The organism is Bacteroides caecicola, from assembly GCF_023337095.1.
GTDB classification, from domain to species: domain Bacteria; phylum Bacteroidota; class Bacteroidia; order Bacteroidales; family Bacteroidaceae; genus Phocaeicola; species Phocaeicola gallinarum.
Genome location: NZ_JAMBLM010000012.1, coordinates 1 through 57,671, shown reverse-complemented (window position 1 = coordinate 57,671; position 57,671 = coordinate 1). Strand labels below are relative to the sequence as shown.

Genomic DNA, 57,671 nt, shown 5'->3' with positions numbered 1-57,671 from the left:
AAACAGCAATAATCATTTGACAAACCACTAAAATTTCCAATTAACGATGAAACAGATTTTTGTAATGTGCGCCCTCCTGCTGGGCGTGTGTGCGGCAAACGCACAGGAAACCGACACGGTGAAGTATGCGGCAGGCAACGACTTGTACCGGGGTATCACCCGAAAGCTGCCTTACCGACAAATGGTAACGCCCTACGGCGTGGAAGTGACTTTCGCCAAGACGGTGCATATCATTTTCCCCTCCGCCGTCCGCTATGTAGATTTGGGGAGCAACCACATCATAGCGGGCAAGGCTGACGGTGCGGAAAACGTAATCAGGGTGAAAGCCACGACAGAGGGCTTTCCGGGAGAAACGAACTTCTCCGTCATCTGCGAGGACGGCAGCTTCTATTCATTCAACGCCAAGTATGCCCGTGAGCCGGAAATGCTCAACATCGAAATGAAGGACTTCTTGGAAAATGAAGATACGTCCGACTTTTCGCATACCCGCATGAACATCTATTTCCGGGAACTGGGAAATGAAAGCCCGCTGCTGGTAAAACTGATAATGCAGAGCATCTACAAGAACAATGACCGTAAAGTGCGACACTTGGGCAGCAAGCGTTTCGGCATACAGTTCTTAATCAAGGGGATTTACACCTATAACGGGATGCTTTACGTGCATACGCAGACGAAGAACAGTTCCAACGTGCCTTTCGATACGGACTTCATCAAGTTTAAGATTGTCGATAAGAAAGTGCCCAAACGCACGGCTATTCAGGAAACGGTACTGAATGCGGTACGCAGCTACAACGAGGTGATAGAGATTGCCGGGAAAAGCACCGTCCGGACGGTGTACGCCCTGCCGAAGTTCACCATCCCGGACGACAAGCTGCTGCTGGTGGAGCTTTACGAGAAGAACGGCGGTCGGCATCAGACCATACGGGTGGAGAATGCCGACATCGTGAACGCCGAAGTGATAAACGAACTGAAAATAAAGTAGGGAATGAAGAAACACATCTTTATAATGACACTCTTTGCGCTGTGCCTGAATTTGAACCAGGCACACGCGCAAAGATACCTTCCGGGCATGAAAGCCTTGCAGGTAACGGAGGGCATGGCGGACGGGGTACATTGGAACTCCGATATGGATTTTGCCTGCCATTTCGGGGCGGCATACAGCGTCTATACCAAGAACGCCAACCGCTGGGTGATTGGCGGGGAATACCTGCATAAGAAGTATGACTACAAGGATATGCGCATTCCGGTAGAACAGTTCACGGCGGAGGGCGGCTATTACCTGAAATTCCTTTCGGACAGGCGAAAGACCTTTTTCCTCTCGCTGGGGCTGTCGGCTCTCGCCGGGTATGAAACCAGCAACCGGGGCGACAAGCTGCTGCCGGACGGGGCTACGCTGCTGGACAAGGACTGTTTCATCTACGGCGGTGCGCTCACGCTGGAACTGGAAACCTACCTGACCGACCGAGTGGTGCTGCTCGTCAATGCGAGGGAACGTATGCTGTTCGGCTCGGACATCGGCAAGTTCCACACGCAGGTAGGCATGGGACTGAAATTCATTATCAACTGACCACTATATAATAATGTATATGAAGAATGTAATGTATAAAATCATCGTGGGCTGCTACATCGTGGCCGCCCTCGTGCTTGTAACCGCCTGTAATGACAGCTTGGACATTCAGCAGGCTTACCCGTTCACGGTGGAAACGCTGCCCGTACCCAAGAAACTGAAAGTGGGCGAAACAGCCGAAATACGCTGCCAACTGGTGCGTGGCGGCGACTACCAGCCTACGACCTACCAGATACGCTATTTCCAGCCTGACGGCAAAGGAAAGCTGGAAATGGATAACGGTACGGTGTTCCTCCCCAATGACCTGTACCCGCTGGAGAAAGAAACGTTCCGGCTCTACTACACATCGGCATCGACTGACCAGCAGACGATTGACATCTATATCATCGACAGCTTCGGGCAGATGCAGCAGGTTTCGTTCTCGTTCAATAATGATAGTAGCGATAAATAGATTAAATTCATATAAATATGTCTTGTGACACTTTTTTTCTTATCTTTGTATTGTACTAAATAATAAGCAAAATGATGGAAACTAAAATTTTAAATAGAAGGGCTACTTTATTTATAAATACTCCTATGATTTATAATGATCAAACACTGCCAGATTATATTCAATCGGTTGCAGAATTGAAGTTGATACCTTCTTTAAATAAAGGATTAGGAGTCAAAATAGCTCCAGATGGAAGCGTTATTCCTGAACAAATGATTTCGTTAGATTTAAAGAATATAGAAGATTCATTTAAAGTAACATTAGGAATAGACAGATTTGATATTGTTAGTTCGCTAAATGATAATAGCTTAGATTGTTTCTTGCAAAAAGTTAAAGAGGTTATAAATGCTCTCACTAAGATTTATAGTGGAAAATACAACCGCTTAGCTCTAGGTTCTGTTTGTGTATTCTACATCACTCCTGAAAAAATGAATCTTTTATATAATAAAATGGTAAATACAGAATCGGAAGAACAGCCTGTTGAATGGTCTATAAGAAAAGTCATTCGCACTGCGATAGAAAATGAAAAATATAGACTAGTTATAAATAATGTATATACAATCTCTCGTAGAATAGTTATTGAAGACGGCAGTAATACTGATTCTATTGTGTTAGAACATGATATTAATACTTTGGTAGGCTCTGACCTTTCAGCAATTGCAGACCTTTCAGATTTGTTTATTCAAAAAGCATCTGAAACTATATCAGAAAGTATAAATAGCTATTCAAAATATATTGATTCATGAAAAGCGATACAGACATATTTTATTCGCAATCTCAGGTTTCTAGAGAATTTGAATCAGGTATAGATATTAAATATTTAATATCATTAATTGAAGTTGCGAGTGATACATATAATAGGCAGAAAATCAATGCTTCTAAGTTTTCATTGTTTTTATCTACATTAAATAATGATTCCGAAAACTCTACTATTTTACCCCAGAAATTAGAGAGCTCTACAATATTAGAAATCAGCATACTAGATAAATCTAAGTTTATTTCTAAGTACAAAGATTTTTTTGTTAGAATCTTAAAATCAAGTAATATTAATAACGAAGAAGAATCAGGAGCAGAACATTATTTCAATTTCTTATTAGAAAAGGATAAAGATGGTGCAATAAAACTTTTAGAAGAAATATTTATATCAACTTTAACCAGAGAATCTTTGGATGAAGATTTACAAGTTAGTATTTTAAGATTGCTATGTAACTATGATTTCAAAGAATTAAGTCCTTCAGCTCAATTAATTGCAACAAGTGCATATAGTATTAATTCTATTAGAGTTAAGTCTGTGACATTTGACCTATTTGGACATTGGGCGAATATAGAAGCGTATAATATGTTGAAAAAATATAATGAACCGCAGGAACCTTGGCTTAAAATGAAATATAAGGCTCTTTTAAAATCCCTAAAAATTAAATATGATATATATTAGGAAAATAAAAGAAAGTTCGTGGTTTATGGGACAAGCTCCATTAGATTCTGATTCTATTTCAGACCTTGGTACATCTAATCATGAATTATCTGTGTGGCAAGTACCAAATGATAAATCTAACCTTGATGATATTGTTCTTGCGTTAGCATTGACCAGAGATGACACAAATGGTATATTTGTTGTTTTTATTAAAAAAGAAAATATCAAAGAAGAATATGATTGGGATATAATCATTAAAGACCAAGATGGTGATACGGCATTTGATAAGATGAAAAATGAACATAAAAATTTTTTGTTAAATTCAATGTGGGAGCAAGGATATTTTGCTGAGCATATTTTCAATCTTATTCAAGATGAAGCCAATTATATTTATTATGATGAGCCCAAGTTAATATCACTTTTATCTAGTGCAATTGATGAAGGAAGAATATCTATTGATGATTTAAAAAGTCATAATAAAAACAAGTGGTTTAAAGCATATAAGAAATATAAAGGTTTATAGGAGTAGATACTCAATGAATAAAACAAAAGTATCAGCGACAATTCGCCGCTGATACTTTTAATGCACTTTACAGGTACATTATTCTTTAGTCTCCTCTTTACTACTCACACATTATGACCGTTACATAGTCTTTATGACTACCAATTAGGCGATCTCGTAGCTGTTTATCCAACCTTGCAGAGAAGAAACGCCCCAAGTGGAAACATCTTCAAAAACGCTGCGGTCTATTTGGCTGATAGGCTCACCGAAAACTACTGTCATCATGTGAAAGTCTGGTTCGTCAGCCAACAGTCGCAAATGGTGCAGTGTGCCGAACTCGTCCGTCTTGCGTCCCCATGCCCAATCTTCCGTGTACAAATCATCGCCCCACTGCTGCGGCTTATCGAAATGCACTTTCACGTTTACAGAATACTTGTTTTCCTCGATGTCCTCAATAACGCCCGTTACCATCATGCCCGTAAAAATACACTCGCAACGTCTGCCGATTAGGTTCTTGTTTACTTCTGTCGTTTTCATACCCTTAAAATTTATCTGTTATTACCCTGTTCTATCCATTTATCCCGCCTGTGGCGGCACTCTACCAGCGTTTTAGCCGCTGTGGAAAACAGTTCCCCGTCCGTGTGGCGGTAGTCGTACTGGTAAAATATCCGTCCCTTGAATGCGACCGGACGGTATTTTACAAACTTTTCCTCTCCCGGTGCTTGGGTGATGCTCACCCCGTTTCTGTTCAATGATTGCATGATATTCTGTTTTTTATTCGTTATATACTCAATAGGGAAAGCAACAGCAGGAAAAGCAGAGCCACGCACAACGCATAAAACGCCGACAGGCAAACCCGGAGCAGGAAACAGGCGGCACGAAATACAAGATATGCCGTTACCGCCGTGATTGCTCCGGCTGTGCAGGAGAGCCGCCACACAAGGCAGAACAATAACACCCGCAGGATGATTTTATAAATGCTTTTCCGTTTCATCGTTTCTCTATTTATGCGGGCAGGGCTTTTAACCCCGCCCGAATGGTCGTTTAAGCCGCCCGGAATACAAACCCGTCATCAAACCAGTAGTCGCACATGAACAAATCACGGGCAAACAGTTTGTAGTCGAAATAGGTTTTTGCGAACTCCGGCAGGTCGTAACATTCTTCCACGATTTGGTAGGCAAAATCTTCTTCATCGTCATATTGTCCCTGATATTCGTCCTGAAAGTCCCGTACAAGGTCGTCCGCATCTTCCTCGCTCAAATCATGGCTTTTGTAGTTGCACCACACGAAAAAGGCTTCCTGTTCGGTGTCGCCCAACTTTTTCACCGCATCCCGCAAGGTGAAGAAGTTCTCGGAAATCCAGCTTTCGCCGATTAGGTTTTCCGGTACGTTCTCCCAGTCCTGAAACATATACTCCGCATCTTCCTCGTCCTTGTGAAGCTCCCGGCAGGCTTCGTAAAAATCTTCCTTGTCCGAATAGTCCGACAGGTCAAGCCATGCCCCGAACAATGAACCGTTGTTGTACTTGCCATAAGTACCTACATAAACTCTTGCTTCCGATAATGTTGCTGCTTTCATATCCTGTAATTTTTAAGTTTTTAATTTTATGCGGATTTGAGAGGTGAGGGAGTTGAAGTTTCACTGAACTTTTTTCCTGTTTCCCGTAAATCCGACTTTTTTTTATGCGTCTTCCGGTCGGGTCGGTCGTTTTCGTTTCACATAGGCTTAAAAGGACAGTGTTTAGAGTTTGCAGGGTTTTGTGGAAAAAATACCTCGCAACGAATGTCGCAGGGAAGATTTTTTCGCCAAACCTGAAAAGGCTTAACCTTGCAAACCCGTGAAGAACACGTAACTACCTTTGCCTATTGAAATAATAAAAACGACTTCCCGGCTGGAGGACTGCTTAATGAGGAAGATTTACAGGTTGGGGAACAGGGGAAAAGTTCTTGTTCCCCATTCAGTCCATTAGGGAATTGCCTATGCGGGCGGGAAAAACAAGTGTGTCGGGAGTTCACCTTCCGATACTCTTGTGCGGGTTTCAAAAGGCTCTTTTCACGAAAAACAGTCTGCGATGCCATGCACCGCTGGCGTTTCGGGAAATGTGCCTTTGGGAAAGGATATAAAAAATACGGGTAGCCCATAGACTACCCACAAGATGAAAAAATATATTATTGGAATATAGATAGTTATAGTACTTCTTATTTTCAAAATCGTTACCTATTTGTTTCCTGAACGATCATAGGTAGCAAAACCAATCGGACGGCGTTCTCTCTGCTGCTGCGACTGGCTCAAAAGTTGTGTAAGGGCTTGATACAATTCGTTGAACTGGGCATCGGTACTTACTTCCAGTTCCTCAATGCGTTTTACCAGTTCTTCATAACCAATTACCATCTGGCGCATAAGGACGAAAGCCCGCATGATGGAAATGTTTACCTCTATGGCTACCTTGGAACGGAGAACTGAAGAAAGCATGGCTACGCCCTGTTCGGTGAAAGCCATTGGCGGAGTAGGTGTATGACGAATGTTGTCGGGGAACTTATCACAATTTGTGATAAGTCCCGACCACTCGTCTTTGCTCAACTCAAACATGAAATCACTGGGAAAGCGGTCTATGTTACGTTTGACCGCCTGTTTCAAAGCTCGTGTTTCAACTTGGTAGAGTTCCGCTAAATGCAAGTCAAGCATCACACGGCAGCCTCTGACTTCAAAAATCTTGTTTTGGATAATCTGCAAGTCCATAATTGTATATTTATAGAGATTAAGTTTGGAATAATTCGGCAAGGCCAGGTCGCAATTTACGACCTGTTCCCTATAATCAAAATCACATGGCGACTTCCTTATAAATCTTTTCGATACCGACAAATTTCTTGTCAAGCCCCTGCATATCGCTGCTAATCTTGCTGTTAGTGATGCGGGCGTAAATTTGTGTTGTTTCAATGTTAGTATGTCCCAGCATCTTGCTGACGGTTTCAATGGGTACACCCTTTGCCAGCGTGGTGGTCGTGGCGAACGTGTGCCGGGCAAGATGGAATGTGAGATTCTTTTTAATCCCGCACACATCGGCAATCTCTTTCAGGTAGGCATTCAGTTTTTGGTTGCTGATTACAGGCAATATCTTTCCGTCCGGTAGCTTGCCTTTGTACTTTTTCAATATCATTTTGGGAATATCCAACAGGGGAACATTCACGTCCGTATTGGTCTTTTGCCGCTTCGTCATTATCCACAGATTGCCGTCAAATGACTTTCGGATATTCTCTTGCCGTAGGTTGGCGACATCACTATAAGCCAGACCGCAGAAACAGGAAAAGATAAACAAGTCCCTGACGTGTTCCAAACGCTCGGAAGCCATTTTCTTTTTGAGGATGATTTTTATCTCGTCTTCCGTCAAATAGCCCCTGTCCACTTTTTCCAGCCGGATTTTATAGCTGGCGAACGGGTCTTTGTCCAGTATGCCATTGTTTCGGGCTATGATGATGATGCGCTTGAAAAACTGCATGAACTTGGCGGTGGTGTTGTAACCGCACTTGCAGGCTGTACGCAAATACAACTCGAAATCGGTAATGAACATCGGGGTTATTTCTCGGATGGAAATATCAGAAAGGTTATATTTACTCTGTATGAACTCCGCAAGGTGACGACGTGTAACCTCATACTTACGGTAGGTCGCTATCGTCTTGGATATGCCAACAAGCTGTTTCACGTCCTCATTGTGCTTTTGGAACAAGGTAAGGATGGTTTCGTGGTTCTCGCTGTGTCCCAAAAACTCGTTTTTCACTTTCTCGGCAGTAACGTAATTATCACGCCGCTGCATTTCGTGGTAGATGGTGTTCAGCGATGCGTTTATATCACTTAACATACGGTTGATACGTCCGGCTTCCGCCGTGCGTCCGATAGCCTTGCCAGCCTTACCGTCCCACATTTCAGGCAGCACGTCCAATTTAGTATTAAAACGGCTTGCCACACCGTCCACTGTGATACGGGCGAAAAGGGGGTACGCACCGCCCGCTTTCTGCTTGTCTTTCTTTGCGTAAAAGCAAATGTTGAATGTCGATTTCATATACTCACTTTTTAGTTACAAAAATACTGTAAATGCTTAAAAAATGAGTTTTATGCAGGCTCGCCAAACACCGACAGAAGTTCGCCAATTTCCGACTATCTGTACCCCTTTTTTGATTTTGTTTGTCGGGGGTACGAGTTAGGTTAGAAACCTTGTCTTTTAGGGGCGAAAAAATGTACTTTAAGGCAGACACAAGGGGATAAAAAAAGTCCCACAAATCATTGAATTTGTGGGACTTGTCTGTTTGTTGTCCGGTTTTGTCCGTAACGTTCAGCGGAGAGACAGGGATTCGAACCCCGGGTGCCTCGCAGCACAACGGTTTTCAAGACCGCCGCAATCGACCACTCTGCCACCTCTCCTAAAATCCGTTTTCGGAAGTGCTTCGTTTCAAAAGCGATGCAAAGGTACGCATTATTTTTATATTTACAAATATCTGACGGCTTTTTTGATTATTTTTTTTCATTTCGTACCTTTGCAAGCAAAACAGTACACGTATAAACAGCTAAGAAACAGGAATTATGATATATCCTCAGAACTTTGAACAAAAAATTGGGTTCACTCAAATCAAACAACTGCTTGCGGGAAAATGCTTGAGTTCGCTCGGTAAAGAGCGGGTGGAAGAGATGACTTTCTCGGATAATTATGCGGATATTAACCGCCGGCTGGAACAAACGGTGGAATTCATGCGCATTCTGCAAGAAGAAAATGAGTTTCCAAGCCAGTATTTTTTCGATGTGCGTCCGTCGCTGAAGCGCATACGGGTAGAAGGTATGTATATGGACGAGCAGGAGGTGTTCGATTTACGGCGGTCGCTGGAGACGATTCGGGATATCGTGCGCTTCTTACAGGTTACCGACGATACGGAGGATGAACCGTCGTCTCCTTATCCTTACTTATGGGAGTTGGCAGGAGATGTGTTGGTTTTCCCCCAACTTATTGCCCGCATCAACGACATTCTCGACAAATTCGGAAAGGTTAAAGATAATGCTTCGGCTGAGTTATTGCGAATCCGGCGCGAACTGTCTGCCACTACGGGAAGTATTTCGCGCAGCTTGAATTCGATTCTTCGGGCTGCTCAGGCGGAGGGTTACGTAGATAAGGACGTTACGCCCACCATGCGAGACGGGCGTCTGGTGATTCCGGTTGCGCCGGGCATGAAGCGCAAGATACGGGGCATCGTACACGATGAGTCGGCTACCGGCAAGACGGTGTTCATCGAACCTACCGAGGTAGTGGAAGCGAACAACCGCATCCGTGAGTTGGAGGGGGAAGAACGGCGCGAGATTATCCGCATCCTCACCGAGTTTTCTGCCGTCGTACGCCCGCAAGTGCCCGCCTTGCTCCAGTCTTATGAGTTTCTGGCAGAGATAGACTTTATCCGCTCTAAGGCTTTGTTCAGCATCGAGATTAAGGCGGTCAAACCGGCTTTCGAGAACCGGCAGACCATTGATTGGTTTGAAGCAATCCACCCGTTGCTTCAGATTTCACTGGCAAAACACGGCAAGAAGGTGGTTCCGCTGGATATTGTACTCACTCCCCGCCAACGTATCCTGCTGATTTCAGGCCCGAATGCCGGAGGTAAATCGGTGTGTCTGAAAACCGTGGGACTGCTGCAATACATGCTTCAATGCGGGATGCCCGTACCGATGAACGAACGCAGCCACGCGGGGATATTCAGCAACCTGTTTATCGACATAGGAGACGAACAGAGCATCGAGGACGATTTAAGTACTTATTCTTCGCATCTTACCAACATGAAAATCATGATGAAAAACTGCGATGCGCGCAGCCTCATCCTTATCGACGAGTTTGGCGGAGGTACCGAACCGCAAATCGGGGGAGCCATTGCCGAAGCGGTGCTGAAGCGGTTTAATGCGAAACAGACTTTCGGGGTCATTACCACGCACTATCAGAACCTGAAACACTTTGCCGAAGACCATGAAGGGGTGGTTAACGGAGCGATGCTGTACGACCGTCATGAGATGCGGGCATTGTTCCAACTGCAAATCGGGAATCCGGGAAGCTCGTTCGCGGTAGAAATCGCACGGAAAATCGGACTTCCCGAAGAGGTGATTGCCGATGCTTCGGAGATTGTGGGAAGTGAGTATATTCAGAGCGACAAATACCTGCAAGACATTGTTCGCGACAAGCGGTATTGGGAAACGAAGCGCCAGAACATCCGCAAACGCGAAAAACAAATGGAAGATACCATCAGCCGTTACGAACAGGAGATAGCGGAGTTGGAGCGCAGCCGCAAGGAGATTCTGAAAAAGGCAAAAGAAGATGCCGAACGCTTGTTGCAGGAATCGAATGCCAAGATTGAAAATACGATTCGCACCATCAAAGAAACGCAGGCGGAAAAAGAGCGTACCCGCCAAGCACGGCAGGAGTTGAATGATTTCCGCCGACAAATGGAGGACGAAAGCAAGGCAGCGCTGGAAGAGAAGATTGCGAAGAAAATGGAAAAACTGCGCGAAAAGCAGGAGCGCAAGAAAGAAAAGAAAGCGCAACGCCAAACGGCATCGTCCGCACAACCCGCTGAGCCTAAGGTATTGCCCATCGAAGTGGGTACATACGTGCGGATAAAGGGACAGACCAGCACGGGGCAGGTTCTTGAAATTAACGGAAAAAATGCCGTTGTGATGTTCGGACTGATGAAAACCAACGTAAAGACGGAGCGTTTGGAGCGGACGGAAGCACCTAAACAGCCCAGTCTTTCTACCAAGACCTCGTTTGTAAGCAACGAAACGCAGGACCAGATGTATGAGAAAAAGCTCAACTTCAAGCAAGACATCGACGTGCGCGGAATGCGGGGCGACGAGGCGATACAGGCGGTTACGTATTTCATTGACGATGCCATCCTTGTGGGCATGAACCGTGTACGCATCTTGCACGGAACGGGAAACGGCATTCTCCGCACGCTTATCCGACAGTATCTGGCTACGGTTCCGGGGGTTGCCCATTTCCAAGACGAGCATGTACAGTTTGGAGGTGCAGGCATTACGGTGGTCGACTTGAAATAGAGCGTTTTTAAGAGAAAAAACATAACTCATTCATTATAAGACAAATAACACTAACGGTATATTTCAAAAAACGCTACCGTTAGTGTTGTCCATCCCATGCGGATGCGTTACCTGATTCTACCCATAGAGTTGACCGGTTCTATGGGTAGCGTTTTTTCTGTCTCCGAAGAGAGCCGAATGGCGTTTACGATTCCTACTCTGCGTGCATGTCCGTACCCTGAACTTCGCTGCTGAACTGCCCTTTTGCCACACGGGTCACTACCCTGTCGCCGGGCTTTAAGAGGGAAGCATCTGTTACGGCTTTCCCGTCTTTCAGTGTGATGCTATACCCGCGCTTTAACAGCAAGTCGGGCGAAGCTGCCTCCACAGACTTTTCCAACAAATCCAACCGATGTTTTTCTTTCAACAAGCGTGCTTGCAAGGCTACCGACAGCCGCGATGACAGCTCCAAACGGTATTGTTCTCTTGCCAAACGAGACTGCCATGCCATTTCCATGCGCTTAGCCAACCGTTCGCACCGGAAATCTTCACGCTGAAGCCGCATCTGCACACGCGCCGGGATGCGGGTTATGCAGCGTTCCAGCCGCTCTTTCTCCCGGTTCAGGCGGGCAGGCACTTCCTGACGTATATAATAAGCATAGTTTTCGAGCTGTTCGGCGGTATGACGCAAGTGGTTTACCAGAAATTCGGCTGCGGCGGTAGGTGTCTTAACGCGGGTGTGCACAACGAGGTCTATTACCGTATCGTCTCGTTCGTGTCCGATACCGGTGATGATGGGCAGCGGAAACTGTGCACAACTGGCAGCAAGGTCGTAGGTATCGAATCCCGATAAGTCGGATGTGGCTCCTCCACCCCGGATGATAACCACCACGTCCCACTTTTCGCTTTCGGCATAAATACGGTCTAACGCCGCGATAACCGATGCTTCTACCCGCTCGCCCTGCATGATGGCGGGAAACAGACGCGGGTAAAAGGCAAAGCCGAACGCATTATTCTCCAACTGGTTACAGAAATCGCCGTAACCGGCTGCCGTAGCCGAGGATATGACAGCGATGCGCTGCGCAAGCACCGGCAGTTCCAGCTCCTTATTCAGGCTCAACACGCCTTCTTCTTGCAGGCGCAAAAGTATTTCGCGCCTCCGCCTTGCCATATCGCCCAACGTATAGGCGGGGTCAATGTCTACTATCGTCAGCGAATAGCCGTAAAGTTCGTGAAAGTCGACTGTAACTTTCACCAGCACCTTGATACCCGATACGAAGGCTTGCCCCGTTTCCTGCTCGAAATAAGGTTTCAGTTGGCTGAACACGTTGCTCCAGATAATTCCTCTCGCTTTGGCTATCAGCGAATTGCTTTTCGGGTCTTTTTGCACACACTCCAAGTAACAATGCCCCGAATAATTGGCACGTACGTCGCTCAGTTCTACCTGTACCCAATATTCATCGGGCAGGCAGGTACGTACGCTACGGCGCACCAACTGGTTCAGTTCGAAAAGTGACAGTACGTTTTTTTCCATATACCGGTTGATGTTTCAGGTTCAACGAGGTTTCATTTCCATCCCCAACCGATAGGCTTTCCACATATCGGGGACTCCGTAACCAAAGATATTATCCGGATAATCCGCCCTGTCGGACGCACGGCGCACCACATCAATAAGTTCTTTTACCGTAAGCCACGGGCAGGCTTGCCACAAACACGCCACTGCCCCGCAGCAAATCGGCGAAGCAAACGAAGTTCCGTTGGCAAACGATGTTCCTCCATCAGTACCAGTCACACTGGCATGAACTCCCATCGCCATCACATCGGGTTTGATTCTGCCGTCGGCGGTATTACCGATGGAAGAAAACGTAGCATTTACCCTCATCGAGTCTACAGCCCCCACCGTCAGTACGCCTTCGGCATCCGCCGGAGGCGTTATCTTTTTCCAAGTATCCATGCCCGAATTTCCCGCACTGCACACCACTAACATTCCTTTAGCGGCAGCCATCTCAGCCGAAACCGTCATCAGTGAAGTTTTTCCGTCGAGGTCTCGGTAACGGTAATCATAAGAAGGGTCGTCGAAAGAATAATATCCCAGCGAAGTATTCACCACATCCACCCCCACACTGTCGGCAAACTCTATCGAAGCCGCCCAGTTATCTTCTTCCACGGGCTGTTCTGTATCATTATCTTCCGAACGGAGCAACCAGTAAGCAGCTTCGGGCGCTGTTCCTACCATCACATGGGGTACGTTGGCAGCCATACACGACAAGACTTTCAGCCCGTGGCTATGCTCGGCGTAGATGTCCGACTGTGGATTCACAAAGTCGCGCGTGCCCTTCAAATCCAGTTTTTTAAACATCTTCATCGCATCCACATTATAAAAACCGGCATCAATCACGGCTATCAACATGCCTTCGCCCCGGAATCCTGCCGCATGTAAGCTGTCTGCGTGGAGCATCCGTATCTGACCGGCTCCCATACCGTAATAATCTTTTTGCTTTTTCCAAACGTTCTTTACCTCCTTTTTCCGGTCTGCATTCGACGGATAAACCGTGTCGGGAGACACCCAAACTCTTTTTACTGACTCCACAAAAGGATTCTTCTTAAAGGCTTCTGCCGTCAATTCATCAGATGTCTGGACAAGCACCGTATTGTTCCACTTGCTTGCCGACAAATATTTGCCGCCTTGCTCTACCAGCTTGCGGACGTACGATTCGCATACCGGCAAGTCGGTAGAATCGACCGCAATGCCCTGCTTCGCCCTACGCTCCAACGCACGGGCGGACAAAAACTCCTCCGGCTTATCCAGCGCATAAACGGTTTCTGCCTTATCCGTTAATTTCACACGATACTTATAACTCTTCTCTCCGGCATGAACATTCGACAGTACACATGCCAATAACAAACCTATCAGTGTAATCCTTTTCATCAATACATTATTTTATATCGGACAAATATAACGAAAGTTTTTCAGAAGAATACGCACGCCCACCTTACGCAATGCAGATTATTTACGAAGAAATATAAAATCCATGCCTCAATTCAATGGTTTCTCGAACAAAAAATATATATTTGCCTGTAACAATCAACTAAACCAACAGCACTATGAGCGAACACTATGTTATTAATTTAGGACGTCAGTTAGGAAGTGGCGGAAAAGAAATCGGTGAAAAGCTGGCTAAAGAATTAGGCATTGCCTTCTACGATAAAGAACTGATTAACCTTGCTTCGGAAGAAAGCGGACTCTGCCGCGAGTTTTTCGAAAAAGCCGATGAGAAAGCATCGCAAACAATTTTAGGAGGTTTGTTTGGTACACGCTTTCCGTTTATTACCGAAGGCGCATATCCCTATAACTCGTATTTAAGCAACGACTCACTGTTTAAAATCCAAAGTGATGTCATCCGCCACCTTGCCGAGAAACAATCCTGCCTTTTCGTAGGACGGTGTGCCGACTATATCCTGCGCGACCATCCGCGCTGCGCGAATGTCTTTGTATCGGCATCGCCTGAAGCACGCATCCAGCGCCTGATGAGCCTTCATAACATCGACGCTGAAGAAGCCGAAGAACTGATGGAGAAAGCAGACAAGAAACGTTCTTCTTACTATAATTATTATAGTTACAAGACGTGGGGAGCTGCTGCCACTTACCATCTTTGCATCGACTCTTCGGTACTGGGTATCGACGGAACAGTGGAGTTTATCAAGAAGTTCGTATCGCTGAAACTGAAATTATAGCCTTCGCAACGAATACAGACCTGTACAGGCATACTATTTTCATTAAAGCGCGGTGAAAAGCACGGAGAATCACACTCTGATTTCTACTTTTCACCGCGCTTTACTCATCAAAAAGTTATCGGTAATTTCAAACTTCTGCCTGTTTGTCAGTATCCGTCTGCCAAATCGCGTTTTAATGTAACAATATTGTCATACCATAGCCTTCCTATTTGATTTACATCAATAAAACAGGGGAAAAGAGAAGTTTTATGCTGTAAAACATATTTTCTATCTAAAAATGCACTATCTTTGCAGTGTAATCAAAAGAAAATAAGTCTAGACTCAACTAAACGAACACGAAGATTGTTTTAAGGAAATAAGATTAGTGAACACTGAAGGTCAGCCGTGAGGCTCACCCGATTTTAGGTAAAGTTTTTAGGTATTATTTTTATTAACTAAAAAGAAAGGATAACATTATGAAAAAGGTAAAGAACATTTTTCACAAGATTATGAACGCAGACCCGATGATTTGGGGATACGTAATGCTCAACGACAACATGGTGAGCAAGAAGTAAATGAGCTGACAGCCATTTATAAAGCGTCAGCTTTAGTAGAGAATCTGATAAATGCCGAGAGGCTTTCGTAAATAATAAATTAAAAACGAAAAGCGATCACCAACGTGGTCGCTTTTTTTATTGCCTTTTTGTATCTATCTTTGTAGAAAAAAGAGTGACAACGATGGCACACACCGTAATAGATACAGATAATCCCGAATTTCAGAATGCGCTGAAGCTGATACAGTATACTCATCAGTCGGTGTTCCTGACGGGAAAAGCCGGTACCGGCAAATCGACTTTTCTGAAATATGTGTGTCAAAACACAAAAAAGAAATATGTGGTACTTGCTCCTACGGGAATTGCTGCCATTAATGCCGGAGGAAGTACGCTACATAGCTTTTTCAAACTGCCTTTTCATCCGTTACTGCCGGACGACCCGAAGTTTCAAGGAAACAAATTGCATGATTTTCTGAAGTATTCGTCTGACCACCGCAAGCTGATACAGAACATCGAACTGGTGATTATCGACGAGATTTCAATGGTGAGAGCCGATATTATCGACTTTATAGATAAGGTATTACGGGTATATTCGCGGAATATGCGAGAGCCTTTCGGGGGGAAACAGCTCTTGTTGGTAGGCGACATCTTTCAGTTGGAACCGGTGGTGAAGAGCGACGAGAGGGAAATCATCAACCGTTTTTATCCGAATCCTTATTTCTTTTCGGCAAGGGTATTTCAGGAGATGGAACTGGTGGCTATCGAACTGACGAAAGTGTACCGACAGACAGACCAAGTATTTGTAAGCGTACTCGACCACATCCGTACCAATACTGCCGGGGCTGCCGACCTTCAGCTACTGAATACGCGCTATAATACGCCTATACGAAAAGACGAAAACGATTTATACATCACCCTCGCCACACGCCGCGACACGGTAGATTACATCAACGAACAAAAGTTGGCAGAGCTGCCGGGCGAACCCGTTACGCTTCAGGGCGAAATCAAAGGAGAATTTCCTCTAAACAGCCTTCCTACCCTCATGGAACTCGTGATAAAACCCGGCGCTCAGGTTATTTTTATCAAAAACGATGCGGACAAGCGGTGGGTAAACGGGACTATCGGTACGGTTTCAGGCATTTCAGACGATGGAAATATCTACATCATTACCGAAGACGGAAAGGAAATGGACGTTCACCGGGAGAGTTGGAGCAACGTGCGTTACCGTTACAATGAAACCGAGAAAAAGATTGAAGAAGAAGAGTTGGGCACGTTTACGCAGTACCCCATCCGTCTGGCGTGGGCTATTACCGTACACAAAAGTCAGGGACTGACCTTCAGCCGGGTGGTTATCGACTTCACGGGAGGGGTGTTTGCAGGCGGACAGGCGTATGTGGCGTTGAGCCGCTGTACTTCGCTCGACGGGATTCAGTTGAAACGCGAAATCACACGAGGGGATATTTTTGTGCGTCCCGAAATCGTGGCTTTCTCCAAGCGGTTCAACAACCAGCAGGCAGTAGACCGCGCCATGAAGCAGGCACAGGCAGATATTCAGTACGTAGCCGCTGCACAGGCATTCGACAAAGGGGACTTCGAAGAGTTTCTCAATCAGTTTTTTAAGGCTATCCACAGCCGGTACGACATTGAAAAGCCAATCATCCAACGACTTATCCGGCGAAAGTTAGGGGTTATCAACCAACTGAAAGCCGAAAACCGGCGGTTGAAAGAACGGATGCAGGAGCAACAGAAGAATCTGGAAAAATATGCACACGAGTATTACCTCATGGGCAACGAATGTATAACCAAAGCACACGACCCGCAGGCTGCCATCGCCAATTACAACAAGGCGATTGAACTTTATCCTACGTATGTCGATGCTTGGGTAAGAAAAGGGGTTACGCTGTTTGATGCCGACCGCATTGACGAAGCGGAAGCATGTTTGAATGAAGCGGTGAAGCTCCGCCCCAACGAGTTTAAGGCGGTATATAACCGGGGGAAGTTGCGCCTACACACGGGAGACACCGAGGGAGCTCTTGCCGACTTAGACAAGGCTACCAGCCTGAAGCCTCATCACGCGGGGGCGCACGAGTGTTTTGCCGATGCGCTCGACAGCGCCGGAAAAGAAACGGAAGCCGCCCTGCACTACCGGATAGCCGAGGAACTCCGGAAAAGGAAGAACAACTAAACCATCAATATCATTATGGAAGAGATAAAGAGAATCTTGCACGAGGGAAACTATTCATGCGTCATCAAAAACGCTTACGGCATACATACCTACACGCAAAGAGGAGTTGCCGACCTGTACGATTTATATACCCAAAAGCCTGAGTACCTGAAAGATGCTTCCATTTCCGACAAGGTTATCGGTAAAGGGGCTGCCGCACTGATGGTATTGGGAGGCATCACAAACGTATATGCCGACGTAATCAGTACGCCTGCACGCCGACTGCTGGAAGACGCAGGAGCAAAGGTAACGTGTGGCGAAGAAGTACCTTTCATCATCAACCGTGCCAAGAATGGAAGATGTCCGCTCGAAACTGCCTGCGGGGATTTGACTTCCGCCCAAGAGATGCTTCCCGTTATTATCAAATTCGTGACAGAAATGAGAAAAAAGGGTTAAAAAACGCAAGCCGTAGCGTTGCCCCTTTCTTCCCATAGAAACAATCAACACTACGGCTTGCGTTAACCGATGCATCAGGTAGAAATTTATCACGCAGCTTTCTGCATGAAAAAGCAACCCCCTATTCCGTTGGACATTCACAGGAGAACATTCGGTTCCGCCTGTCATTCAACAGAATAGGGGGTTAATAGTTCCCTTAAAAATCAGGGCTCGGAATTATCCGATTATACCAAGTGGGCAATGAGTTCTTCGCGGTCGCCTTCCAGCAAGTCGATTACCGGAATTTCAATCATCGTATAGCATCCCGGTTGTTGTCTCATTGAAGCACGGGCAACGCATACCAATACCTGAGCCGTAAGAGCCGGGTTGTTAATCTTCATATCAAACTCGAACAACTGGTTATGGGTTTTACCCGATACGCCTTTGCGAACCAAGTTCACACCGTGGCCTACATCGTTCAAATCGTCAACGCTCGGAACCTGAATTACATGCGTTTCATCGTTTACAAAGTAGGGGTCTGTCTTGATAGCAGCTTCTACAGTCTTAAAGTCGGCTCCCTCTTCCAGTTCTACGTACACCATACGGCGGTGAATGCCCGTACCCACGGGAATCGTCATTGAAAGAGCGTCTTTCACTCCGTTGATGGCACGCACGGCAACCGAGTGTCCCATGCTGCGTCCCGGACCAAAGTTAGTGTAAGTAATTCCCTTCGGAGCAATAGCCTGCAGCAACGCACGTACTACCGAGTCGCTTCCCGGGTCCCAGCCTGCCGAAATTACAGACACAGCGTTATGAGCCTTTGCGGTTTCGTCGAGCGAGCGGCGCAACTGCGTAATCTGCGTATGAATATCGAAACTGTCAACCGTATTGATGCCGAGCGCCAAGATTTCTTTAGCGTATGCCTCTACGCTACGGGTAGGAGTAGCAAGAATAGCCACGTCTACATCCTTTAATTCTTTGATATCTTTTACTACCGGATAGTCAGCCAGTTCAGCCGGCTTGTTTTCTGCACCGTGGCGACGAACAATTCCGGCTACTTCAAAATCGGGAGCAGCCTCAAGCGCTTCCAATGTAAACTTACCAATGTTTCCGTATCCTACTACGGCAGCTCTAATCTTCTTCATAATGATATTGAATGTTTAATGATTGATTCTTAAATTACGGTTGCAAAAATACGGAATTAGAATCATTCCAAACAACAACATTCGGGATGATTTGAAAATAAAAATCGTAAAACTTACGATTTATAACTTACTTATACCTATTTTTGTACATTAAATTATAATTTATTCGAAAAAGATGATTGAATATATCAAAGGAGAACTTACCGAAATAACGCCGGCTCTGGCGGTGATAGAATGTAACGGGGTAGGATACGGTGTGAATGTATCGCTGAACACTTACTCTGCCATACAGGGGAAAAAAAACGTAAAGTTATACATCTACGAGGCAATCAGGGAGGATGCGTACGTGTTATACGGCTTTGCCTCGAAGCAGGAGCGCGAATTGTTTCTGCTGCTCATCACCGTTTCGGGCATCGGAGGAAACACGGCGCGCATGATACTCTCGGCTCTTTCGCCGTCGGAGCTATGCAACGTTATCAGCAGCGGAAACGAGAAATTGCTTAAAACCGTAAAGGGTATCGGACTAAAAACCGCCCAACGCATCATTGTGGAGTTAAAAGATAAGATTGCGACCATCGGCGTTGATTCGGCAATGCCGGTAAGTACCGTTGTATCGTCTGTACAAACCGAAATATACGAAGAAGCTGTTTCGGCACTTACCATGCTGGGGTTTGCCCAAGCTCCTTCGCAGAAAGTGGTTGCCTCCATACTGAAGGAAGAACCGGATGCGGCGGTAGAGAAAGTTATCAAACTGGCACTGAAGCGACTGTAAACGCATGTGTCCGACACGCGAGACGGGGAGCGAATTATCCCATCGTCTCGCTATAAAAATCGAACAATTCGTAAATATCTTCCTGCGAAGCAGTCTGGTTGATGCGAATATCCCCCACTTCGCCCAGCAAAGTAAAGTTTATCACACCCGATGATACATTCTTTTTATCATGCTTCATAAACTCGTAGAAGGTATCGTAATCTTTACACGTAAAGGGCAGCCTTCCGTAGTTGTCTTTGATAAACTGAATGGTCTGACGTAACTTATCAGACGGGAAACCTACCTGTATGTGAGAAAGATACAGTTCGCATACCATTCCCCACGCCACGGCATACCCATGCAGCACGGGATGTTCGGTTTTCAGAGCGAAACTCTCAAAGGCATGTCCCACCGTATGACCGAAGTTCAACGCCTTCCGGATGCCTTTTTCAAAGGGGTCTTGAGCTACCACGTCTTCTTTTACCTGTACCGAACGTGCCACCAACTGCTGCAATACACCGTAATCCACCCGTTCCATATCGAAAGCCAACAGTTCACTCCAATGGGCTACGTTGCTGATAAGTCCGTGTTTCAGCATCTCGGCATAGCCCGACAACAGGTTCTCGCGGTCGAGAGTCCGCAAGAATTCACAGTCGATAAGCACTTGGTCGGCAGGTGCAAACGCCCCTATTTCGTTCTTCAGTCCGTTAAAGTTAATTCCTGTTTTTCCTCCTACGGCTGCATCCACCATCGAAAGCAACGTAGTCGGTATATTAATGTAAGAGATACCTCGCTTGAATGTGGCTGCTGCAAATCCTCCCAAGTCAGTCACCATACCGCCCCCCAAATTAATCAGCAACGAATGGCGCGTGGCTCCTTTCTCGCTCAACTGGCTCCACACGTATGCCAGAGTCTCTAAGTTTTTATGCACATCCTCAACGCCGATACAGATAGAAACGGCATCTTTCAGACAACTTATATGCTCGATGACCGGATAACAAAACCGAAAAGTATGTTCATCGGTAAGTAAAAACAGCTTGTCGTAGGCATGAGACGCAACGGCTGTCTCCAAATCTTTTTCAAAATTCCGGCAAATAATCACTTCTTGTTTACTCATAAATGTATAGTTTTCGGCTACAAATTTAGAAAAAAGATACATAAAAGTAGAGAACAGTTTACAAATAAATACTTACTCGCTTAAGTTGGATTAATCCACAAGAAAGCTCACCGACGTAAGAAACCGATTCGAAATTCACTCAAAAAAAGCATAACATTAAAAAAAATGAAAGAAAAATCACAAAAATCAATTCATGAGATTAAACCTTTAAACCCGTAAGGTGTCAAAAGAACAATCAATCTTAATCATAGGAATTAGAATGAAAACATGGGTTTTGGGGATACTGCTGATGGCTATTTCTGCAATTTCCGCTTTTGCACAAAGCGGCAGCGGTAGAGCTACCGTTACAGGAACGGTGCTCGACGGGGGCGACAAATCGCCCGTCATGCAAGCGACAGTACAAATTCTGTCATTAAAAGACAGTACGATGGTAAAAGGAAATGTAAGCGACCTTGATGGAAACTTTGCCTTATCCGTACGTCCGGGAAAATATTTACTGAAAATATCGTATATCGGTTATACTACATTTTTCCGGCAAATCGAAATGACTCGAAACAAGCCCCGTCTGAACGTGGGTAATATTGAATTGCAGGCTGATGCCATCATGTTGGGAGAAGCCGTGGTTGTAGCGCAAGCCCCCGAAGTGACAGCGGCAGAAGACACATTAGTATATAATAGCTCAGCCTATCGTGTGCCCGAAGGCTCGGCTTTAGAGGAGTTGGTGAAAAAACTTCCGGGCGCAGAAGTGGATGAAAATGGTAAAATAACCATCAACGGAAAGGAAATCAAAAAAATCATGATAGACGGCAAGGAGTTTTTTGCTGACGATCCGAATATCGCCATGAAGAACCTGCCGGTGAATATCATCGACAAAGTGCGTGCGTATGACAAACAATCTGACTTGGCACGTGCCACAGGTATTGATGATGGCGAAGAAGAAACCGTTCTCGATTTAAGTGTAAAGCCGGGAATGAACAAAGGATGGTTCGGCAATGCTGACTTGGCAGCCGGAACAGAAGACCGTTACAGCGGGAAAATCATGCTTAACCGCTTCTGGGGAGACAACCAGTTTACCGTAATCGGCTCAATGAACAACGTGAACGACCAAGGATATCCCGGCGGTGGAGGCGGATTCAGGTGGGGAGGACAAAACGGACTGACCGCCATAAAAATGGGAGGATTTAACTTCAGCACTACTTCCGAAAAATTAGAAACAGGCGGTAGCGTTAATTTCAATTATAAAGATGCGGACATTATCAGCAAACAGGCATCGGAAACGTTCGTTTCTTCAGACAACAGTTCTTTCCAAAATGCATTGATTGCACAGCGGAACAAAAACACGGCGCTTACGGCTGATTTCCGCATCGAATGGCGTCCTGACACAATGACAATGTTACTCGTACGGCCGAGGTTAAGCTACGGAGATACAGACAATACAGAAAGCTCCAATTCGGGAACATTTAATGCAGAACCTCAGAATACGACAGACGAGTTAATTGCTGCCATACAGGAAGGAAACCTGACCGACTTAATGGCAGAAGAAAACATAGTCAACACCATTATACGTAACAGCCTCAGCAAGTCGAGCGATTTCAATGTGGGCGGTTCGGTGATGTTCAACCGTCGTTTGGGCAAAGCGGGGCGTAACATCAACTTCCGCGGTACGTATAATTACACCAACAGCAGCAGCGAACAATTTTCTACGTCAGAAACCGAATACTTCCAGATGACCGACGAAGAGCGGTTGGAGATTCTGAACCGCTACATCTCCACTCCTACGCTGAACAATAATTTCAGTGCGCGTGTATCGTATAGCGAACCTATCTTTAAAGGAGGATTTTTACAGTTCAGCTATAATTTCCAATACCGATACTCTACCACCGACAACTCTACGTATACCATGCCCAATGACTGGACAATAGATAACGGCTACGGAGGAGAATATACGGGCGTGCTGGACAAGGAAAACAGCAAGAGCGCACACTATACATACTATAACCATCAGGCAGAATTAGCCTTACGGTGGATTCGTGAAAAAATGCGCTTGAACGTGGGAGTATCGTTCCAGCCCCAAAAAACAGAACTGTCATACAAGAAAGGGGATTTAGATACGGTAACCGTACGCAATGTGTTCAACTTTACGCCGACACTCGATTTCCGTTATAAGTTTAACAAGACAAGCCAGCTCCGCATCAACTACCGCGGACGCAGCTCGCAACCGAGCATGACCGACTTGCTCCCTGTTGAAGATACAACCGACCCGTTGAATATCCGTCGGGGAAATCCGGGGTTGAAGCCTTCGTTCACCAACTCGTTCCGGGCATTCTACAACACGTTTAATACGGAAACCCAACGAGGCATGGTGACTCACGTCAGCTTCAGCAATACGATGAACAGCGTAAGTAGCCGGCGTGTATACAATGAAACAACCGGTGGATATATTACTACGCCGGAAAACATCAACGGAAACTGGAATCTGTTCAGCATGTTGGGCAGCAACACCGCATTGCGGAACAAGAAATATACCATTAATACGTTTACTACGGCAAGTTACAACAACATCGTGAGCTACATCAGCGACAATACCGAAACGACCAACGACGACCGCAACAAGACCCGCCAGTTACGACTGGGCGAACGCTTGCGCGGAACGTATCGTACAGACTGGTGGGAAGTATCGCTAAACGGTTCGTTAAATTATACCCACTCACGAAACAACTATCAGGAACAAAACAACATGGATACTTACGACTTTTCTTACGGGGCGAGCACCAACATACGCTTGCCGTGGAATATGTCGATTGCCACCGACCTTTCTCAGAACTCACGTCGCGGATATTCTGACAACAGCATGAACCGCGACGAGCTGATTTGGAACGCACAGATTTCTCAAGATTTCCTGAAAGGCAATGCCGCTACGGTAAGTATTCAGTTCTACGACATCCTGCGCAACCAGAGCAATGTAAGTCGAGCTATTACGGCAGCCATGCGAAGCGATACGGAATATAATGCCATTTACAGTTACTGCATGGTACACTTCATTTACCGTCTGAATCTCTTCGGAGGCAAAAACGGAGGACCGTCGATGGGAGGGCCGCACGGCAGAGGTCCGGGATTCGGACCGCGTCCGCACCGCTTCTAAAAGCCTTTTTACCCTGATTATACAGCAAACGCAACCCATACCAACGAGCTGAAAAACGGTATGGGTTGCGTTTGTTTGTTTATTGGGAAGAAACAAAAATTCTACCGCATAAGATGAGTCACTCTATGGGTAGCGTTTTTATACGCCGCGGGATGTCGTAATTATAATATTTCCCACCGAATTTATCTGCTTGCGGACCGTATGAAAACACGGGAAGCATGATAGGCGTATGGTCATCGGTAACGTAACAGGCAGTCATACGTCCGGTCTGGTTATCTCCGTCTATCAGCGTCAAACCTCCGGTTTCATGGTCTCCCGTTACAATAACCAGCGTCTTGCCGTCACGGTCGGCAAACTTCAATGCCTCTGCCACGGCGCGGTCAAATCCCAACGTCTCCACTACCGAAGCCGGGAAACAGTTCGAATGTCCGGCATAATCAACCTTCGCCCCTTCTACCATCAAAAAGAATCCCTTCGGGTTTCTACCATTCAACAACTCGATGCTGCGCCGGGTAGCGTTTGCCAGCAAATCGAAATTATCCGTATCGGTAGCCTTCGCCATTTCCTCGTCTATGCAGACAACCTTAGCCGTATCAGCATCTATTTCGTCTGCCTGCGTTACAAAACGGTATCCCCTCTGCTTCAGTTCATTCCGCAAATCCAAACCGTCTTTGCGCCGGACGAAACACTCCATACCGCTTCCTGCCAGCACTGACAACTTTCCGTTGAGTAACTCGCGCGTCAAGTCTTCCGCATTATCACGCTCTACGTTATGACCGTAAAAGGCTGCGGGAGTTGCGTCTGCCACATTCCCCAACGTTACTACTCCACAGTCTTTCCCGGCTTCCTTAAAGAAATCGGTCAGTTGCGGATAAGGTTTACCGTCGTCGCTCATTGCAATGTGGCGGTTTGAATTCTGCTCGCCTGTTGCCAATGCGCTGCCGGCTCCTGCCGAATCGGTGGTAAACGCATCGCGTGAAGAAGTTGTAATCAATCCCAAATGTTTTAACAATAACATGTTCAACCCGTTATTCACCCGGTCGGCAGCAGTTATCTGCGCCAGTCCCATCCCGTCGCCTATCAGCAGAATTACATTTTTCACCGGCAAATCGGCGCCATCGTTAAGGTAAGAAGGAGTGTACAGCGGAATACGCTCGGCGAGTTGCAGCTTGTCATTACGGAAACCGGCAAAATCGTGAGTTGTCTTGTCTAATCGGTCGGTGCGCGTCACTCCGGTCGCAGAGGCTGAAGCATCCCCGCCAATCACATACGTCTTATTATGCCAGTTTGAAAAGAAATCGGCACAACGCTCCACGCGGTCGGTATTTATGTAATCAATACCCATCGACTGAAACAAGTTCCACGCCGTAATGCCATCGGGAGCTCCCCAGAAACGTATAGGCTTTCCTGCTGCATGGGCACGGCTGACAGCCTCTGCTATCCGAACCCTTTCGGAAGCCACAGGCAACCCTTTCCCATTCCATTTCGACAGGCTTTGGAAGTCTACACTAAACAAAGCCACCCGTTCCAACTGTCGGGCGGTATAGTTTTGATTTAAATCGCCGTCAAAACAGATGTACTCCGGATAACGAGCAAATTCATCCGGAGCGGGCACACGTCCGGTAATCGTTACGCGCACCGCATTCGGATTAACCGAAGGATTGAATACAGACGGATGCTCCTCAAACAGACGTGTCAGTGCATCCATAAAAGCAGACGTGTTATCGGATTTTATTTCGATAAGCAGTTGCAGCGGACGTGCCTCATCTGCCCAAGCCTGCCCGTTGTTCTGCTTATACAGCGAAAGTATCGGCTGAAGATAAAGCTGTTCAAACGTGCGGCCGTCAGCGATGTCTTTTTCATCGTGACACACATAAAACTGTCCGTCGCGGTAAAACATATCCACTTCGATGGAATATATCTTTTGGGCGTACGCCTGATAAAACGGAACGGTGCGCGTATAATCGTTATGCGAATGTATCTTAACGGGATATTGCGCATTGGCAGACTGCAAACAGCAGCCTGCCAATAAAACTCCCATTACAGCAAAATGTTGTAAATTGGTAATACTCATACGTAAGTAACTAAACTATCAAACAACTTATCTTTAATATCCTTCGTTTTGTTTCAACAACCCGTTCGATTTGGTTACCTGTTCAGGAGAATAAGGGAATACCATCATATAATCCTGATAGGGTTCTTTATTAGGATAATCGGCATAGTAACCTATCGTAAACGCAGAAGTGGGGCTGGTACGGTCTTCGTAATTACGTACTCTCGGACGCGAATTGAGTTCTTTTTCAGCCAATGCCTTGATTTCGGAATTGGAAGAGCGGTGCCAACGTTTCAAATCGAACAAATGGTCGGTAAACTCAAAAGCCAACTCGCAACGACGTTCGTGATACAAATCGGTCATGGTAGGCGTATGGTCTAATAACGTCAGGTTTGAACGCTCACGGATGCGGTTCAAATCCGATAAAGCCAATTCCGGCTGGTTGGTCATAATGTAAGCCTCTGCACGGAACAAGAGCATTTCGGCAAAACGAATCAACGGAAAGTTCACACGCGCCGTAGGCCAGTCGCCGTTCGGGTTTACATAACCGTCTGCTATGGCATTGGCGTATTTAAACGGGTCCATGTATTTGTTTACCTGAAAACCGGCTTCCAAATCAGAAGAAGAAGCAAAACGCATGGTTTCTCCGAAGAACTGAAACTCTTGGTTATACTCTAAGATAGAGCGAACCAAGCGGTCGTTTCCCGCACCGTCTTTCGCCATTTCTTCGTAGATATCGAGCGTGGGCTTGATTTGTCCCCAACCGTTATATACGCCCCATCCTTTATTTTCCAATACTACACCGGGGAAATCCGAACCTCCTCCGTTCACTCCGCCTGTCGACGGAATAGACCAAATGTATTCAGCATTCCAATAATCGGCAAAATCAGAAGAGAATAACTCATCGAAAGTCTGAGCCAAATCACGCCCGTATTCGGTTTCCAACAATCCGACCATCGTAATGACATTGTTCCACTGCGATTCGTCCCATGTAGCCCAATACGCATAAACCTTTGCTTTATAAGCCACGGCTGCTGCCTGATGAGCTCTTCCCCGTTCATCTTCAGTATATTCCTCAAATTTAGGCAAGTATTCGATGGCGCTATCCATGTCTTCTATAATCAGCCGGTAATTATCCATCACCGTGGGCTGTTGCGGAGGTATTGAGCTATCATACTCTCCTTCAAAATCCTCGTAACGCACAAAGGGTACCCCCTGCTTGTCGGTTCCGTAACGGTATGCCACCAAGAAATGAGTCATCCCGCGCATAAAATAAGCCTCTCCCAAGCTGCGCTTTTCCACATCGCTGAGTTCCGTTCGGGTTTCTTTGTCGAGCAACTGCTTAATAATCCAGTTGGCACGCGACATTACTTGATAGAAAGTATCGAATGAATTTCGCAAAGGTTCCTCATCGCCGGTATACGACAGCGTAGCAAGCGAATTAAAATTACGGGTACGTCCCCACACGATATCGCAGGCAGCCCCCTGCTCCCAAAACAGGTCGCGCCCGAATACGGTTTCTTTATGGAGTGGTTTATACAGCCCGTCAATCGCATCGATAGCCTGCTGGTCGTTCGTGAAATAAGCATTTGTAATGGCACTTCCTTCGGGTTGTACGTCCAAGAAATCACTGCATGAACCGAAAAGCAACGCCGATACAGCCAAAACCGATAAATATAGTTTTTTCATGATTTGCTAATTAAGTTTATTATATAATAGTCTGGTTTTAATACGTTAGTTTTACTCCGAAAGAGAACACGCGCGATACCGGATACTTCATCGCATCATATCCGCCACATTCCGGGTCCATACCCGAATAATCTGTTATCGTAAATAAGTTCTCACCGCTGAAATAAACAGACATACTACTGTTACGGTCTTTCAGATGCGCCCATTTACGGAGTACATCAGACAAATCATAAGACAGTGTCAGGTTCTTGAAACGGAGGTACGAAGCATCTTCCAAATACCAGTCGGAAACGGTGGTAAAGTTACCGTTGGGGTCGTTTTTCGACAATCGGGGGATATTGGATGAAGTGTTGGTCGGACTCCATGCGTTCAGGATTTCTTTCGAGCGGTTAAAGTTTCCTTCCACATCACTCAGCGACATGTATTTACCGATATACAAAGCCTGTGCGCCTCCTACTCCCTGAAACATTGCGCTTAGCGAGAGTTTCTTGTACGTAAATCCGAGCGTGAAAGCATAAGTGGTTTTCGGGGTTGCACTGCCGCAATATTGGCGGTCGGCATCATCAATGGTTCCATCCCCGTTATAGTCCACGAATTTCAAATCGCCGGCTACGGCATTGGGCTGAATACGGTTTCCATCTTTATCTACATAAGCCGCAGCTTCTTCATCGCTTTGGAAGATTCCGTCGGTTTTAACCAAATAGAATGAATTAAGCGGTTCACCTTCGGCGGTTTGATATACGTATGGCAGGTTACGGAATTCTCCCCCGCCGGTCCATACGCCCGGAGTGCCGTCGGCATTCTTTACACCGATATCCGATACCCAGTTCTTTAAATAAGAGAAGTTACCACTTACGAAATATGAAAAGTCTTTATTCACGGTGTCGCTCCAGCTTACCTGAGCCTCGAATCCCCGGTTACGTACCTCGCCCTGATTAACCAGCATGGCATCGATACCGATTGTACTCGGCCAGTTCATTGTCTGGGTCTGGATAAGGTTAAACGTACGTTTGTCGAAGTAGTCTAACTGCACAGACAGACGGTCTTTAAACATGCTGAGGTCTACGCCGAGGTCGAACTGTTCAGACGTTTCCCAAGTCAGGTCGGGATTCAGGGCGGTAGAGTTATATACCACATTTCCCCACGTGGTATTACCGCTTACTCCGTATTGTCCTTGATCGGTAGAGAACTCTTTACCCAACACCAACGACTTATAATTATATCCGATAGAGCCCAAATTGCCGACACGTCCCCACGAAGCACGTATCTTCAAAAGGCTAAGCACATCGCTTTTCGGGAAAAACTTTTCGTTTGAAACCTTCCATGCCAAAGTTGCAGCCGGGAAATCGCCATAATTGTTTTCTTTCGGCAGACGTCCGGCATAGTCCCGGCGCCAAGAAGCTGTTACGAAATAGCGGTCGGCATACGAGTAAGCCAAGCGAGCAATGACTGAAACATTGGCATCCGGACCGGTCAGATAATCAGTGGCAGTGGTAGTGCCGGCATACGACAAATATTGCAGATATTCCGATTCGTCAGACAAATCTTGTCCGTTTACTTCAAAGCCACGGACGTTGTAGTGGTCTGCCGTGGTAGAGAGCAATGCACCTACCGTATGCTGACCGAATGAATTATCGTACGTCAGAGTGTTTTCGGTTTTCCATGTATCGCCACGATAAGACGATTCTGTCAGCGAGTTCGACAAATCGGGCTTTCCTACTTCATCACGGATCGGGCTGAATTGTTTGTAATAGTTGTTCTCTACATTATACGTAAAGCGGCTGTTGAATTTCAGCCCCGGTATGATGTTGGCTATTTCCAAATTGGTGGTAGACCACACGCTGGTAGTTTTGTCGTAGATATTGTCAGCTTCCAACAAGCGCACCGGGTTTACGGCATCACCGTGGATATCGGCAAAGTTACTTCCGTATTTTTCGATGTAAGCAGGGTCTTCGGTGGTAGTACCTCCATACGAACCGTCTAACGGATTATAAACCGTTGCGCTGGGCGGCATATACATGGCAGCAATAACAGCTCCCGTATAACCGCTATTCGTATCGCTCGAACGTTTCTGTGTGTTTTTCCAAACAAAATCCTGACTAACAGTTGCCCACTTATTCAGTTTGAATTTTCCGTTATAGCGTAAAGAAAGGTTTTTATTGAATGTATTTATCAATACTCCTTCATCGTTATCGTACGACAAAGACAAACGGTTGGAGCTATTTTCCGTACCTACGTTGATGGCAAGATTATGACGCTGATAAAAAGCCGTACGGAATATTTCGTCCATCCAGTTGGTACGGGTGGTAGCAATCCACGGATTCTTGGTCACGTCCCATCCATCAGGCAAATCCATGTTGGCATTGCCGTATGACAGCTTACGCATCTCAATTTCTTCTTCCGCATTCAACGGCTCGATTAAGTTGACAGCCTGACGGATGCCATACGTTCCGTCGTATGAAACCGAAGGCGCACCTTCTTTTGCTTTTTTCGTAGTAACAAGTACAACGCCACCGGCTCCCGATTGTGCTCCGTAAATAGCCGCCGAAGCAGCATCCTTTAACACGACAATCGACTCAATGTCGCTCAGCGAAGCAATGGGAGCGCCGGGAACACCGTCTACTACCCACAATACATTATCGCCGTTTTGCGAACCTTGTCCGCGGATTACGATATTCGGAGTAGCCGTAGGGTCGCCGCCGTTTGCCTGTACGGTAACTCCCGCAAGCTGTCCCTGCAACATTCCTTCGGTAGAGCTTACGGGGCGTGTAGCCAGACTTTCCGTATTATCGACCACACCTACCGAAGCCGAAAGGTCTTGCTTACGTGCATTGGCTCCGTATCCGAGTACAACCACTTCGTTTAACATCTGGGAGTTTTCTTTCAGCGTAATCACCAAATTATTTCCCGACGGGCGTATTTCTTGCGTTTCATAGCCGATGTAACTCACGGATAACACATCGTTGTTACCCACCGTCAGCTCAAATTTTCCATCCACATCGGTAATGGTTCCATTTGTAGTTCCTTTTACCATGACGCTGGCACCGATAACCGGCAGACCGGTTTCATCAATCACCGTACCGTACAGCTTTACACTTTGTTGTACGGAAGCCGTTGTCCGCACATCATTCATTTCAGGATTATCAACCGCTCCGTAGAGGGAAACCGGCAAACACAACCCCAATGAAACAATACCTGCATAATAAGTTTGTCTCTTCATACTTAATCAACTAATTACCTAAAGTTTTTTAACGCTGCGAATATATATTTCAATTTTTAAACACTTCATCAGAGTTTTTTAAGGAAGGCGATATTTCATTGTTTCGTTTCGGCTTTGAAACAAAAGCGTAACGCAGACTAAAATCGGATGAAAAAACGGAGATAAGAGCTTATTTAAATAGGCACTTATCCGTTTGCGATTTCCAACCGAATGTTTATCTTTGTGGGTAAGGTTATGTAGCACTTCCCAAACCAAAAGGCTGACGGGCGTGTTTATACATACATATAAGCAAAGGGAGATAAAACTATGGACGCTATGCTGTGGAGTACGGTATTTTCCACCCTTATTTATGTCATCTACCTCGCCGTAGTGATTACCACCATCTTTATCGTGATTCTCGACAACCGGAATCCGGTAAAAACGATGGCATGGATTCTTATTTTATTCTTCTTGCCCGTGGTGGGACTGCTGTTCTACATTTTCTTCGGGAAGAGTAGGCGCAAGGAACGACTGATAAGCCGGAAAGGATATGCGAGGCTGACCAAACGCCCGATGGAGGCATACCAGTCGCAGGCTGCACTGAAAGAGGGAATAGAGGGAAAACGTTTGGCTATTTTTTTCAACAAAGTAAACGGGGCGTTGACTTTCGGCGGAAACGGCGTGGAGTTTTATACGAACGGATACGCCATGCTGCAATCTTTGCTCCGCGAAATAGCACACGCACGCCATTTCATCCATCTGGAATATTATATTTTCGAAGACGACCCCGTAGGAAGGCTGTTACGCGACGCACTGATAGACAAGGCTCATGAAGGGGTTAAAATCAGGGTGCTTTACGATGACGTCGGATGCTGGAAAGTAGACCACGCTTTTTACGAACAAATGTTATGTGAGGGCATCGAAGTACAGAGTTTTCTGAAAGTGCGCTTTCCGCAGTTCACCAGCAAAATCAATTACCGGAATCACCGTAAACTAACCATCATTGATGGGAATGTAGGCTTTATCGGCGGTATGAATATTGCCGAACGCTACGTGAAAGGTGTTTCGTGGGGAATCTGGCGCGATACACAGGTTAAAATTTCCGGGAAAGCGGTTTACGGACTTCAAACGGCATTTCTAACTGACTGGTATGCGGTAGACCGTTCGCTGATTACCTCTGCCGAATATTTCCCAAAAATAACAGAGGCTAAGGGAGAAGCCATAGTCCAAATAGTCATGTCGGACCCGATAGGCGAATGGCGCGACATCATGCAGGGAATCATGATGGCGCTGTGCCGCGCGCAACGGTACTTTTACATTCAGTCGCCTTACTTTCTTCCTACCGAACAGGTGAAAACAGCATTACAAACGGCGGCTCTTGCCGGTATAGATGTAAGACTCATGTTGCCCAAACGGGCAGACACATGGTTGATACACAAGGCTTCGTTATCGTATTTAGATGAAATGATGCAAGCCGGAGTGAAGATATACCTTTACCGGAAAGGGTTTTTACACGCAAAGATGATGGTCAGCGATGACGAACTTTCCACCGTCGGCTCTACCAACATGGATTTCCGCAGCTTTGAACATAATTTTGAAGCCAATGCTTTCTTCTATGATAAGAATACGGCACTGACTTTGAAAAACATATTCCTTGAAGACCAAAAAAGCTGTTTGCTCTTGTCGCCTAAGATATGGAACAAACGTTCTTGGAAAAATAAGGTCATAGAGTCGGTGGTTCGGCTGCTTGCTCCGCTGCTTTAAAAAACGAAAAGTTCACGCTCCCGTAATGCCGGTGTTCTACGAAACAGGGATGGGCATCGAAACTCAAATCTTTTCCATGTTCTAAAACAAACAGTCCGTCGGGCTTCAGCAAACCGTGTGCAAACACCTTATCGGGAATTGTTGACAATTCTTGTAAAGCGTAAGGAGGGTCGGCAAAAATAAAATCAAACTGCTCGCCGCAACGCTCCATATAGCGGAATACATCTCCCCGCAACGGGAAACAACGGTTGGTATTTACCTCACGCATCACTTTACAAATAAACGCATAATGCTGAGGGTCTTTCTCGACTGATACCACACGGTTGCACCCGCGCGAAACCAGTTCGATGCTGATGCTTCCTGTTCCGGCAAAAAGGTCGAGCGCGGTTATTCCTTCTTCAAAATCGAGGTAATTAGTCAATACATTAAACAGATTCTCTTTCGCAAAATCGGTTGTCGGGCGCGCTTTAAATGTATGAGGTACATCAAAACGCCTGCGCTTATAAATTCCGCTGATTACTCGCATAATATTAAAGATTGCATATCGAATGGGATGTTGTCTTCCATCCGGGGATTAATAATAATGACATGACGCACGTATTTCTTCAAACACTCTAAAACTTCCGTACGTTCGGCTGCCGGCTCTCCGCATACGTGCAGTTCGTCATGTTCTTGGTCGTAACCTAACTGCTTCCATATACCAAGCAAATAGTAACAACAATCTTCGGTAGAAGATACGGAATAAGTGTTGACCAGTTGCAAACAGTCTTTACCAAAGGCTATGACATCAACCGTTTCGGGCTGCAGGTGTACCAAAAGCCTGCGCCGCTCACTGCCTTTACTCTGCTGACAAAAGTATTCGGTCAGCGGACTTATTGTGGCAAAGAAACGGGCATCCGGGAAATGTTCAGTAAGAAACAAATGGCTCAACTTATCTAAGGCGAAAAGAATAACCACGTTGCTTTTACCTAACACATTGCAAAGTATTACCTCGTTATTCCGGCGCGGCAGGTTTTGATAAAACAACGTATCGGTAAGTTCGTCTTCATACCATTCCAACGGTACCGATGTGTAACGCTCCGTATGTACCAAGATATTAACCTGTTTATACCGATGCTTTATCTCTTCTGCTTCTGCAAGAAACTGTTTGAGGTTTGCCGCCATCGAATGACGTGCGTTTACCGGATAAAAAGAATAAAAACACTCCCTGTTGTCTTGAGGATTGAAAACAGAAAAAGAAAATCCATCCGTACTAAGACGGATGGATAAATTGTATTGAGCTGATTGGGTAAAATCAATCGGTACAGTCATATATATAATACTCTTATTCCCAGTTACCTGCGTTATTATTAGGTTGTTCGATATCGCCTACTTTCAAACCGCAATATTTACCTAACTTGCTTTGTACGTCTTTCAGGTTATTCAACTCCTGTTCGTTGATTCCTTTCAAGTAAACATCATAGTCTACATTTGCTTGGAAAAGGTTCAAAGGCATACCCGTATCCAATGTATCTCTGCGACTTTGCATCTGGAACTTGGCTCCATTGCCGTAAGGAACATAAGGCAAAGAGTCCGGGTTAAATCCTTTTTCGAAAATCGTATCCATCACTGCCACCCACATCGTGTCACGGCGGAAGTTCTGCAAACCTTCTTTTTCTACATCTTTCCAGTTACCCGTCTTTTTGGCTTTATTGATAAGTTCCATTGCTTTCTTTTCCGTCATACCGCTGTTCAACTGGTCATCGGTCAGCGTACCCACTTTCATGATGAAAGGCAGCTTCGCTGTTTTCACGAAAGTAATCAATGAATCAAAATTATCGGTATATGCCCCTTGATGCATCGAACGGTATTCCTGTTGCGCCTTACGGATATCGATCAAACGGGCAATAATCGCTTTCTCTCTCAATTTTCTTTCTTCATCGAAATGAATAGGTCCCATTATACTGCCATAGCATATATAAATCAAAGCAATGACACAGGCAGCCAACACAAGATTAATAACTGTTTTCATGATAATATTGTTTTTTTAATTTATATTCGTAGCGTCAAATAAAACACTTTATCCGAAACATACTCATAGTATTATGTGATTTTTTACGTACAGATATGCTGATTAATGATTTATCGCAACAAATTAAACGAAAATTTTTATATAAACCAACAGTAGAGCAAGAAAAAGCTATAAAATCTTTTGCAGATTTTATTCTTTCGCCTTCTGCTGATGCGATTTTCGTGATGAAAGGATATGCCGGAACCGGAAAGACAACATTGACCGGAGCTTTGGTGAAGGCGCTTGAAGACTTGAAATACAAGTGTGTTTTGCTTGCACCCACCGGAAGGGCTGCTAAGGTTTTCGCCCGAAATGCCGGACATTCGGCTTATACCATCCACCGGAGAATCTACCGCCAGCGTGTTTTCTCGAACGAAACCGATAACTTTACACTGAACAACAACCTTCACCGACAGACGCTGTTCATCGTCGACGAGGCTTCGATGATTGCCAACGAGGGATTGTCGGGCACTATCTTCGGGACAGGACGACTGTTAGACGACTTGATTCAGTATGTATACAGCGGAACGAACTGTAAGTTGATGCTTATCGGAGATACTGCCCAGCTTCCTCCCGTGGGAGAAGAAGAAAGCCCTGCGCTGTCGCCCGGTATCCTGCAGGGCTACGGATTGGAAGTTACGGAATGCAGCCTCACGCAGGTGGTCCGACAGGCGGAGCAGTCGGGGATTCTGTATAACGCCACGCGGCTGCGGCAATACATCGATGCGGAGGATTGTTTTTCACTGCCTCGTGTCCGTACCGCCGGATTTGCCGACATCCGGACGATAACGGGCAACGAACTGATAGATACGTTGAACGAGTGTTACGAGCAAGCGGGCACAGACGAGACGATTGTGATTTGCCGGTCGAACAAAAGGGCGAATCTGTATAACAACGGTATCCGTAATACGATTCTGTATCGGGAAGACGAGCTGAATTCGGGCGATATACTGATGATTGCCAAGAACAACTATTATTGGGGCACCGGCTGTAAGGAGCTGGATTTCATTGCCAACGGAGATGTAGCCGTGGTACGCCGCGTACGCCGCAGCCATTCGATGTACGGATTCCGGTTTGCCGATGTGGTTTTGTCGTTTCCTGATTACGGGGATTTGGAATTGGAGGTGAAAATACTGCTCGACACGCTGCACAGCGACGCTCCTGCCCTGACCCGTGAACAAAACGAACGGTTATTCAACAATGTGCTTGAGGATTATGCCGACTTGACAACAAAGCGCGAACGGATGAAAAAAATGAAAGAAGACCCATACTTTAACGCGCTTCAGGTAAAATTTGCCTATGCCGTAACCTGCCATAAAGCGCAAGGAGGGCAGTGGCAACGTGTTTTTCTTGACCAAGGATACATGACGGAGGAGATGCTTTCGCCCGACTACTTCCGATGGCTGTACACGGCGTTCACCCGGGCTACGGAGACTTTATATTTAGTAAACTGGCCGAAAGAGCAACTGGATGGGGAAGAAAACCGGAATGGGTAAGCATCTATTCCGAAGCCTCAGCGTATAAACTTTATAACCCGCCCGGCTGAGTTGTACGACTCACCCAAGCGGGTTATACAACTCAGCAAGGCGGGTTGTATAACTCACCTTGCCGGGTCATTATGTTTATACGCATATATAATAAAAACAATCTATAAGCGCGGTAATCTTATCGTTCGTTCTGCACCATATTGGGGTTGGCATCCATTTCCGACTGCGGAATGGGCAACGCGATACGAAGGTCGTTATATTGAATAGTTATTGCGTTATTATCTTTCAAAGTCGCCAAATGCCATCTGCCGCTGCGTACTATCGGTATCCGGTTACGCAGGTAGTCATAGAATATCAGCCCCTCGCCCACTAACTCTTTGCGGCGTTCTTTCATGATGCGTTCTATTGTAAAGTCGGCAGCCGAGTTGACGCGCATTGCAGCATTCGGCGTACGGTTGGCTATCAGTTCGTTCAAGTAATTCATACCTTCGGTCTGTTCTGCTCCTCCTAATTTTAATCCGGCTTCGGCTGCATTCAAATAAACTTCCGACAGACGGATAATGCAGATGTTGTTATCGTGCGGGTCGCCGTTCTTTCCGGGGAACTTTCCGAGAAAGACATTGCGGTTACGAGCTGCTTCGGGCAGTCCCTCGTTATTTTCGATAACAGAAGGTTGGGCTACGCAGTGGCGGACATCTTGGGCATCTTCGTCAAGCAGATTCAAGAAATCTTCGGTCAGAATCAGGTTATTCCAGTCAGTTTTGGCTTCGTTGGCGTAAACCATCGGCGCGCCTTCACCTCCCGTACCTCCACCCCACTCTGAGGGTTCGGAAATACTGATGTAGAGTTCGAAAAGCGATTCCGACTGAAAATCTTGCCCCCACACGTTGGGATATTCGCTTTGCGTGTAAAGCGAGTAGAGGTTTCCGCTGTTCTTAATCACATCTACCGCTGCATCGTAAGCGTCCCGGTAGTTGCCCATGTTCAGGTAAACCCGCGAAAGGAGTGCCTTCGCCGCCCAATAGTTGATGTAGCCGTCACGTCTTTCACGGCTCAACCCGTCGAGGGCATCGGTCAAATCGGTTACCACTTGCGTGTAACACTCTGCCACGGTATTACGCGCCGGACGATGATCCGGATTTTCGGGACTCAGCTCGATAGGCACTCCGAGTGAAGCCCCGTTATCGTTGGTATAGGGCATACCGAACATGCGCGTCAGGTTAAAGAGTGCCAGCCCGCGCAATACGAGGGCTTCGGACTTAATGGCATTCACCTCTTCGTCAGTTCCTCCGGGAATATTTCCTTCATTTACCCGCTGAATGATGTTATTCGTCTGACGGATAACAATGTACGGACGTTGCCACGGCAGGGTGATATTCAGATTATCGTCTGCCAACACATTATATTCATAGTAAGGAGATACACGCCTGCCCGGTCCTTTACTCTCGCGCGCCTGCACGTCGGCAGCGCGGCAATCGCCATAATACCAATGGTTATCCCCGTAATAGCTATGCTGAGAGGTTTGGCGGTACACACCGTTCAAGGCTACTTCAAGGTCGCTATACGTAGCGAGAGCTTGGTCGGTGGTTACTGAAGTCGACGGGTCTAAGTCAAGCCAGCTACTCGAACAGGATGTTCCGACAAAGGAAACAGCCGCCAACACATATATATATAATCGTTTCATAAGAAAATACCTTTTAAAATGAATTAGAATGTTAACTGAACTCCGAAACTAAACGTGCGCATGGCGGGAGCTTCGCAGAATACTTCTCCGTTGACCGGCGTTTCGGGGTCGTACTGATCCCACTTAGCCCACGTCAAGAGGTTGCTTCCGGAGAAGTAGATACGCGCCCGGTCTATCAAAGCCTTGCTTGTCCACTCGGAAGGCAATGTATAACCGAAGGTAAGGCTCTTCAGGCGCAGATGGTTGGTACTATGAATGTAACGTGAAGAGTTGCTTATAGAAGCATTCTGACCATACACGAAGCGCGGAACATCGGTTACGTCTCCCGGCTTTTGCCAACGGTCTAACGCATAGACGGGCAGGTTATAACCCTTGCTTCCGCTATCCCCGCCATAAATGGAGGATGTTCCGTTCTCGATGTAGGTTCCGGCTTTATCGAACGAATAGCCGCCCAATGAGTACGTCAGCGTAAAACTCAAGTCGAACCATTTGTAGCTTAATATGTTGGTCAAACCTCCCGAAACTTTCGGCTCGGCAGACTTATACGGAATGGCTTGTGCCTCATCGGGGTTTGTAGTAAGACTACGGTTGTAGTTCCCGTTTTCGTCCTGCGTATTCAGATAGTATTGGGCTTCTCCGGTCTGCGGATTAACACCGGCATACTCTTTTACGTAAAACGTATAATAAGGATAGCCCACTTTATGGATAAACCAATTGCCTTCGATAGACTGGTCAAGCTCGCCGTTCAACGAAACCACCTTGTTTTTGTTGTGGCTCAAATTCAATACCGTTGTCCAGTTAAAATCGTTTGTGGCAAAGTTCAATGTTCGCAACTCCAGTTCCACACCTTTGTTGTTCAGTTGTCCTACGTTTGCAAGGTAATTGGTAAACCCTGTGGTGCTGCTGATCGGCATGTTGTAAAGCAAATCTTTCGTATCGCGGTTATAATATTCCACCGTCAGGAAGATGCGGTTGATGAAAGACAAGTCGACACCGATATTCAGGTTATAGTTCTTTTCCCACTTCAAATTCGGGTTCGGCTGAGAAGATTCGTAAGAACCCGACTGCTCCATGTAATTCTGTCCGTAAGTATATAACCCCATGTATCCGTACAGTGAGCCGGGCTGGTTACCGTTCACACCGTAAGATGCACGTATCTTCAAATCGCTCAACACATGCTTCAAAGGTTTCATGAACGATTCGTTTGAGATATGCCACATACCCGATACCGACCAGAAGTTCCCCCAACGTCCTTCAGGAGCAAGGCGCGAGCTACCATCGCGACGGAAACTTCCAGCAACATAGTAACGGTCATCGTAATCATAGTTCAAACGAGACACGTAAGATATCATGCGGTAATCTTGCGTAGACGACTGGAAAGCACTCAAAACGGAAGCATTGTCCGGTTCGGTAAGAATCTCGGAAGGAAGTTTGTATTTCTCGCCCACTGCCTTATCCGTTTGATAACTTTCAACCTCGTAAGCAGCCAGTACATCCAGATTATGCTTATCGGCAAAGGTATGGATATAGTTTACAGAAGTAGAAGATATCAGTTTCCCGTATTCAATGAATCCTTTCGCCGTGCGGGCATCGCTTCCGCTCTTTGATCCGGCAGAACTCAAAGGATTGTAATAACGGGCATCCTTCTGTATGTTATAGTCATAACTTAATGTTTCTTTTATCTTCAGTCCCTTTATCGGTTCTACCGAAGCATAGCCCGTAGCAAACATACGGGTCATGCGGGTACGGTTATAGTCGGTTAATATATCGCGCAAGGGGTTCAGCGAAGTGCCTTCGTATGCACCTACGTAATTCCCGTTCTCATCGCGTACCAGCATGGACGGATTCATCGTGACGGCTGTCGCGAAGAACGGGTTTATGGCAGAGCTTCGTTCCTCATTCAGTTCCTGATTCAGTTGCGAAAACATCATGTTTCCTCCCACTTCACCGTACCGCCCTACTTTTTGCGTCATGTTCAAACGTGCCGAGTAGCGTTCCAATGCCGAGTTTTTTGCCAGACCCTCCTGCTTGTTATACCCCAACGAAGCATAAAACGTAGTACGGTCGTTACCTCCCGATACGGAAGCCTCGTAATCTTGCTGGGTAGCGGTACGCAGCAATTCCTTGCTCCAATCGGTGTATCCCATCGAAGGAATGGAAGCATATTTGTCAATTTCCTGATCGGCGTAAGCGGTGGGCGAAGACATGCCTCGGTCTTGCGCATAATTTACCAAACCTTCGTAAAGCATCATCCGCCGATCGTCTCCGCTCAGCGTAGGACGGAAATCGACAGCCGAATTTGAGAAACCTCCCGAAATGTTCAACGAAACTTGTGCCTTGCCAATGCTTCCTTTCTTGGTGGTAATCAAAATGACCCCGTTTGCCGCACGCGAACCATAAAGCGAAGCCGCTGCCGCGTCTTTAATCACCGTAATGTTTTCGATGTCAGAAGGATTCAAGGTTGCCATGATGTTGGTCTTCGAGTTATTCATGTACGAAGCATCAAGTCCTCCACTGCTTAGGCTTCCGGAAGTTACAGGCACACCATCAATCACAAACAAAGGTTCCTGTGAAGCATTGAACGACCCCATACCGCGGATACGGATGCTTTGGTTGGCTCCCGGCTGTCCGGAACTGCTGGTAATATTCACACCCGTAGTCATACCTTGCAGCTTTTGTTCCACACTCATCACGGGGATGTCTTTCATCATGCTCCCCTTTAACGTATTTGCAGACCCGGTGAACGAAGACTTTGTAAAATTACCATACCCCGTTACTACAACTTCTTCCATAGCCACGGCATCGGGCTGCATGACAATGTTCATCGTATTCCGCTTGTTGGGAATACGGACTTCGAGTGTTTTCATTCCTAAGTACGAAACCGTAACCATCTTATAATCCGGCTGTACTTCTAACGAAAACTTTCCGTCAATATCGGTGATAGCCCCTTGCGATTCATGCCCCAGAACTGCGATAGCTGCACCAATCAACGGTTCGCCATCTTCCGAAGAAATGACAGTTCCTGTAATGACACGCTGCTGAGCAAACATTTGCAGGCATACCAACGAAAAGACTAACAAACACACTCTTCTAATTGTAAAATGAACTGTTTTCATATATTTTTCCATATTTGACATAATTTCTCATGCCAAAACAATTCCATTCTACAATCTCAATTATTATTTTATGTTAACACACTGTTTGACAACAAATTAAATAAGACAATATTTACAGTCTGTATTTACAATAAATGTGGAAGAATGTTGAGAAGTGTTGAATTATTCCACAGTTACTATTTCACTTTTATTAATTTATACTGCGGAACCAGCACTTTCATAATGCACCATCCTGCCAGATATGCCACGGCACACAAACAAAAAATAATGAAATAACCGGCTTCTTTCCCAACAAATCCCATAAACTCCATCTGAACCTCGGTAGCATAATCAAAGAGATACCCCGAACAGATGTTGATAAGAAACGCACTGATTCCACCTGCCATGCCACCTATCCCGATAACGGTTGCCACTGCACTACGGGGAAACATATCGCTTGCCACGGAATAGATATTTGCAGACCAAGACTGATGAGCCGCACCTGCAATACCAATGATGATAATAGGAAACCAATAAGAATAATTTCCGAGGGGCTGGGCAAATAATGCGAGCAACGGGAAAAGCGCAAAAATAAACATGGCTTTCATACGGGCTGCGTAAGGATTTTTACCTGTACGGTTGATGATTATCGTAGGAAGTTTGCCCCCGTAAACAGACAGCATCGTTATGGCGTAGAGTACAAATATCAGCCATTGAGCAGTAGGAGTATCTGACGCAAACCCATATACATCGGAAATATAGGCAGGAGCCCAAAACAGAAAGAACCACCAGACCCCGTCGGTCATGAATTTACCCAGAGCTACTGCCCACGTCTGACGGTAACAGAAACATTGCCAAAGCGTAAGTTTCTGTCCTTCATCTTCTAACGGACGAGCTTGCTTTTCTTCTTCATTATCCTGACGGATATAAGCCAGCTCGGCAGCGTTCATATACTTGTTCCTTTCCGGCTTTTTATAAACAAAAACCCATAACCCCATCCATAAAAAGCCTAATGCGCCTATTACGATAAATGCCATTTCCCAACCGTTGCCTATGCCTATCTGTTGAAAATAGCGGGCCAGCGTAGGGATACTTACCGGAGCTATCAGTGCACCAATCGTAGCGCCTGCATTAAATATGGCGGTAGAAAACGCACGGTCTTTTTTAGGAAAATATTCTGCCGTAACCTTGATGGCTGCCGGAAAGTTGCCAGCCTCTCCTACACTCAATATGATGCGGGCAGCAATAAAATAATACACGCTTGTAATGGCTATGACAGAAGTAACGGCTCCCGTAGCTTCTATCATACTTTGGGCGTCGCTTATACCGACGGTCATTTCGATAGCCCATCCGCAGAAAGCATGAAGACAAGCCCCTACCGACCAGACTCCGATAGCCCACAGATACCCCCGGCACGTTCCTAACCAGTCGATGAAACGTCCGGCAAACAAATTAGCCACCGCATAAACGATAGAAAAAACAGCCGTTATCAGACCGTAATCGGCATCCGTCCAATGAAATTCGGGAGCTATAAAGTCTTTCCATGTCAGCGAAAGCACCTGACGGTCAAGGTAATTAACCGTGGTGGCAAAAAAACAACATGCCACAAACCAACCATCGGTAGTTTGTTTTCTTAGTATTAGAGGTGTTCTTCATGATTTCAAAGGTTTTATTAATAACAAGGGTGAGTCAGAGCGACCAACCTTTGTAGTTGCCGTCCCTCCGACACACCCTCCAAGCGCGCGTTGTCAGCGCATTTCTGTATAAGGAATCTTATCCATATCGTTATAATCCAAGTTTTCACCTGCCATACCCCAAATAAACATGTAGTTGCTGGTTCCGGCAGCGGCATGGATAGACCATTCGGGCGACATGATGGCTTGTTCGTTATTCAGCCATACGAGGCGTTCTTCTTTCGGCTCTCCCATCAGGTGGCAGATGCGGTTTCCTTCGGGTACATTGAAATAGAAATAAGCCTCAATACGCCGGCTGTGTGTATGGGCAGGCATGGTATTCCACACACTTCCCGGCTTCAATTCGGTCAGTCCCATCTGCAACTGGCAAGGACCTTCTTCCAATACGTTATTCACAATCAGCTGGTTAATCACGCGGTCATTGCTTTCTTCCATTTTCCCTGCCGGAAAGGAATTGGCTTTCAGCGAACCTTTACGTCCGTCGATGGTTACCAACTGTGTTTTATACTCCTTGTGTGCCGTAGCCGAGTTGATATAAAACTTAGCAGGATTGGCTGCATCTTTACTCTTAAACGTTACCTGCTTATTGCCACGTCCTACGTAAAGGGCTTCTTTGAATTTCAATTCGTATGCTTTTCCGTCTACCGTCACTACGCCATCGCCTCCTACATTAATCACTCCCAACTCCCTGCGTTCAAGGAAATACTGTGCCTTCAGGGGGTCAATAGTATCTAACGACAATTCTTTGCTTACAGGCATCGCTCCGCCGAAGATAAAGCGATCGTACATAGAATAAGTCAGATTGATTTCGTCGGCAGCCATTACTTTATCCATCATGAAACTGCTCCGCAACCTGTCGGTGTCGTAATGTTTTACGTCTTGCGGATTACAAGCCGTTTGCATCTTGTAGTTCACTTGTGCATTTACCGAGAGAGCTATCGCTCCCAACATCATAGCCGTTGCTAATTTTTTCATTGCTTATATGGTTTTTAATTATGTTATTTCATAGCAAGTTCCGGATGTGAACACAGCTGTTTTTCATTCATCTTTTATATTTATCCACGTATTCACGCCCCAAATTTAATGCTTTTTTTTAATCTGCAATTATAAAGAATGTTATTTCGTTATCGCACACGACAAGCATTGAGAGGGTTTTACAACGCTACTCGAAGCGTTGGTCCACGCTATGGGATGCGTTATGTCATTCATCCCATAGCGTTAAGTAACACTTCCCAATGAATTTTCAACTCCCGATGCTAAGAAATCCAGCAGACATACGGACAAAAAATAAAGGATTCGGAATACGCTCTACCGCGTAACCGAATCCTTTACCGTCAAATCAGATAAATCTGGTTCTTATTATTTCTTTTTCAATTCGTTTGTGAACGAATACGGAAGGTCTTCTGCCTGCACACCTCTCGACTTATTCGGAGTGTCGCCCATACGGATATCAATCGTAGCACCGTTGGTAAACATCGGGAACGTGTAGTAGTTCTTCGTATACTCCTGTCCGTTTACTTTCATATCTTGGATGTAGATATTGCTTTGGCTGTTTTCGGGAGCATTGATTACCACGTTCTTTCCGTTTTCCAAGTGGATGGTTGCTTTCTTAAACAGCGGAGCACCCAATACGTACTGGTCGGTTCCCGGACAAACCGGATAGAAACCTAAGGCTGAGAATACATACCATGCAGAGGTCTGACCGTTATCTTCGTCACCGCAATAAGCGTCCGGAGTGGGTGTATACATGCGGTTCATTACCTGACGCAACCAGTATTGGGCTTTCCACGGCTGCTTAGCGTAGTTATACAGGTAAATCATGTGCTGTATCGGCTGGTTTCCGTGAGCATAGTTACCCATGTTCATCACCGTCATTTCGCGGATTTCGTGAATCGGGAAACCGTAATAGCTGTCGTCGAAGATAGGCGGAACGGAAAATACCGAATCCATCATCGTTACAAACATTTCGTCGCCTCCCATCAGGTCAATCAATCCTTGCGGGTCGTGGAATACTGACCAAGAGTAGTGCCAGCTATTGCCTTCGGTAAAGGCATCGCCCCACTTCAGCGGTGAGAACGGTGACTGGAACGTACCGTCGGCATTCTTTCCGCGCATCAGCTTGCTTTCCGGGTCGAACAGGTTCTTATAATTCATGGCACGCTTAGCGAAAAGATTGATTTCTTTCTTCGGACGTTTCAGGTCTTTAGCCAACTGATAAATACACCAGTCGTCGTAAGCATACTCTAACGTACGCGCTGCGTTTTCGTTGATTTTCACATCGTAAGGAACATAGCCCAACTTGTTGTAATATTCATATCCCTGACGTCCGGTAGAAGAAACTTCCGGATGAACGTTTTCCGTACCGTGAATCAAGCCTTTGTACAGCGTTTCAATATCGTCTACCTTCACGCCTTTCATGTAAGCATCGACCAAAACCGAAGCCGAGTTGTTACCAATCATACAGCCTCTGTGTCCCGGACTTGCCCATTCGGGGAAGAATCCGCTTTCTTTATAGGTGTTAATCAAACCTTCTTGGATTTCCTTGTTTACCGAAGGATAAGCCAGATTCAGCAAGGGGAACAAACAGCGGAACGTATCCCAAAAACCGGTATCGGTGTACATGTATCCCGGAACTACTTCGCCGTTATAAGGGCTGTAATGTACCACCTGACCGTTTGCATCGATTTCGTAGAACTTGCGAGGGAACAACAGTGAGCGGTAAAGACATGAATAGAACATGCGGTACTGGTCAAGGTTTCCGCCTTCTACCTCGAATCGGCCCAACATTTCATTCCACGCATCTTGTCCTTTCTGAACCAGTACGTCGAAGTTATCCGAGCCTAATTCTTTCAGGTTCAGCAATGCCTGTTCGTGGCTGATGAATGAAGAAGCCACACGTGCGTGTACTTCTTCGCCCTTCTTCGTAGCAAAACCGATAATCGCTCCGGCATGGTTAGCTTGCTGCTCTACCTTATTTTCGGTCACCACGCTGTCGGCAACCGTTGCACAATAAGTAAACGGTTTGTCAAACTCAACTACAAAATAGTTTTTGAAATTGGCAGGAACACCGCCGCTGTTACGAGTCGTATATCCGATAATGCGGTTATTCGCCTTGTCGATTTTAACATACGAACCTTTGTCGTAAGCATCTACCACCACGTATGAATGTTCGTTTTCGGGGAAAGTGAAACGGAACATGGCAGCGCGTTCGGTAGGAACAAGCTCGGTTACGATATCGTAGTCAGCCAAATACACCTTATAATAATAAGGCTTTGCAGTTTCTCCTTTATGCGAGAACCAGCTTGCACGCTTATCTTCGTTAAACTCAGGAGCATTGACCATCGGCATAATGGCAAACTGTCCGTAATCGTTAATCCACGGACTGGGCTGATGGGTTTGCTTAAAACCTCTAATCTTTGTTGCCGTATACTGATATGTCCATCCGTCGCCCATCTTTCCGGTTTGCGGTGTCCAGAAATTCATACCCCACGGACGGGCAATCGCCGGATAAGTATTTCCGGTAGACAGTTCGAAAGTAGATTCTGTACCTACAAGCGGATTCACATAGCTTGCATAATCTACCGTAGCCGCTTTTGCAAAGCCCAAGAATCCTACTAATAAAATAAGTAATGATAATTTTTTCATGGCCTATTCAACTTATTATTGTTTCACACCCCATTTGGTCGGCTGATTAGTCATAACCAGTTCCAATGCTCCACCGTTAACAATGTCTTTATGTTCGAAGAAAGGAACATCCAACGGTTGTCCGTTCAGAGTAGCCGACTGAATATATTTGTTTTCCTTTGAATTATTCTTCGCAGTGATGGTAAACGTTTTGCCGTTAGGCAGATTGATAACAGACTGGTCGAACACCGGACGTCCGATAGAATACACCGGTTTTCCCGGACATACCTGATAGAATCCCATTGAGTTAAGGATATACCATGCAGACATCTGACCACAGTCTTCGTTGCCCGACAAGCCGTCAGGGTTATTACGGTATTGTTCCTTAAATACCCGGTCAAGCAATTCCTGAGCCTTCCACGGACGGTTTACGTAGTTATACATGTGGATAACATGATGACTCGGCTCGTTACCTTGAGCATACTGTCCGATAAGCCCTGTAATATCTGCCGAAACCACATCTCCTTCCAGTTCAGAAGAAGCAGTAAACAGAGAGTCTAATTTTCCTACAAAGGCATCTTCGCCACCCATCAGTTTTACCAAGCCCTCAATATCGTGGGGAACAAACCAAGTCCACTGCCAAGCTGTTCCTTCGCAGTAATCATCATTCCGGTGATTAGAAGCACGGGGATTAAACGGAGTACGCCATTTTCCATTAGAGTCAACTCCACGCATGAAACGGGTAGAAGGATCAAAATAAAGTTCGTATGCTTTCGCAAACTTCGCATACTTCTCTTTATTCTTATAGTCTCCGGTTGCTTCGGCAAGAACCGAAATACAATAATCATCGTAAGCATATTCCAAAGCCTTTGCTACCGATTCGTTTTCACGGTCGCACGGAATATAACCCAACGTATTCTTATAATAACGTGCCATAGGCATCAAGACAGGCAATACCTTTTCCGGACATACGATACCGGTTGTATCATACTCAGCAGTACGCAGACAAGCCTTGTAAGCCTCATCCAAATCAAAATTCGCATATCCTTTGGTATAAGCGTCTGCTATCAATGAAGCTGCATGATAACCAATCATCGTACCGGTGTAATTTCCGGCAAGTTCCCATTTGGGGAATACACCACCTTCTTGCGCTTTCAACATCAACGAACGGATAAACTCATTATTCAAATCCGGATCGATGATAGAAAGCAACGGATGAAGGGCACGGAACGTATCCCACAAAGAGAAAATCGTATAAACAGGCTTATTGACATCTCCTTGATGCGGTTTCAGGTCCATACCGAAATAACGTCCGTCTACATCGGTAAACAGGTTCGGACTGATAGCCGTATGATACATCGCTGTATAGAAGATTGTTTTGTCTGTTTCATCGGAAGTGGTGACATCTATTTTCTTCAGATAATCATTCCATGACTGGCGTGCTGCCTTACGGATGCCTTCAAAGTCCCACGCCGGGATTTCAGCCTCCAGATTCTTTTGCGCACCTTCCATATCTACCGCCGAGATACCTACCTTAACCATCACTTCTTCGTCTTTCTGCGTAGCAAACTGCAACAAGACTTTGCAACGGGGCTGCATTTTTCCGTTATGGTCGGTCAGCGTATCGCGCACGATAGTGTAAGTAAAAGGCTTCGAGAATTTAGCATAGAAACTTGCCTGCTGATCGAATGCCCAATATTCAGTTAATTTATGTCCGCGTATTTCGGTATCACTCACCACTTCCACTTGCATATCCAAGTTTTTCTGGCGCTGTATAGAATAATCCAAATCTAAAATAAATCCGGATTTATCGCTTTCGGGGAACGTAAAGCGATGTAAAGCGGCACGTTTGGTTGAAGTCATTTCTGCCTTCACGCCGTAACGGTCGAGAAATACAGAATAATATCCCGGTTCAGCCGTTTCGTTCTGATGAGAAAAAGCCGAAGCGTAAGGCAGGTTCTGCTTGGTAAAGTCCTGCGGATTATATGTCTGCTCACCCACAGTAGGCATCAACAGGAAATCACCGTAGTCGGCACATCCCGTTCCGCTCACATGCGTATGCGAGAAACCGTTCATCAACGAGTCTTCATAATAATATCCCGAACAAGCATCCCAGCCATCGATGCGGGTATCAGGACTCGGCTGAATCATACCATTAGGAACTACCGCACCGGGGAAAGTATGTCCATGACCTCCCGTCCCGATAAACGGATTAACATAAGCAGCATAATCTTTTTCCACAGTTGCATCCGTAGAACATGCTGCAAAAAGCATCATACCGACGCAACATGTAATCGTAAAAACTTTTCGTATCATAATATTATACTTCAAGGAATTAATTACTTGAATTTTATTGATTATTTTTTCTGTGACAAAAATATTGTATTCTGACGAATCTCATAGCATATATGCAAAGTATTTTGCAATATTTCCAACACATCCCCAACAGATTCTTTCTTCCGTAACACTCCCGAATAGGTTTCTGTACCATCGATATCGGGTGAAAGAATAATATCTACCTTATACAAGGTTTCCAATGTTTCGGCAATACTGAAAATATTTGCGTTTTTAAAAGGTATCAGGTTATTATGCCAAACGGCGTCTAAAGCTGTATTGCTTTCGCGCACATTCATCCGTCCGGTCACCGTATTCAGCTCTACCCGCTGACCGGGAACGAGCGTAATCGACCCTTCGTCCTTATTACCTTTTACTTTAATTTCGCCTTCAATCAATGATGCTTCCGCTATGCGGCAAGAAGGGCTTGCCTTGAAATTAAACTTGGTTCCCAACACTTGCACACTCATGGCATCGTTATAGACAGTGAAAGGGCGATGCCTATCTTTATTTACTTCAAAATACGCTTCACCTTCCACCTTCACCTCACGCTCTGCGGTGCTAAAATTCTCCGGGTATTTCAAGACTGAATTTTCGTTCAACCAAACTCTGCTACCATCTGAAAGAACAATATCTTTCGTTTCTTGACTTCCGGTAACCACAGACAGCCATTTTTCTTGCGGCGACGAACTCCAATAATTAAAAGAAAATACAGAAACGACAAGAAGTACAGCAACAACGGCAGCATATTTAAATAAACGGTACAAGCGTCGAGTTTTCACAAGATGCTTATTTTTTTCAGCTTCGATAAAATACTCTAACTTTCTTTCCGCTTTCTGCAACGACAGCTTTTCATCTCTGTCATTTTGTTTGCCCAAGAAGTATATCTCTTCCCATGCAAAAAACAACCGGGCATGTTCGTCCGACTCGTTTACCCAACGAATAATCGCTTGGCGTTCGTCTTCCGAACATTCGTTGTCGAAAAAGCGTACTATTTCACGATAACCTGTTTTTTTCATAACCTTTTTACCTTGTTTCCTTATAGAGAACAATTCTCTACAAGGAAACACTTATTTCATTAAAAATTAAATAGCTGAATCAAAGATATTCTGCCATGACTCCACTTTTTATCAATTCGATATTTTACTTTCATTTCTTGCTATTTATACCAAACAGTGCCCGGCTCTTTTCCCATTTCAAATTCTAAAGTAGCTCCATCCATAATTTGCTGGTGAGTGATATAACACTTATCATACGGAGCGCCATTCAGCTTGACTGATTGAATATAAATATTCTCATGGCTCACATTATGAGCTATTACCGTAAAGGTTTTCCCATTACTTAAATGAAGTTGTGCTTTAGGGAACATCGGCGTACCTATTTCGTAATTGCCGGATATCGGATTAACCGGATAAAATCCCATGGCACTAAATACATACCATGCTGACATCTGACCACAATCTTCATTTCCACATAACCCTCCCGGCGTATTCGTGTAAAACTCGTGCATAATTTGTGCTACATACTTTTGAGTTTTCCACGGCTCATTTACCTTATTAAACAGATAAGAAACATGATGGCTCGGTTCATTGCCATGTGCATACTGGCCAATCATACCTGTACTGAATATAGGGAGTTCATCATCGGCAGAGGGATGGAAAGTGAACATACTATCCAATTTTTGAGTAAATCGTTCAGTTCCTCCTGACAAACCAACAAGTCCGTCAATATCATGCTGTACCGACCAAAAATACTGCCAACCGTTACTTTCACAAATATCTTCGGTATAAGCATCTGCCTTGAAGCCTTCTATGAAATTACCTTTGCTGTCACGCGGTTGCATAAACGTAGTAACCGGATTAAACACATTCTTATAATTCAATGCACGCGCATCAAATTCTTTCATTACATCTGTTTTACCCATCTTCTCAGCCATACGTGCGATGCAATAATCATCGAAAGCATATTCCAATGTTTTTGAAAGCGACCAATTTTCGTAAGGTTTCAAGTCATAAGGTACATAGCCTTTTTCTTTATACACCCCGATGGCACGATACTCATCTATATTTGCTGTTTTCACACATGCCTCCAATGCTTTTTCCGCATCAAAATCGCCAATGCCTTTCAAATAAGCATCCACAATAACCGGAACAGAATGATAACCAATCATCATATCTGTTTCACTTCCTTGAAAGTTCCATACAGGAAGACGCCCGTTTTGCTCATAAAAAGCGATAAACGATTTCACCATATCGTTCGTACGTTCAGGCTGAGTATAAGTAAACAGAGGATGAGAAGCCCGATAAGTATCCCACAATGAGAAAGTACCATAATTCACCCACCCGTCAGCCTGATGTACCTGCTTATCCGGTCCGTAATAAGCACCGTCTACATCATTATAAATCGTCGGAGCCAGCATACTATGATAGAATGCCGTATAGAAAACAGTTTTGTCATCCTTATTGTCAGATTCTATTTCTATCTTAGCCAACTCTTTATTCCACAGTGCTTTAGCCTTCGCCAAGTAAGCATCAAAGTCATTATCGGGGGCTTCAGCCTGAAGGTTTCTTGCTGCACCGTCCATACTGGTGCCCGAAATGGCTGTTACTACCGTGAGTTGTTCGTCTTTCTGCGTTTGATAATCGAATCGTGCCACTACGCCGTTGCTTATTTTCAAACCATCTTTTTCGATAAGCACCGTGTCAAGACTCATTTTATCAAACGGGCGTGAGAAACGAGTATAGAAATAAATCTTCTGTCCACGTGCCCAACCGTCGGAGAAGCGATATCCGCGTACCGTTACCGAGTCTACAGCTTCAATAAACGATGCCTCCGTAACGTCCCAGTTCATGGCTTTCGCCAAATTCAGGAATACAGCCGATTCTGCTTGCGGGAATGTATAACGCTGAACGCCGCAACGCTCGGTTGCAGTCAATTCCACATTAATACCATAATCGTCGAGCATTACCTGATAATATCCGGCATACGCGCTTTCGCGGTCGTGAGAGAATTTCGAATGAATACCCAACGGAGCTTCCGCTTCCTTATAAGGGAGGGTTACAGGCATAAAAGAAATATCATACAAATCACCTGCCCCCGTCCCCGAAAGATGGGTATGGCTGAATCCCGCAATGGTACTGTCGGGATAGAAATAGCCGGAAATCCGATCCCAACCCGGCAAACCATTATCCGGGCTTAACTGTACCATACCGAAGGGAACTTGTGCCCCCGGATAGGTATTTCCGGTAAAATCCGTACCGATAAACGGGTTGACAAACTGAGTATAATCCGTATCACCCGTTACAGATTTTTCTTGCGTGCCACAAGCCGTAATTAGAAAAGCAAATGCACAAACAGAACCTGTTAAAAATCTCATAATATCTAAGGCTTAAAATTTAAAATTATAGTATTAACCTTAATATAAAACAATAGAATAAAGAAAAACACTTAGCTTATTTCTTAATTTTTCTAATAAACGAGCCGAATAAGTATTTTAATCTTAACAAACTTGTCAAAAATATTGTTTTTTTTCGACACCAGCTTAATATTTGGCATAAAAAAAACGGAGAGCAATAAAAATACTGCTCTCCGCATGGCATTTATCTCGTCAAGAGATCGGTCAATTATCTGAAGTTATTAGGTTGATGCCATTTTCCGTTGTCATCCATCGTATCGGCCACGTCCCACCAAACTTTGTCGCCTTGCGTATAAGTCGGTTTCAACGGGTTACGAGATTCACTGTCTGGATATTGTACACGCTTAATCAACTTCGTGTTCGGTATTTCACCGTTAGAGTTGTTACCACCTTGCGGCACCAACATATAGCGCGGATAATCGGTACGACGCACCTCGGCCCATCCTTCGTTACCGTTCGGGAATACGGCAATCCACTTCTGCGTAATAATCTGTTCTAACTGTTCTTCTTTTGTACCACTACGGAATGCTTCCAAACCTTGCAGGTTATTGATATAATCACTGTAATTAGTAATTCCATAATAATCCATAGAGGCACGAATGCCGTCAAGATAATATTGCTCAGCGGTTTCTGTTACACCTGCCCAGCCACGCAAAGCAGCCTCAGCTCTCAAGAACAAACTTTCTGAATAACCGAACCAAACAATTTCACGAGCCAGATTCCACCAAATCTGCGGATTCATAGCATCGGATTGCAAATTACAGCGGTTGGGTGAGTATGTAGTGGTATACGAACCTCCAATATTAGTTTCACCATTACGTACACCTCCGAAATCTTTATCCGATTCTTCAGGTACAGCCTGATTTAACTTATCAAATTCGGTAGGACGGAACCAAAGAATATTACAACGAGGATCAAGATAACAATTATCTTCACTTGCGTTAAACATGGTTTCATCTACTCCACCGGCTGTATACAAACTGCTCGGAGCTTTTTGTTCAAATCCCGGAGTATCTGTTGTCACACCCGGTTTCAGAGCTTGATTCTTATAAGCCCATTCCATTTCTTTCGGAAGAACAACGTTAGCAGTCCAACTGAACAACAGAGCATAAATGTTTTCATTACCTCCGGTGATATATTGACGTTTCGGAATCAGCGTCATGTTATCGTCTTGACTTTGCATCAAACCTGAAGGATCTGCAAGAGCAGCTTCACCTTGTTGTTTTGCCAGACTCGGATTTACGTTAGAAACACGTAATGCCAATCGCAAACGCAACGTGTTTGCAAAACGAATCCAACTTTCAACATCACCGCCATAACACAAATCATCTTCTCCCAAATCAAATTGCTGCACACTCGGAATGTCATGCAAATTGGTAATAGCCTGATCCAAGATGTCGAAAATCATACCGTAAACTTCTTCTTGAGAAGAATATTCTACGTTCTCTTCCGGTGGAAGAGCACCTTTTACGTAATACTTGATAGGAATATCACCGTAAGTATCGGTTTGTGCAGACATCAAGAATGCGTAATAAATACGTGTGATATAAAATGCCGTATGATAATACTCTTTATCGCAGAACCAGAATGTTTTAATCAACTGGCTGTATTCGCTCACCGTACGGTCATCATAAAAGTGTTTCCAGCGGTTAGCCGACCAACCATCATTATAAGAATAAGTAGGCGAGTTGCTTACAAATCCGCTAACATTATTTCCCCAATAACCCGCATAGATATCATGGGTAAGATTGGTTGCTGTTTGGTAATCGTTATACAAACCTTCGTAAACGAAATTAGAAAAAGTAGCACCTGCCGAACCTTCGGTAGCACGCAAACTTTCAAGTGCATTATCTGATACGGTATAATCGATATCGATTCCGTCGGCCGTTCCGCCAATGATTGATGGGTCGTACACTGGCTGATACGGATTGGTATTCATTTCTTCAAAGTCATGACATCCGGCTAACATAGCCAATAACGAACATGCAGCCACTGACTTATATATATTGAATTTCATAAGTAACTATTTTATTTAAGATTAGAAACCTAAACTAACTGACAAACCGAATGTACGGGTGTACGGCAGAGCCGCATAGTCGATGGCCTGAGAGAACATCGTTGTATCATAACCACCTTCAGGGCTCGTACCCGGAGTATGTTTCAACAAATAACACAAGTTACGTGCTACGAATGAAACGTTCAGTGAAGTCAACGGAGTTTTCTTCAGCAGCTTTGATGGGAATGAATAACCCAATGACAATTCTTTCAGCTTGATAAATGAAGCGTCATACAAGAAATCTTCCGGCAGCAAAGCGCCATAATATTGAGATGCCGTAATCTTGGTCGTATTCACTTCACCGCTTTCTGTAACACCGGGGAATACCATCATATAGCCATCGCTTTCGCCACGGTTTTCCGTACGTTTAGCCAAACCGTTTCCGGTTGCAACCATTTCTGAATAAGAAAGGATGTCACCGCCAAACTTCATGTCAAACATAGCAGACAATGTAAAGCCTTTATACGTAAACGTAGGAGATACAGACATTGTAAGTTTTGGCTGGATGTTTCCTATCGGATTAGCCACACGGATACTTTCATCTGTAATCGTCAAAGGCAGACCGTTCGCACCAACTACGATGTTACCGTTTTCATCACGCTGATACAAAGTGTTTGCATAGATTTCACCTAATTTTTCGCCTTCACGCGCACCTACATTGATCGGGAAGTTAGAGTCGCCGTTAAAGAACATGTAACTTACACCTTGATCGGGAGCCAACTCATTAACCTTCGAAACGTTATGAGCCATGTTTACGTTCAAGTCGAAAGTGAAATCTTTCGTATCAACAATGGTAGAATACAACATCAATTCAACACCCTGATTCGAAATCAAACCGGCATTTACCCACTGACCACCTGACCACGGAGCCGCAGCCGGCACTTTCATAATCTGGTTCTTGGTCTTGCTGTAATAGTAAGTAAAGTCGAAGCCCAAACGGTTTTCAAAGAATTTCATATCCAAACCAACTTCGTATGAAGTAGCGATTTCAGGTTTCAGCTTATCGTTCATCTTCACATTATCGCGGGTCGGAACAAGAATACCGTTATCGAATGAGTAAGAATAAGTGTTATACAACTGATAAGGTTCAGTATCCTTACCTACTTGGGCTGCCGACAAACGCAACTTGGCAAATGTCAACCAGCTCGGCAACGTCTTATCCAAAGAGCGGACAAAGTCGGAAATTACGAAACTCAAGTTGGCAGAGGGATAGAAGAATGAGTTATCTGATTGTGGCAATGTAGATGACCAGTCATTACGTGCGGTCAAATCCAATGACAGATATTCTTTCCAAGCCAACTGTGCAGAACCGAATACTGAGTTCATGGCACGTGAATATCCACTTTCGGCAGCCGTACGAAGCAAATTGGCAGCATTAAACATCCAGTTGCCTTTAATCAGCATATTGCCTACACCCGCACTCAGGGTTTCGTATTTTTGATACATGAAGTTAGCACCGAGGTTAGCACCCAAACGGAAGTTATCCGTAATTTGCTTGTCAGCCATGAACATAAATTCAGCATTTGATTCGAAGAAGTTTTCTTCTCTACGATCCATAGCATCATTAGTAACCATAGCCAGACTGCTTTCACCATTGATACCATCACCTCCATTAGTCTCTTCGATACGGGTACGATAGTAATCGAACGCATATTTAGCAGAGAAATGCAACCAATCGGTAAAATTAATCTTCGCATTGTAGTAACCGAATGCACGCCAGCGTTCATCCGAATTATGACGTTGATTTAATACATAATACGGGTTACGTACACCGGCGGTAGGTCCGTACCAGTTAATATGTACATGATCATCGTCTGAATACTGTCTCAAGTCATCCAAACGAATATTGTGAGGAATACCCATCAACTGATTAATAGCACCGTAAGTACCATACATCGGACGGTCTTCAGCTTTTGTACGAGACAGTGAAATCTTACCGTCCATTGACAAGTACTTATTGATTTCTGTTCCTGCATTCAAGTCGATATTGATACGGTTCAGCTCCTCGTTCGGGAATACACCGTCATTATCTGAAGCACCGAATGAAGCACGATAATGAGATTTTTCCGTGCCATTGCTGATAGATACGTTATGATTCTGTGAAAAACCGGTTTCAAAATAATCCTTCAACTTATCACCGTATTTAGAATAAGCATAAGTTTCGCCATTCCATGCTTCTTTCATGCTGCCGTCAAGAACAGGACCCCAGCTTGACCCATCTGTAGCTGAATAAACAGCTCCTTCGTTAGAGTCAATATGTCCTTGTCCGTAACGTTCTTGCATTTCGAGCGTTTCAGCCACTTTCGTCCAAGTAAAGTTACCACTATAACGAACACCGAAACCATCTTTCTTTGAACCTTTTTTCGTGGTTACCAAGATGACACCGTTACCGGCACGGCTACCGTAAAGGGCTGCGGCATTAGGACCTTTCAATACCGAAATACTTTCAATATCATCGGGATTGATATCCAAAGAAGCGCCACCACGGTCAACACCACTATAAAAAGAAGCATCTGAACTGTTGTTATCGCTGAACGGAACACCGTCTACAATCCACAACGGCTGGTTGTTATCGCTCAATGAAGAGTTACCACGGATGGTGATTTTGGTAGAACCGCCCAGACCGGTGGCTGAAGTGTTCATCGACAAACCGGCTACTTTACCTTGCAGCGCACTGGTAACCGAGGGGTCGCCCGTCTTGTTCAGTTCGTCGCTCTTCAACTCTTGGACGGCGTAACCCAACATCTTCTTCTCACGCTTGATTCCCAATGCCGTGACAACGACTTCGTCCAACATTTCAGAGTCTTCCTTCATCGTAAGGTCGATTACGTTCTTCCCGGCTTCAACGGGCATTTCTACCGTCTGATAACCGATGTAAGAGAACTGGAGGACAGCACCCGTAGGAACGCTTAACGTATAATTACCGTCCCAGTCGGTTATCGTTCTGTTAGTTGTACCTTTTTCCACGATAGATACACCAATCAATGCTTCTCCCGTTGCATCGATGATGCGGCCGGTAATCTGCTGCTGGTCTTGCTGGGTTGAACGGACAGAAACAGTGGCAGAGGTAGATTCTTTCGACAAATAAATTACATTGTCATCTACACGGTAACTGATGCCTTTTCCTGCCAATGCTTTGTCAAGGACTTCTTCTACGGAAGAACCGCTTGCTTCTACTGAACCGATAGGCATTTCAGCCAGTTCATCATCGTAAAAGAATTGATACTGGGACTGCGACTGAATTTGCTGAATCATAGTCCCCAACTGAGTATTGGTTAAAGCAATGTTTAATTGCGCTGACACTAACTGTGAGGGTACAGTAAACAGTGTCGAAACCAATAATGCCCGAACGACTTTCTTCGAGCTCATGCACGAGTTTTTGCTTCTCATACCTGCTTTTCTAAGGTTAGACATAAAATTTAATGAATTTCTCTTCTATTTACTAAAACTTAATGGAATAACAATTATCTTTT

Annotated in this window: 39 protein-coding genes, 1 tRNA gene and 2 pseudogenes (1 of these 42 running past the window's edge); 15 read left to right on the top strand and 27 right to left on the bottom strand. The window is 45.2% G+C overall.

From position 1 onward, the window contains the following. From traM to M3085_RS11440, 7 genes are all read left to right on the top strand, one after another. Positions 1 to 12: the 3' end of a conjugative transposon protein TraM gene (gene traM, locus M3085_RS11470; RefSeq protein ID WP_249053057.1), read on the top strand. 1,284 nt of this gene lie to the left of the window's left edge; the window shows 12 of its 1,296 coding nt (coding positions 1,285–1,296); the start codon falls outside the window, past its left edge; its stop codon occupies positions 10 to 12. Positions 13 to 46: 34 nt separating this feature from the next. Then, positions 47 to 982, top strand: coding sequence for a conjugative transposon protein TraN (gene traN, locus M3085_RS11465; RefSeq protein ID WP_249053056.1), 936 nt, complete (start codon positions 47 to 49; stop codon positions 980 to 982). Between the two features lie 3 nt (positions 983 to 985). Then, complete coding sequence (locus M3085_RS11460; RefSeq protein ID WP_249053055.1) at positions 986 to 1,567, top strand: conjugal transfer protein TraO; 582 nt, start codon at positions 986 to 988, stop codon at positions 1,565 to 1,567. Between the two features lie 13 nt (positions 1,568 to 1,580). Then, the gene (locus M3085_RS11455; RefSeq protein ID WP_249053054.1) at positions 1,581 to 2,018 is read left to right on the top strand and encodes a DUF3872 domain-containing protein; all 438 of its coding nucleotides are present in this window, start codon (positions 1,581 to 1,583) and stop codon (positions 2,016 to 2,018) included. 71 nt (positions 2,019 to 2,089) lie between these two features. Then, entirely contained in the window at positions 2,090 to 2,803 is a 714-nt protein-coding gene (locus M3085_RS11450) for a hypothetical protein (protein ID WP_249053053.1), read from the top strand. Continuing rightward, positions 2,800 to 3,492: a hypothetical protein gene (locus tag M3085_RS11445; protein WP_249053052.1), complete on the top strand. Its 693-nt coding sequence runs from the start codon at positions 2,800 to 2,802 to the stop codon at positions 3,490 to 3,492. Before M3085_RS11450 ends, M3085_RS11445 begins: the two co-directional genes overlap by 4 nt. A 25-nt stretch (positions 3,493 to 3,517) precedes the next feature. Beyond that, positions 3,518 to 3,994, top strand: coding sequence for a hypothetical protein (locus M3085_RS11440; protein WP_249053051.1), 477 nt, complete (start codon positions 3,518 to 3,520; stop codon positions 3,992 to 3,994). Positions 3,995 to 4,147: 153 nt separating this feature from the next. Here the strand turns inward: M3085_RS11440 and M3085_RS11435 are convergent. The 7 genes and pseudogenes from M3085_RS11435 to M3085_RS11405 form a co-directional block, all read right to left on the bottom strand. Further along, positions 4,148 to 4,510 (bottom strand): annotated as a pseudogene (locus tag M3085_RS11435) (DUF6956 domain-containing protein); the annotation flags it as partial. Between the two features lie 11 nt (positions 4,511 to 4,521). After that, entirely contained in the window at positions 4,522 to 4,734 is a 213-nt protein-coding gene (locus M3085_RS11430; RefSeq protein WP_249053050.1) for a DUF3873 family protein, read from the bottom strand. Between the two features lie 20 nt (positions 4,735 to 4,754). After that, the gene (locus M3085_RS11425) at positions 4,755 to 4,967 is read right to left on the bottom strand and encodes a hypothetical protein (protein WP_249053049.1); all 213 of its coding nucleotides are present in this window, start codon (positions 4,965 to 4,967) and stop codon (positions 4,755 to 4,757) included. A 50-nt stretch (positions 4,968 to 5,017) separates the two neighbouring features. Then, on the bottom strand, positions 5,018 to 5,551 hold the full coding sequence (locus M3085_RS11420) for an antirestriction protein ArdA (protein WP_249053048.1): 534 nt from the start codon (positions 5,549 to 5,551) through the stop codon (positions 5,018 to 5,020). Positions 5,552 to 6,190: 639 nt separating this feature from the next. Beyond that, positions 6,191 to 6,712 carry an ORF6N domain-containing protein gene (locus M3085_RS11415; protein WP_249053047.1) on the bottom strand — a complete coding sequence of 174 codons (522 nt, stop codon included), beginning with the start codon at positions 6,710 to 6,712 and terminating at the stop codon, positions 6,191 to 6,193. 82 nt (positions 6,713 to 6,794) lie between these two features. Continuing rightward, on the bottom strand, positions 6,795 to 8,030 hold the full coding sequence (locus tag M3085_RS11410; RefSeq protein WP_249053046.1) for a site-specific integrase: 1,236 nt from the start codon (positions 8,028 to 8,030) through the stop codon (positions 6,795 to 6,797). A gap of 274 nt (positions 8,031 to 8,304) precedes the next feature. Then, positions 8,305 to 8,389 (bottom strand) — tRNA-Ser (locus M3085_RS11405). Positions 8,390 to 8,548: 159 nt separating this feature from the next. Between M3085_RS11405 and M3085_RS11400 the strand changes: the two genes are divergently transcribed. Beyond that, positions 8,549 to 11,053 (top strand): endonuclease MutS2, encoded by a 2,505-nt coding sequence (locus tag M3085_RS11400; RefSeq protein ID WP_204500885.1) that lies wholly within the window; start codon positions 8,549 to 8,551, stop codon positions 11,051 to 11,053. A 193-nt stretch (positions 11,054 to 11,246) separates the two neighbouring features. On the opposite strand, the gene xseA is transcribed toward M3085_RS11400, so the two are convergent. Beyond that, positions 11,247 to 12,566 (bottom strand): exodeoxyribonuclease VII large subunit, encoded by a 1,320-nt coding sequence (gene xseA / locus M3085_RS11395; protein ID WP_249053045.1) that lies wholly within the window; start codon positions 12,564 to 12,566, stop codon positions 11,247 to 11,249. A gap of 21 nt (positions 12,567 to 12,587) precedes the next feature. Further along, the gene (locus tag M3085_RS11390; protein WP_249053044.1) at positions 12,588 to 13,961 is read right to left on the bottom strand and encodes a S8 family peptidase; all 1,374 of its coding nucleotides are present in this window, start codon (positions 13,959 to 13,961) and stop codon (positions 12,588 to 12,590) included. Between the two features lie 176 nt (positions 13,962 to 14,137). On the opposite strand from M3085_RS11390, the gene M3085_RS11385 reads away from it, so the two are divergent. The 3 genes from M3085_RS11385 to M3085_RS11375 all read left to right on the top strand — a co-directional run bounded on the left by M3085_RS11385 (position 14,138) and on the right by M3085_RS11375 (position 17,920). After that, the gene (locus M3085_RS11385) at positions 14,138 to 14,767 is read left to right on the top strand and encodes an AAA family ATPase (RefSeq protein ID WP_178256898.1); all 630 of its coding nucleotides are present in this window, start codon (positions 14,138 to 14,140) and stop codon (positions 14,765 to 14,767) included. 717 nt (positions 14,768 to 15,484) lie between these two features. Continuing rightward, entirely contained in the window at positions 15,485 to 17,485 is a 2,001-nt protein-coding gene (locus tag M3085_RS11380) for a tetratricopeptide repeat protein (RefSeq protein WP_178256897.1), read from the top strand. 15 nt (positions 17,486 to 17,500) lie between these two features. Then, positions 17,501 to 17,920, top strand: a complete 420-nt coding sequence (locus M3085_RS11375) for a DUF1893 domain-containing protein (protein WP_249053043.1) — start codon at positions 17,501 to 17,503, stop codon at positions 17,918 to 17,920. Between the two features lie 224 nt (positions 17,921 to 18,144). Here the strand turns inward: M3085_RS11375 and M3085_RS11370 are convergent, their stop codons facing one another. Next, positions 18,145 to 19,044, bottom strand: a complete 900-nt coding sequence (locus M3085_RS11370; protein ID WP_249053042.1) for a diaminopimelate dehydrogenase — start codon at positions 19,042 to 19,044, stop codon at positions 18,145 to 18,147. A gap of 175 nt (positions 19,045 to 19,219) precedes the next feature. On the opposite strand from M3085_RS11370, the gene ruvA reads away from it, so the two are divergent. Next, on the top strand, positions 19,220 to 19,816 hold the full coding sequence (gene ruvA / locus M3085_RS11365) for a Holliday junction branch migration protein RuvA (RefSeq protein ID WP_249053041.1): 597 nt from the start codon (positions 19,220 to 19,222) through the stop codon (positions 19,814 to 19,816). Positions 19,817 to 19,850: 34 nt separating this feature from the next. On the opposite strand, the gene aroB is transcribed toward ruvA, so the two are convergent. Beyond that, complete coding sequence (gene aroB, locus M3085_RS11360; RefSeq protein ID WP_178256892.1) at positions 19,851 to 20,912, bottom strand: 3-dehydroquinate synthase; 1,062 nt, start codon at positions 20,910 to 20,912, stop codon at positions 19,851 to 19,853. A gap of 259 nt (positions 20,913 to 21,171) precedes the next feature. Between aroB and M3085_RS11355 the strand changes: the two genes are divergently transcribed. Beyond that, positions 21,172 to 24,054 carry a TonB-dependent receptor gene (locus M3085_RS11355; protein ID WP_249053040.1) on the top strand — a complete coding sequence of 961 codons (2,883 nt, stop codon included), beginning with the start codon at positions 21,172 to 21,174 and terminating at the stop codon, positions 24,052 to 24,054. A gap of 118 nt (positions 24,055 to 24,172) precedes the next feature. Here the strand turns inward: M3085_RS11355 and M3085_RS11350 are convergent, their stop codons facing one another. From M3085_RS11350 to M3085_RS11340, 3 genes are all read right to left on the bottom strand, one after another. Continuing rightward, the gene (locus M3085_RS11350; RefSeq protein ID WP_249053039.1) at positions 24,173 to 26,095 is read right to left on the bottom strand and encodes an alkaline phosphatase; all 1,923 of its coding nucleotides are present in this window, start codon (positions 26,093 to 26,095) and stop codon (positions 24,173 to 24,175) included. 66 nt (positions 26,096 to 26,161) lie between these two features. Further along, positions 26,162 to 27,796 (bottom strand): RagB/SusD family nutrient uptake outer membrane protein, encoded by a 1,635-nt coding sequence (locus M3085_RS11345; RefSeq protein ID WP_249053038.1) that lies wholly within the window; start codon positions 27,794 to 27,796, stop codon positions 26,162 to 26,164. A 37-nt stretch (positions 27,797 to 27,833) separates the two neighbouring features. Then, complete coding sequence (locus M3085_RS11340) at positions 27,834 to 30,929, bottom strand: SusC/RagA family TonB-linked outer membrane protein (RefSeq protein WP_249053079.1); 3,096 nt, start codon at positions 30,927 to 30,929, stop codon at positions 27,834 to 27,836. Positions 30,930 to 31,331: 402 nt separating this feature from the next. Between M3085_RS11340 and cls the strand changes: the two genes are divergently transcribed. Then, positions 31,332 to 32,759 (top strand): cardiolipin synthase, encoded by a 1,428-nt coding sequence (gene cls, locus M3085_RS11335; protein WP_410554669.1) that lies wholly within the window; start codon positions 31,332 to 31,334, stop codon positions 32,757 to 32,759. Here cls and M3085_RS11330 read toward each other — a convergent pair. The 3 genes from M3085_RS11330 to M3085_RS11320 are packed head-to-tail and all read right to left on the bottom strand — an operon-like array spanning position 32,719 to position 34,770. Then, positions 32,719 to 33,285: an RsmD family RNA methyltransferase gene (locus M3085_RS11330; protein ID WP_249053036.1), complete on the bottom strand. Its 567-nt coding sequence runs from the start codon at positions 33,283 to 33,285 to the stop codon at positions 32,719 to 32,721. The two genes, cls and M3085_RS11330, sit on opposite strands and share 41 nt — an antisense overlap. After that, entirely contained in the window at positions 33,276 to 34,070 is a 795-nt protein-coding gene (locus M3085_RS11325; protein ID WP_191709987.1) for a DUF3822 family protein, read from the bottom strand. The genes M3085_RS11330 and M3085_RS11325 overlap by 10 nt, the downstream gene beginning before the upstream one ends. 13 nt (positions 34,071 to 34,083) lie before the next feature. Continuing rightward, complete coding sequence (locus M3085_RS11320; RefSeq protein ID WP_178256886.1) at positions 34,084 to 34,770, bottom strand: hypothetical protein; 687 nt, start codon at positions 34,768 to 34,770, stop codon at positions 34,084 to 34,086. Between the two features lie 95 nt (positions 34,771 to 34,865). Between M3085_RS11320 and M3085_RS11315 the strand changes: the two genes are divergently transcribed. Beyond that, a complete protein-coding gene (locus tag M3085_RS11315; RefSeq protein WP_178256885.1) occupies positions 34,866 to 36,305 on the top strand; it encodes an ATP-dependent RecD-like DNA helicase in 1,440 nt (479 codons plus the stop codon). Between the two features lie 169 nt (positions 36,306 to 36,474). On the opposite strand, the gene M3085_RS11310 is transcribed toward M3085_RS11315, so the two are convergent. The 10 genes and pseudogenes from M3085_RS11310 to M3085_RS11265 form a co-directional block, all read right to left on the bottom strand. Beyond that, positions 36,475 to 37,980 carry a RagB/SusD family nutrient uptake outer membrane protein gene (locus M3085_RS11310; RefSeq protein ID WP_249053035.1) on the bottom strand — a complete coding sequence of 502 codons (1,506 nt, stop codon included), beginning with the start codon at positions 37,978 to 37,980 and terminating at the stop codon, positions 36,475 to 36,477. A gap of 23 nt (positions 37,981 to 38,003) precedes the next feature. Then, on the bottom strand, positions 38,004 to 41,030 hold the full coding sequence (locus M3085_RS11305; protein WP_410554667.1) for a SusC/RagA family TonB-linked outer membrane protein: 3,027 nt from the start codon (positions 41,028 to 41,030) through the stop codon (positions 38,004 to 38,006). A 242-nt stretch (positions 41,031 to 41,272) separates the two neighbouring features. Beyond that, positions 41,273 to 42,731: pseudogene (locus M3085_RS11300) on the bottom strand (MFS transporter). Between the two features lie 92 nt (positions 42,732 to 42,823). Further along, positions 42,824 to 43,744: a 5-dehydro-4-deoxy-D-glucuronate isomerase gene (gene kduI, locus M3085_RS11295; RefSeq protein WP_249053033.1), complete on the bottom strand. Its 921-nt coding sequence runs from the start codon at positions 43,742 to 43,744 to the stop codon at positions 42,824 to 42,826. Between the two features lie 384 nt (positions 43,745 to 44,128). Beyond that, complete coding sequence (locus tag M3085_RS11290; protein ID WP_249053032.1) at positions 44,129 to 46,414, bottom strand: GH92 family glycosyl hydrolase; 2,286 nt, start codon at positions 46,412 to 46,414, stop codon at positions 44,129 to 44,131. Positions 46,415 to 46,429: 15 nt separating this feature from the next. After that, positions 46,430 to 48,709, bottom strand: a complete 2,280-nt coding sequence (locus tag M3085_RS11285; RefSeq protein ID WP_178256879.1) for a GH92 family glycosyl hydrolase — start codon at positions 48,707 to 48,709, stop codon at positions 46,430 to 46,432. Positions 48,710 to 48,750: 41 nt separating this feature from the next. Further along, positions 48,751 to 49,746 (bottom strand): FecR family protein, encoded by a 996-nt coding sequence (locus M3085_RS11280; RefSeq protein WP_249053031.1) that lies wholly within the window; start codon positions 49,744 to 49,746, stop codon positions 48,751 to 48,753. 140 nt (positions 49,747 to 49,886) lie between these two features. After that, the gene (locus tag M3085_RS11275; RefSeq protein ID WP_249053030.1) at positions 49,887 to 52,103 is read right to left on the bottom strand and encodes a GH92 family glycosyl hydrolase; all 2,217 of its coding nucleotides are present in this window, start codon (positions 52,101 to 52,103) and stop codon (positions 49,887 to 49,889) included. Between the two features lie 247 nt (positions 52,104 to 52,350). Further along, the gene (locus M3085_RS11270) at positions 52,351 to 54,159 is read right to left on the bottom strand and encodes a SusD/RagB family nutrient-binding outer membrane lipoprotein (RefSeq protein WP_178256876.1); all 1,809 of its coding nucleotides are present in this window, start codon (positions 54,157 to 54,159) and stop codon (positions 52,351 to 52,353) included. A 21-nt stretch (positions 54,160 to 54,180) separates the two neighbouring features. Then, positions 54,181 to 57,588: a SusC/RagA family TonB-linked outer membrane protein gene (locus tag M3085_RS11265; RefSeq protein WP_249053029.1), complete on the bottom strand. Its 3,408-nt coding sequence runs from the start codon at positions 57,586 to 57,588 to the stop codon at positions 54,181 to 54,183. Positions 57,589 to 57,671 lie beyond the last annotated feature (83 nt).

Bases quoted from the DNA above. Each gene is read 5' to 3' on its own strand.
- M3085_RS11375 (WP_249053043.1), top strand. From the start codon at position 17,501: ATGGAAGAGATAAAGAGAATCTTGCACGAGGGAAACTATTCATGCGTC.
- M3085_RS11380 (WP_178256897.1), top strand. From the start codon at position 15,485: ATGGCACACACCGTAATAGATACAGATAATCCCGAATTTCAGAATGCG.
- M3085_RS11310 (WP_249053035.1), bottom strand. From the start codon at position 37,980: ATGAAACGATTATATATATATGTGTTGGCGGCTGTTTCCTTTGTCGGA.
- M3085_RS11355 (WP_249053040.1), top strand. From the start codon at position 21,172: ATGAAAACATGGGTTTTGGGGATACTGCTGATGGCTATTTCTGCAATT.
- M3085_RS11290 (WP_249053032.1), bottom strand. From the start codon at position 46,414: ATGAAAAAATTATCATTACTTATTTTATTAGTAGGATTCTTGGGCTTT.
- M3085_RS11320 (WP_178256886.1), bottom strand. From the start codon at position 34,770: ATGAAAACAGTTATTAATCTTGTGTTGGCTGCCTGTGTCATTGCTTTG.
- M3085_RS11460 (WP_249053055.1), top strand. From the start codon at position 986: ATGAAGAAACACATCTTTATAATGACACTCTTTGCGCTGTGCCTGAAT.
- M3085_RS11420 (WP_249053048.1), bottom strand. From the start codon at position 5,551: ATGAAAGCAGCAACATTATCGGAAGCAAGAGTTTATGTAGGTACTTAT.
- M3085_RS11285 (WP_178256879.1), bottom strand. From the start codon at position 48,709: ATGATACGAAAAGTTTTTACGATTACATGTTGCGTCGGTATGATGCTT.
- M3085_RS11455 (WP_249053054.1), top strand. From the start codon at position 1,581: ATGTATATGAAGAATGTAATGTATAAAATCATCGTGGGCTGCTACATC.
- M3085_RS11280 (WP_249053031.1), bottom strand. From the start codon at position 49,746: ATGAAAAAAACAGGTTATCGTGAAATAGTACGCTTTTTCGACAACGAA.
- M3085_RS11265 (WP_249053029.1), bottom strand. From the start codon at position 57,588: ATGAGAAGCAAAAACTCGTGCATGAGCTCGAAGAAAGTCGTTCGGGCA.
- M3085_RS11340 (WP_249053079.1), bottom strand. From the start codon at position 30,929: ATGAATGATGTGCGGACAACGGCTTCCGTACAACAAAGTGTAAAGCTG.
- M3085_RS11305 (WP_410554667.1), bottom strand. From the start codon at position 41,030: ATGTTTGCTCAGCAGCGTGTCATTACAGGAACTGTCATTTCTTCGGAA.
- M3085_RS11445 (WP_249053052.1), top strand. From the start codon at position 2,800: ATGAAAAGCGATACAGACATATTTTATTCGCAATCTCAGGTTTCTAGA.
- M3085_RS11415 (WP_249053047.1), bottom strand. From the start codon at position 6,712: ATGGACTTGCAGATTATCCAAAACAAGATTTTTGAAGTCAGAGGCTGC.
- kduI (WP_249053033.1), bottom strand. From the start codon at position 43,744: ATGAAAAAATTAGCAACGGCTATGATGTTGGGAGCGATAGCTCTCTCG.
- ruvA (WP_249053041.1), top strand. From the start codon at position 19,220: ATGATTGAATATATCAAAGGAGAACTTACCGAAATAACGCCGGCTCTG.
- M3085_RS11450 (WP_249053053.1), top strand. From the start codon at position 2,090: ATGATGGAAACTAAAATTTTAAATAGAAGGGCTACTTTATTTATAAAT.
- M3085_RS11315 (WP_178256885.1), top strand. From the start codon at position 34,866: ATGCTGATTAATGATTTATCGCAACAAATTAAACGAAAATTTTTATAT.
- xseA (WP_249053045.1), bottom strand. From the start codon at position 12,566: ATGGAAAAAAACGTACTGTCACTTTTCGAACTGAACCAGTTGGTGCGC.
- M3085_RS11370 (WP_249053042.1), bottom strand. From the start codon at position 19,044: ATGAAGAAGATTAGAGCTGCCGTAGTAGGATACGGAAACATTGGTAAG.
- aroB (WP_178256892.1), bottom strand. From the start codon at position 20,912: ATGAGTAAACAAGAAGTGATTATTTGCCGGAATTTTGAAAAAGATTTG.
- cls (WP_410554669.1), top strand. From the start codon at position 31,332: ATGCTGTGGAGTACGGTATTTTCCACCCTTATTTATGTCATCTACCTC.
- M3085_RS11430 (WP_249053050.1), bottom strand. From the start codon at position 4,734: ATGCAATCATTGAACAGAAACGGGGTGAGCATCACCCAAGCACCGGGA.
- M3085_RS11400 (WP_204500885.1), top strand. From the start codon at position 8,549: ATGATATATCCTCAGAACTTTGAACAAAAAATTGGGTTCACTCAAATC.
- M3085_RS11330 (WP_249053036.1), bottom strand. From the start codon at position 33,285: ATGCGAGTAATCAGCGGAATTTATAAGCGCAGGCGTTTTGATGTACCT.
- M3085_RS11325 (WP_191709987.1), bottom strand. From the start codon at position 34,070: ATGACTGTACCGATTGATTTTACCCAATCAGCTCAATACAATTTATCC.
- M3085_RS11390 (WP_249053044.1), bottom strand. From the start codon at position 13,961: ATGAAAAGGATTACACTGATAGGTTTGTTATTGGCATGTGTACTGTCG.
- M3085_RS11440 (WP_249053051.1), top strand. From the start codon at position 3,518: ATGGGACAAGCTCCATTAGATTCTGATTCTATTTCAGACCTTGGTACA.
- M3085_RS11350 (WP_249053039.1), bottom strand. From the start codon at position 26,095: ATGGGAGTTTTATTGGCAGGCTGCTGTTTGCAGTCTGCCAATGCGCAA.
- M3085_RS11270 (WP_178256876.1), bottom strand. From the start codon at position 54,159: ATGAAATTCAATATATATAAGTCAGTGGCTGCATGTTCGTTATTGGCT.
- M3085_RS11425 (WP_249053049.1), bottom strand. From the start codon at position 4,967: ATGAAACGGAAAAGCATTTATAAAATCATCCTGCGGGTGTTATTGTTC.
- M3085_RS11410 (WP_249053046.1), bottom strand. From the start codon at position 8,030: ATGAAATCGACATTCAACATTTGCTTTTACGCAAAGAAAGACAAGCAG.
- M3085_RS11275 (WP_249053030.1), bottom strand. From the start codon at position 52,103: ATGAGATTTTTAACAGGTTCTGTTTGTGCATTTGCTTTTCTAATTACG.
- M3085_RS11345 (WP_249053038.1), bottom strand. From the start codon at position 27,796: ATGAAAAAACTATATTTATCGGTTTTGGCTGTATCGGCGTTGCTTTTC.
- traN (WP_249053056.1), top strand. From the start codon at position 47: ATGAAACAGATTTTTGTAATGTGCGCCCTCCTGCTGGGCGTGTGTGCG.
- M3085_RS11385 (WP_178256898.1), top strand. From the start codon at position 14,138: ATGAGCGAACACTATGTTATTAATTTAGGACGTCAGTTAGGAAGTGGC.